The sequence below is a fragment of the Pseudomonas abietaniphila genome, assembly GCF_039697315.1.
Classification (GTDB): domain Bacteria; phylum Pseudomonadota; class Gammaproteobacteria; order Pseudomonadales; family Pseudomonadaceae; genus Aquipseudomonas; species Aquipseudomonas abietaniphila_B.
On the sequence record NZ_CP155619.1, the window covers coordinates 1,554,629 to 1,609,699 of the forward strand.

At 59.7% G+C, this 55,071-nt stretch carries 59 protein-coding genes and 2 pseudogenes (1 of these 61 running past the window's edge); 26 read left to right on the forward strand and 35 right to left on the reverse strand.

Annotated elements, in window-relative coordinates:
* Positions 1–22 precede the first annotated feature (22 nt).
* A complete protein-coding gene (locus ABDX87_RS06890) occupies positions 23–1,102 on the forward strand; it encodes a diguanylate cyclase (protein ID WP_346832200.1) in 1,080 nt (359 codons plus the stop codon).
* Positions 1,103–1,195: 93 nt separating this feature from the next.
* Here the strand turns inward: ABDX87_RS06890 and ABDX87_RS06895 are convergent, their stop codons facing one another.
* From ABDX87_RS06895 to ABDX87_RS06935, 9 genes are all read right to left on the reverse strand, one after another.
* Positions 1,196–1,915 carry a hypothetical protein gene (locus ABDX87_RS06895; RefSeq protein WP_431061240.1) on the reverse strand — a complete coding sequence of 240 codons (720 nt, stop codon included), beginning with the start codon at positions 1,913–1,915 and terminating at the stop codon, positions 1,196–1,198.
* Positions 1,916–2,260: 345 nt separating this feature from the next.
* A complete protein-coding gene (locus ABDX87_RS06900; protein WP_346832202.1) occupies positions 2,261–2,527 on the reverse strand; it encodes a LuxR C-terminal-related transcriptional regulator in 267 nt (88 codons plus the stop codon).
* 428 nt (positions 2,528–2,955) lie between these two features.
* Positions 2,956–3,426, reverse strand: coding sequence for a VOC family protein (locus ABDX87_RS06905; protein ID WP_346832203.1), 471 nt, complete (start codon positions 3,424–3,426; stop codon positions 2,956–2,958).
* Between the two features lie 37 nt (positions 3,427–3,463).
* Complete coding sequence (locus ABDX87_RS06910; protein ID WP_346832204.1) at positions 3,464–3,910, reverse strand: YybH family protein; 447 nt, start codon at positions 3,908–3,910, stop codon at positions 3,464–3,466.
* On the reverse strand, positions 3,907–4,299 hold the full coding sequence (locus ABDX87_RS06915) for a YciI family protein (protein ID WP_346832205.1): 393 nt from the start codon (positions 4,297–4,299) through the stop codon (positions 3,907–3,909). Before ABDX87_RS06915 ends, ABDX87_RS06910 begins: the two co-directional genes overlap by 4 nt.
* 158 nt (positions 4,300–4,457) lie before the next feature.
* Positions 4,458–5,735: an RNA polymerase sigma factor gene (locus ABDX87_RS06920; RefSeq protein WP_346832206.1), complete on the reverse strand. Its 1,278-nt coding sequence runs from the start codon at positions 5,733–5,735 to the stop codon at positions 4,458–4,460.
* A gap of 83 nt (positions 5,736–5,818) precedes the next feature.
* On the reverse strand, positions 5,819–7,138 hold the full coding sequence (locus ABDX87_RS06925; protein ID WP_346832207.1) for an MFS transporter: 1,320 nt from the start codon (positions 7,136–7,138) through the stop codon (positions 5,819–5,821).
* Between the two features lie 110 nt (positions 7,139–7,248).
* A complete protein-coding gene (locus ABDX87_RS06930; protein ID WP_346832208.1) occupies positions 7,249–8,034 on the reverse strand; it encodes a helix-turn-helix transcriptional regulator in 786 nt (261 codons plus the stop codon).
* Positions 8,035–8,103: 69 nt separating this feature from the next.
* Entirely contained in the window at positions 8,104–8,589 is a 486-nt protein-coding gene (locus ABDX87_RS06935; RefSeq protein WP_346832209.1) for a GNAT family N-acetyltransferase, read from the reverse strand.
* 754 nt (positions 8,590–9,343) lie between these two features.
* Here ABDX87_RS06935 and ABDX87_RS06940 point away from each other — a divergent pair.
* Together ABDX87_RS06940 and ABDX87_RS06945 are read left to right on the forward strand one after the other, a co-directional pair.
* Positions 9,344–9,652, forward strand: a complete 309-nt coding sequence (locus ABDX87_RS06940; RefSeq protein WP_004376391.1) for a transposase — start codon at positions 9,344–9,346, stop codon at positions 9,650–9,652.
* 8 nt (positions 9,653–9,660) lie between these two features.
* Positions 9,661–10,491 carry an IS3 family transposase gene (locus ABDX87_RS06945; RefSeq protein WP_346833449.1) on the forward strand — a complete coding sequence of 277 codons (831 nt, stop codon included), beginning with the start codon at positions 9,661–9,663 and terminating at the stop codon, positions 10,489–10,491.
* 277 nt (positions 10,492–10,768) lie between these two features.
* Here the strand turns inward: ABDX87_RS06945 and ABDX87_RS06950 are convergent, their stop codons facing one another.
* Positions 10,769–12,940, reverse strand: coding sequence for a TonB-dependent siderophore receptor (locus ABDX87_RS06950; protein WP_346832210.1), 2,172 nt, complete (start codon positions 12,938–12,940; stop codon positions 10,769–10,771).
* A gap of 176 nt (positions 12,941–13,116) precedes the next feature.
* On the opposite strand from ABDX87_RS06950, the gene ABDX87_RS06955 reads away from it, so the two are divergent.
* Entirely contained in the window at positions 13,117–13,755 is a 639-nt protein-coding gene (locus ABDX87_RS06955) for a LysE family translocator (RefSeq protein ID WP_346832211.1), read from the forward strand.
* Between the two features lie 177 nt (positions 13,756–13,932).
* On the opposite strand, the gene ABDX87_RS06960 is transcribed toward ABDX87_RS06955, so the two are convergent.
* Entirely contained in the window at positions 13,933–14,829 is an 897-nt protein-coding gene (locus ABDX87_RS06960; RefSeq protein ID WP_346832212.1) for a LysR substrate-binding domain-containing protein, read from the reverse strand.
* A 127-nt stretch (positions 14,830–14,956) separates the two neighbouring features.
* Here ABDX87_RS06960 and ABDX87_RS06965 point away from each other — a divergent pair, with 127 nt between their 5' ends.
* Entirely contained in the window at positions 14,957–15,388 is a 432-nt protein-coding gene (locus ABDX87_RS06965) for a PACE efflux transporter (protein WP_346832213.1), read from the forward strand.
* 127 nt (positions 15,389–15,515) lie between these two features.
* Here the strand turns inward: ABDX87_RS06965 and ABDX87_RS06970 are convergent, their stop codons facing one another.
* Both ABDX87_RS06970 and ABDX87_RS06975 read right to left on the reverse strand, forming a co-directional pair.
* Entirely contained in the window at positions 15,516–16,676 is a 1,161-nt protein-coding gene (locus ABDX87_RS06970) for a PQQ-dependent sugar dehydrogenase (RefSeq protein ID WP_346832214.1), read from the reverse strand.
* Between the two features lie 50 nt (positions 16,677–16,726).
* The gene (locus tag ABDX87_RS06975; protein WP_346833450.1) at positions 16,727–17,080 is read right to left on the reverse strand and encodes a hypothetical protein; all 354 of its coding nucleotides are present in this window, start codon (positions 17,078–17,080) and stop codon (positions 16,727–16,729) included.
* A gap of 211 nt (positions 17,081–17,291) precedes the next feature.
* Here ABDX87_RS06975 and ABDX87_RS06980 point away from each other — a divergent pair, with 211 nt between their 5' ends.
* The 6 genes and pseudogenes from ABDX87_RS06980 to ABDX87_RS29145 form a co-directional block, all read left to right on the forward strand.
* Positions 17,292–18,383, forward strand: coding sequence for a DNA alkylation repair protein (locus ABDX87_RS06980; protein ID WP_346832215.1), 1,092 nt, complete (start codon positions 17,292–17,294; stop codon positions 18,381–18,383).
* A gap of 99 nt (positions 18,384–18,482) precedes the next feature.
* Positions 18,483–19,319 (forward strand): AraC family transcriptional regulator, encoded by an 837-nt coding sequence (locus tag ABDX87_RS06985; RefSeq protein ID WP_346832216.1) that lies wholly within the window; start codon positions 18,483–18,485, stop codon positions 19,317–19,319.
* A gap of 54 nt (positions 19,320–19,373) precedes the next feature.
* Entirely contained in the window at positions 19,374–19,976 is a 603-nt protein-coding gene (locus ABDX87_RS06990; protein ID WP_346832217.1) for a LysE family translocator, read from the forward strand.
* A gap of 280 nt (positions 19,977–20,256) precedes the next feature.
* Positions 20,257–21,258: a diaminopimelate epimerase gene (locus ABDX87_RS06995; RefSeq protein WP_346832218.1), complete on the forward strand. Its 1,002-nt coding sequence runs from the start codon at positions 20,257–20,259 to the stop codon at positions 21,256–21,258.
* A gap of 580 nt (positions 21,259–21,838) precedes the next feature.
* Positions 21,839–22,465, forward strand: a pseudogene (locus ABDX87_RS29140) (PAS domain-containing protein); the annotation flags it as partial.
* 150 nt (positions 22,466–22,615) lie between these two features.
* Positions 22,616–23,053, forward strand: a pseudogene (locus tag ABDX87_RS29145) (methyl-accepting chemotaxis protein); the annotation flags it as partial.
* A 171-nt stretch (positions 23,054–23,224) separates the two neighbouring features.
* Here ABDX87_RS29145 and ABDX87_RS07005 read toward each other — a convergent pair.
* From ABDX87_RS07005 to ABDX87_RS07035, 7 genes are all read right to left on the reverse strand, one after another.
* Positions 23,225–23,662 carry a nucleoside deaminase gene (locus tag ABDX87_RS07005; RefSeq protein WP_346832220.1) on the reverse strand — a complete coding sequence of 146 codons (438 nt, stop codon included), beginning with the start codon at positions 23,660–23,662 and terminating at the stop codon, positions 23,225–23,227.
* 60 nt (positions 23,663–23,722) lie between these two features.
* On the reverse strand, positions 23,723–24,241 hold the full coding sequence (locus tag ABDX87_RS07010; protein WP_346832221.1) for a hypothetical protein: 519 nt from the start codon (positions 24,239–24,241) through the stop codon (positions 23,723–23,725).
* Positions 24,242–24,347: 106 nt separating this feature from the next.
* Positions 24,348–24,896: a GNAT family N-acetyltransferase gene (locus tag ABDX87_RS07015; RefSeq protein ID WP_346832222.1), complete on the reverse strand. Its 549-nt coding sequence runs from the start codon at positions 24,894–24,896 to the stop codon at positions 24,348–24,350.
* A gap of 943 nt (positions 24,897–25,839) precedes the next feature.
* Positions 25,840–26,853: an ABC transporter substrate-binding protein gene (locus tag ABDX87_RS07020; protein ID WP_346832223.1), complete on the reverse strand. Its 1,014-nt coding sequence runs from the start codon at positions 26,851–26,853 to the stop codon at positions 25,840–25,842.
* A gap of 60 nt (positions 26,854–26,913) precedes the next feature.
* Positions 26,914–27,423 (reverse strand): sigma-70 family RNA polymerase sigma factor, encoded by a 510-nt coding sequence (locus tag ABDX87_RS07025; RefSeq protein ID WP_346832224.1) that lies wholly within the window; start codon positions 27,421–27,423, stop codon positions 26,914–26,916.
* 98 nt (positions 27,424–27,521) lie between these two features.
* Positions 27,522–28,298: a phosphate/phosphite/phosphonate ABC transporter substrate-binding protein gene (locus tag ABDX87_RS07030; RefSeq protein WP_346832225.1), complete on the reverse strand. Its 777-nt coding sequence runs from the start codon at positions 28,296–28,298 to the stop codon at positions 27,522–27,524.
* Between the two features lie 15 nt (positions 28,299–28,313).
* Complete coding sequence (locus ABDX87_RS07035; protein WP_346832226.1) at positions 28,314–29,255, reverse strand: fatty acid desaturase; 942 nt, start codon at positions 29,253–29,255, stop codon at positions 28,314–28,316.
* 119 nt (positions 29,256–29,374) lie between these two features.
* Between ABDX87_RS07035 and ABDX87_RS07040 the strand changes: the two genes are divergently transcribed.
* The gene (locus ABDX87_RS07040) at positions 29,375–29,776 is read left to right on the forward strand and encodes a GNAT family N-acetyltransferase (RefSeq protein ID WP_346832227.1); all 402 of its coding nucleotides are present in this window, start codon (positions 29,375–29,377) and stop codon (positions 29,774–29,776) included.
* 107 nt (positions 29,777–29,883) lie between these two features.
* Positions 29,884–30,714: a class I SAM-dependent methyltransferase gene (locus ABDX87_RS07045; protein ID WP_346832228.1), complete on the forward strand. Its 831-nt coding sequence runs from the start codon at positions 29,884–29,886 to the stop codon at positions 30,712–30,714.
* Positions 30,715–30,810: 96 nt separating this feature from the next.
* Here ABDX87_RS07045 and def read toward each other — a convergent pair whose 3' ends face one another.
* From def to ABDX87_RS07060, 3 genes are all read right to left on the reverse strand, one after another.
* The gene (gene def / locus ABDX87_RS07050; RefSeq protein WP_346832229.1) at positions 30,811–31,350 is read right to left on the reverse strand and encodes a peptide deformylase; all 540 of its coding nucleotides are present in this window, start codon (positions 31,348–31,350) and stop codon (positions 30,811–30,813) included.
* Positions 31,351–31,410: 60 nt separating this feature from the next.
* Positions 31,411–32,460, reverse strand: a complete 1,050-nt coding sequence (locus tag ABDX87_RS07055; RefSeq protein WP_346832230.1) for a YihY/virulence factor BrkB family protein — start codon at positions 32,458–32,460, stop codon at positions 31,411–31,413.
* A gap of 242 nt (positions 32,461–32,702) precedes the next feature.
* Entirely contained in the window at positions 32,703–32,894 is a 192-nt protein-coding gene (locus tag ABDX87_RS07060) for a CsbD family protein (RefSeq protein ID WP_346832231.1), read from the reverse strand.
* Between the two features lie 251 nt (positions 32,895–33,145).
* On the opposite strand from ABDX87_RS07060, the gene ABDX87_RS07065 reads away from it, so the two are divergent.
* On the forward strand, positions 33,146–33,526 hold the full coding sequence (locus ABDX87_RS07065; RefSeq protein WP_074753069.1) for a hypothetical protein: 381 nt from the start codon (positions 33,146–33,148) through the stop codon (positions 33,524–33,526).
* 126 nt (positions 33,527–33,652) lie between these two features.
* Here the strand turns inward: ABDX87_RS07065 and ABDX87_RS07070 are convergent, their stop codons facing one another.
* The 3 genes from ABDX87_RS07070 to ABDX87_RS07080 form a co-directional block, all read right to left on the reverse strand.
* Positions 33,653–34,057: a DUF2177 family protein gene (locus tag ABDX87_RS07070; protein ID WP_346832232.1), complete on the reverse strand. Its 405-nt coding sequence runs from the start codon at positions 34,055–34,057 to the stop codon at positions 33,653–33,655.
* A 138-nt stretch (positions 34,058–34,195) separates the two neighbouring features.
* Positions 34,196–35,032, reverse strand: a complete 837-nt coding sequence (locus ABDX87_RS07075) for a CvfB family protein (protein ID WP_074753071.1) — start codon at positions 35,030–35,032, stop codon at positions 34,196–34,198.
* A gap of 12 nt (positions 35,033–35,044) precedes the next feature.
* Entirely contained in the window at positions 35,045–35,311 is a 267-nt protein-coding gene (locus ABDX87_RS07080) for a hypothetical protein (protein WP_346832233.1), read from the reverse strand.
* 102 nt (positions 35,312–35,413) lie between these two features.
* On the opposite strand from ABDX87_RS07080, the gene ABDX87_RS07085 reads away from it, so the two are divergent.
* The 4 genes from ABDX87_RS07085 (at position 35,414) to ABDX87_RS07100 (ending at position 38,111) form a co-directional block, all read left to right on the forward strand.
* Positions 35,414–35,593 (forward strand): hypothetical protein, encoded by a 180-nt coding sequence (locus ABDX87_RS07085; RefSeq protein ID WP_037012170.1) that lies wholly within the window; start codon positions 35,414–35,416, stop codon positions 35,591–35,593.
* Positions 35,594–35,783: 190 nt separating this feature from the next.
* Positions 35,784–36,269 (forward strand): hypothetical protein, encoded by a 486-nt coding sequence (locus ABDX87_RS07090; protein ID WP_346832234.1) that lies wholly within the window; start codon positions 35,784–35,786, stop codon positions 36,267–36,269.
* 162 nt (positions 36,270–36,431) lie between these two features.
* A complete protein-coding gene (locus ABDX87_RS07095; RefSeq protein WP_346832235.1) occupies positions 36,432–37,175 on the forward strand; it encodes a TorF family putative porin in 744 nt (247 codons plus the stop codon).
* A 63-nt stretch (positions 37,176–37,238) separates the two neighbouring features.
* Positions 37,239–38,111, forward strand: a complete 873-nt coding sequence (locus ABDX87_RS07100; protein ID WP_346832236.1) for a DUF6279 family lipoprotein — start codon at positions 37,239–37,241, stop codon at positions 38,109–38,111.
* A 226-nt stretch (positions 38,112–38,337) separates the two neighbouring features.
* Here the strand turns inward: ABDX87_RS07100 and ABDX87_RS07105 are convergent, their stop codons facing one another.
* Positions 38,338–38,748 carry a transcriptional regulator gene (locus ABDX87_RS07105; RefSeq protein WP_346832237.1) on the reverse strand — a complete coding sequence of 137 codons (411 nt, stop codon included), beginning with the start codon at positions 38,746–38,748 and terminating at the stop codon, positions 38,338–38,340.
* 182 nt (positions 38,749–38,930) lie between these two features.
* Between ABDX87_RS07105 and ABDX87_RS07110 the strand changes: the two genes are divergently transcribed.
* Positions 38,931–39,206: a hypothetical protein gene (locus tag ABDX87_RS07110; protein ID WP_346832238.1), complete on the forward strand. Its 276-nt coding sequence runs from the start codon at positions 38,931–38,933 to the stop codon at positions 39,204–39,206.
* A 186-nt stretch (positions 39,207–39,392) separates the two neighbouring features.
* Here the strand turns inward: ABDX87_RS07110 and ABDX87_RS07115 are convergent, their stop codons facing one another.
* On the reverse strand, positions 39,393–40,745 hold the full coding sequence (locus tag ABDX87_RS07115) for a DEAD/DEAH box helicase (protein ID WP_346832239.1): 1,353 nt from the start codon (positions 40,743–40,745) through the stop codon (positions 39,393–39,395).
* Positions 40,746–40,923: 178 nt separating this feature from the next.
* Between ABDX87_RS07115 and ABDX87_RS07120 the strand changes: the two genes are divergently transcribed.
* Entirely contained in the window at positions 40,924–42,195 is a 1,272-nt protein-coding gene (locus tag ABDX87_RS07120) for a mechanosensitive ion channel family protein (protein WP_346832240.1), read from the forward strand.
* A gap of 78 nt (positions 42,196–42,273) precedes the next feature.
* Here ABDX87_RS07120 and ABDX87_RS07125 read toward each other — a convergent pair whose 3' ends face one another.
* A complete protein-coding gene (locus ABDX87_RS07125) occupies positions 42,274–42,510 on the reverse strand; it encodes a hypothetical protein (protein ID WP_346832241.1) in 237 nt (78 codons plus the stop codon).
* A 77-nt stretch (positions 42,511–42,587) separates the two neighbouring features.
* Here ABDX87_RS07125 and ABDX87_RS07130 point away from each other — a divergent pair, with 77 nt between their 5' ends.
* Entirely contained in the window at positions 42,588–42,878 is a 291-nt protein-coding gene (locus tag ABDX87_RS07130; RefSeq protein ID WP_346832242.1) for a hypothetical protein, read from the forward strand.
* 33 nt (positions 42,879–42,911) lie between these two features.
* On the opposite strand, the gene ABDX87_RS07135 is transcribed toward ABDX87_RS07130, so the two are convergent.
* From ABDX87_RS07135 to ABDX87_RS07145, 3 genes are all read right to left on the reverse strand, one after another.
* Positions 42,912–43,145 (reverse strand): hypothetical protein, encoded by a 234-nt coding sequence (locus tag ABDX87_RS07135; protein WP_346832243.1) that lies wholly within the window; start codon positions 43,143–43,145, stop codon positions 42,912–42,914.
* A 538-nt stretch (positions 43,146–43,683) separates the two neighbouring features.
* Positions 43,684–44,283: an FMN-dependent NADH-azoreductase gene (locus ABDX87_RS07140; RefSeq protein WP_346832244.1), complete on the reverse strand. Its 600-nt coding sequence runs from the start codon at positions 44,281–44,283 to the stop codon at positions 43,684–43,686.
* Positions 44,284–44,442: 159 nt separating this feature from the next.
* A complete protein-coding gene (locus ABDX87_RS07145) occupies positions 44,443–44,757 on the reverse strand; it encodes a 3-phosphoglycerate kinase (protein ID WP_346832245.1) in 315 nt (104 codons plus the stop codon).
* Positions 44,758–44,807: 50 nt separating this feature from the next.
* On the opposite strand from ABDX87_RS07145, the gene ABDX87_RS07150 reads away from it, so the two are divergent.
* The 4 genes from ABDX87_RS07150 to ABDX87_RS07165 all read left to right on the forward strand — a co-directional run bounded on the left by ABDX87_RS07150 (position 44,808) and on the right by ABDX87_RS07165 (position 49,942).
* Positions 44,808–45,734 carry a LysR family transcriptional regulator gene (locus tag ABDX87_RS07150; RefSeq protein WP_346832246.1) on the forward strand — a complete coding sequence of 309 codons (927 nt, stop codon included), beginning with the start codon at positions 44,808–44,810 and terminating at the stop codon, positions 45,732–45,734.
* 168 nt (positions 45,735–45,902) lie between these two features.
* Positions 45,903–46,697: an alpha/beta fold hydrolase gene (locus ABDX87_RS07155; protein ID WP_346832247.1), complete on the forward strand. Its 795-nt coding sequence runs from the start codon at positions 45,903–45,905 to the stop codon at positions 46,695–46,697.
* A 664-nt stretch (positions 46,698–47,361) separates the two neighbouring features.
* Positions 47,362–47,919, forward strand: a complete 558-nt coding sequence (locus tag ABDX87_RS07160) for a peptidylprolyl isomerase (RefSeq protein WP_346832248.1) — start codon at positions 47,362–47,364, stop codon at positions 47,917–47,919.
* Positions 47,920–48,082: 163 nt separating this feature from the next.
* Positions 48,083–49,942, forward strand: coding sequence for an ABC transporter ATP-binding protein (locus ABDX87_RS07165; protein ID WP_346832249.1), 1,860 nt, complete (start codon positions 48,083–48,085; stop codon positions 49,940–49,942).
* A 137-nt stretch (positions 49,943–50,079) separates the two neighbouring features.
* Here ABDX87_RS07165 and ABDX87_RS07170 read toward each other — a convergent pair whose 3' ends face one another.
* Positions 50,080–51,204 (reverse strand): GNAT family N-acetyltransferase, encoded by a 1,125-nt coding sequence (locus ABDX87_RS07170; protein ID WP_346832250.1) that lies wholly within the window; start codon positions 51,202–51,204, stop codon positions 50,080–50,082.
* A 278-nt stretch (positions 51,205–51,482) separates the two neighbouring features.
* Here ABDX87_RS07170 and ABDX87_RS07175 point away from each other — a divergent pair, with 278 nt between their 5' ends.
* Complete coding sequence (locus ABDX87_RS07175; protein WP_346832251.1) at positions 51,483–52,802, forward strand: putative porin; 1,320 nt, start codon at positions 51,483–51,485, stop codon at positions 52,800–52,802.
* Positions 52,803–53,121: 319 nt separating this feature from the next.
* Here the strand turns inward: ABDX87_RS07175 and ABDX87_RS07180 are convergent, their stop codons facing one another.
* The gene (locus ABDX87_RS07180) at positions 53,122–54,243 is read right to left on the reverse strand and encodes a beta-ketoacyl-ACP synthase III (RefSeq protein ID WP_346832252.1); all 1,122 of its coding nucleotides are present in this window, start codon (positions 54,241–54,243) and stop codon (positions 53,122–53,124) included.
* A 363-nt stretch (positions 54,244–54,606) separates the two neighbouring features.
* A protein-coding gene (gene hrpA, locus ABDX87_RS07185; RefSeq protein WP_346832253.1) for an ATP-dependent RNA helicase HrpA crosses the window boundary here: on the reverse strand, positions 54,607–55,071 show its 3' portion. It continues 3,447 nt past the right edge of the window; the window shows 465 of its 3,912 coding nt (coding positions 3,448–3,912); its start codon lies off the right edge, out of view; it ends in the stop codon at positions 54,607–54,609.

Consider the following 55,071-nt stretch of genomic DNA (forward strand, 5'->3'; position numbering starts at 1 on the left):
GTCATGAACCCGGTGAAGAGCTATGAACACCTCACTTCATAAAGGTCTCTCGTTTGCTCGGCGGATGTATGTGCCGCGCACGGTCGGGCTGGGCATCGGCTTCTTCACGGTCGCCGCAGCGCTCTACCCGTCACACCCGCCTGCCTGGGTATGGGTGGCGCTGGTCCTGCACGGATACGGCTGGTCACACATGGCGTACCTGTTGGCCAAACGTTCAAAAAAGCCCTATGCGGCCGAGCGCCGCAACCTTATTTACGATTCGATGTTAGGTGGATTCTGGGCCGGGGCAATGGGCCTCAATCCCTTGCCTACGGTCACGGCACTGTCAATGATGGCGATGAATAACATTGCCGCGGGTGGCCCACGATTGTTTCTGGTCGGGGGCGCAGCGCAAATGGCCGGCGCGCTGCTGGGCTGGTTCATTTTCATGCCTGAACTGTTTCCGGCCATCACGCAGGTTCAGGTGTACGCCTGCCTGCCGATGCTGGTGATTTACCCGATGGCGATCGGCCTGGTCTGCTATCGCGTGGCGTTGCAATTGTCCAAAAGCAAGAAAGCACTGGAGAAGCTCAGCACCACTGACAGCCTGACCGGCCTCATGAACCACGGCGCCTGGAAAGACCTGCTGACCCTTGAGTTCAACAACTGCCAGACCCTGAACCGGCAGAACAGCGTGGCGCTGATCGACATCGATCATTTCAAAACCATCAACGACACGTACGGCCACATCATCGGCGACAACGTGCTCAAACAGCTGAGTGGCGTCCTCTCCGCCGGTCTGCGCGAAACCGATCTGGCGGGTCGCTACGGGGGTGATGAATTCTGCGTGATCCTGCCCGACACCACCCTGGCCCAGGCGACGGATATTCTCGAACGCTTGCGGCGCACGGTTCACGAGCACACCCACTCCGCCCTTCCCGACCTGAAGCTCAGCCTGAGTATCGGCATCGCGCCCTACGGCCCGCACCTCAGCGACGCGGGCATGTGGCTGCATGAAGCCGACATGGCGCTGTACGACGCCAAGAGCACCGGGCGAAACCGAGTCACGTCGGCCAGGCCCGGTGCGAGGGCGTGTGAGACATTGAGTCCGGAGCTCGAGTGATTTTTAGCGGCGCAGACGGGAGATGAGACGGGGTCGGTCCTGCGCAACGATGACGCCTTGCGTACCCTCCAGCCATCCTACGAGGCGTGCTGCTTACCGCAACGGGTCTTCCGGGCTTTGAATCTGCTTGAGCAGATCCAGTGGCGTGACCGTTTCAAGCAACGTCACCAGGCTGTCCTCCAGCCTCAACGGCCCATACAGCCCTTCTTCACGCTCCAGATGAGCCATCTGAACCTCCCGGTAAGCGCCGGGATAGATGCTCTTTTCGAGGGGCAGCAGCCGATCGAAATGCTCCAGCAATCCTTGAAAGACAATGCGCCGCTCCACCACACCGCGCGTGGTCGCGATCAGTTTTATAAAAAACTCTGAATCGCCCTGCCGCATGGCCTCGTAAGCCGCGTATCGCTCGACGAGCGTGTAGGCACCCGACTCATCGAAAATGACGCAGCAGAGCGCTTCGCGTTGACGTCCGTTGAACGGGTTGTGCGCTGCACCTCGACGGTGACTTTGGGCAAGCGCAAAGGCGACGGCCAACTCAGCCTCTTGCCGTCGCCGCGCGCTGCGAAGGCGAGTGAGGTCATCCAGTGAAGGCGCCTGCCGCCCTAACCGCTCGATTTCAGCGCAAAAAGCGGCAAACAATCCTTGAGGCCCGAACCACTGTCGGTGAACGGCTTGAAGCTGATCCCTGGACATTGCGCCTTGTCGGTCGAGCAATCGCTGAAAATCACTCATGACTCCCTGATCCCCCTGTTCTTGCGCAAGCCGCCGCGTGTCTGTTGCCCTTTTGCGGTGAGTTGAGCTGTATGCAGTCATTGTCTCGTTCCTTGTTGTTGTTAAATTTCTTGTCTGGGCATCACAGCACCGAGAGGTCCATCCGCTGTACCGAGGCGCGGTGGCTGGAAAAAAGCGCGTCATGATCCGCGCCGGGAAAAAAACGACGAACACATGGACACCGGGATTAGCCGTTAATAGAGTTTCGACGGATAACATTCACGCGATACTTCACCCATAGTCAGTCCCTGGCGACCGTCTTGAACATTGATATTTGATCAAATACTTTTCACACACGCACAGAGGCACTCCGGAAAAACCATTCCCGAGGCACAACCCGAATTCAACATACGATCAAAATCAGAGCACTTATTATGCGCTTATCAATCAGCGATACAATCCGTCAAATGTAGGGGGTGTGGGTGTTTTTTTCTTACGGGATGACGCGACGTGTAATGCCAAAAGTTGTGCGCGATTCTTCACCTCGTTTTTCTTCAAAAGCGCCGACACATGGTCGCGGGCCGTGTAATCGCTGATGCCCAGCTGCTGGGCGATGTCTTTGTTGGTGTAACCCAACAGCACCAGTTGCAGCACTTCGCACTCCCGTGGCGTAGTCTTGGTTAATCGTTTCCGCTTCCGCTCTTGTCCCAGCATTGCCGTGTACCAACCTCGATTAGTTACCCGCGATGGCGTTAAACAACCATCGGCTTGAAAAGATTTTTATTGAGCTTTTTTCGTGATTTTTCGACGCATTACTACTTAGCGCTCGCAACGTTAATATGCGCACCTAAAGAAGTAATTATTCCTACAGAAATGAGAGAAACTTCGCCGACTTAGTCTTACAAACATTACGATCGCGCGCACAATATTATCTGCAAACGATAAGTTCACGTGATCATGGACAGGCTACTTGTATAGACAGGGAGGACGATATACGTCGCAAATGATAATTACAATCATCTGTTACAAATGAACTGTCAGTGCTGCAGGTATCGTGGCGGACAACGACGCTGAGCGCGCCCACAGCCTGCGCGTGAAAAAGCGCAGGTCGTGGGCTCGGAAGGGAAATGCCTGACAGGATTTCAGGACGTCGGCTGACCAAACATCTTCATCGCACGCTCGCGAATCTCGTCCGGCGAGAGGTCTTCCTTGTGTGTGCCGATGAACCAGAGGTGTCCGAACGGGTCGCGTACGCTGCCACTGCGATCCCCGTAAAACATGTCCTGCACCTCGGTAACGACGCTGGCGCCCGCCGCCACTGCGCGCTTGAACTGTTCGTCGACATCGGGCACGTACAGGTGCATGGCGAACGCGGTCTTGCCACCCGGCTGAGGGCTGACGAAGCCGCCTTGATCACAGGGCTCGGACAGCATCATCCGTGAATCGCCGATTTGCAGTTCGGCGTGTCCGACGCGCCCCCCCGGTGCGTCCAGACGAAACATTTCCCGGGCACCGAACGCTTTCTTGTAAAACTCGATAGCGTCGGTCGCAGGTGAAACACCCATGTAGACGGTCAGGCTGTGCTGACCTTCAGGGATCGGTTTTACGCTCATGACTGATCTCCTCTAGCGTTTCTTATCGGGTGGGGCATCAAGGCTGCAGCTCGAAGAGCGCCTTGCTGGTCGCCATGTCAAATGGCGCGGAAAAGTGTTCGTGAACCGCCTTCCAGCCGTCGGCGGTTCTGCGATAGCCCGCCGTGGCGCGCATCCAGGACGACTTCACCTCGCCCTTCTCGTCCGTGCCGCCGCACTTGTTCAGCCAGTGCGCGAACGCGACGTCGCCGTCGGCATGAATCGTTAACTGGTGGGTTTCGAACAACATCGCGCCTTCACACATGCCCAGGCAAAACGCCCAATGCTGGCGGTAGGCATCGGCGCCCCTGAATTGCAGCTGGATGATCGCGTCGTAGGCCACGATTTCGGGCGCGTAGTAACGCATGATCGCCTCGAGGTCCTTGTCGCGGACCGCTGCGCACCAGCGCTCCAGCAGGGCCTGGATCTGTTGCTGGTCGGCACTGACAGGGGATGACGGGCTCATGACTGACCTCCTGCGGCAAAGGCCGGCGTTGGTTGTTCGTCGTGCTGTAGGTTCAATGTGCGCACCGGGCGTACTTCCACACTGCCGACCCGGGCGGCCGGAATATGCGCCGCGACCTGTAGGGCCTCATTCAGGTCGCGCGCCTCGATGAGGTAGAAACCGGCAAGCTGCTCTTTGGTTTCCGCGAATGGACCGTCGGTGATCGATACCTTGCCGTTACGCATTCTGACGGTGGTCGCGGTTTCCACCGACTCCAGCGGCTCGGCGGCCAGCATGCGGCCGGTGGCCTGTACGGACTGCGCGTACGCCAGACACTCGTCATCCCGTGGGCTGTCCGGGTGCGAATGCAGGGTGTGCTCGTTGCTGTAGATCAGACACAGGTATTTCATGATGACCTCCATCAGGCGCGCTAAGCGGCCTTCAATGAACTGCTTGCTCATGACGCTGGACTGCTCAGGGGCATTTATCTGCGCTGTCACAGATTGGTCGTTTGACGGCCAGGCAAATCGACATCCGTGAAACCGAATTTTCTGTGGCTGACCAACGGTCATCTTTGGGTCGGCAACTCGTTCAGAGAGCGCTGCAAAAACCGTCGATCAACGCCCTGTTGTGCCAGCTCGATGGCCTTGAGGTATGCGATTCGGGCTTGGTCATAACGCTCAAGCCTGCGACATAAATCAGCGCGCGCGGCCCACGCCAGGTGGTAACCCTCCAGTTCGCCACTGGCCAGCAGTTCATCCACGAGCGTCAACGCCGCTTCCGGGCCCTGCACCATGGCCAGGGCAACGGCCCGGTTGAGTTGCACCACGGCCGAATCGTTGAAGCGCAGCAACACGTCGTACAGACCGACAATTTGCGGCCAGTCGGTGTCCTCGGCCCGACGGGCTTCTGCATGCACCGCCGCAATGGCGGCCTGCACGCTATAGGCGCCGCTCCTGCCGGAACGCAGCGCCTGTCCCACCAAGGCTTCGCCCTCCTCGATCAAGGCGCGGTGCCACAAACTTCGGTCCTGTTGATCGAGCATCACCGGTTCGCCCTCGGGGGACAGCCGCGCAGGACGACGGGATTCGACCAACAGCATCAAACCGAGCAAGCCCGCGACCTCAGGTTCCGGCAGCAAATCGAGCAACAGGCGACCCAACCGGATCGCTTCAGCGGACAGATCGCTTCGGGTCAACTGCTCGCCGGACGACGCGAAATAGCCTTCGTTGAACACCAGATAAATCACCCGCAGCACGGCATCCAGCCGTTCGGGGAGCTCGCTGTGGGTGGGCACTTCATAGGGAATGTGCGCGTCGCGAATCTTGTTCTTGGCGCGCACGATGCGCTGGGCGACGGTCGATGGGGTGATGAGGAAGGCGCGGGCGATTTCTTCGGTGGTGAGGTCGCACACTTCACGCAGGGTCAGGGCGACCTGGGCGTCGGCGCTCAACGCCGGGTGACAACAGACGAAGATCAAGCGCAGTCGGTCGTCCTCCACGCTGTCGAGGTCGACGCTGTCATTGTGCAACTGGTCTTCCAGTTCGTGCGCCAGTTGGCTGAGGGAAGCATCGAAACGGGCGCGACGACGCAGGCGGTCGATGGCCTTGAAACGGCCGGCGGACACCAGCCAGGCGCGCGGGTTATCGGGCATTCCCGCGTGCGGCCATTGCTCGATGGCCGCCATGAAGGCGTCCTGTAACGCCTCTTCAGCCCGCTCAAAATTGCCCAGCAGACGAATCAGCGTGGCGAGGACACGCCGTGATTCCTGACGATAGAGGCTATCGACGTGCGCCCTGATGACTGACGTGGCGCCGAGATCGTTCTTATTAGGGTTATCGCTCATGCCCACACTCGCCGACGACTGTTCCGATAGGGGTCGGCCAAGCGTAGTAGGGGATCGGGCGTCGCTCAACGACGCCCCGACGGTCAGTGACCGCAGTGCGCCGCAGCGGTGTCGTCAACCTGCATGCCTTTGCGCATGCCGAAGAACAACGCGGTCATCAGCCCTACCGCGCCCATGATCACGCAGTAGCCCACGCACACCCACGGGCTCCATGGCATCAGTGCGATCAGCGCCAGCGGCGTGGTGCTGGCCCACAGGGCGTAACTGATGTTGTAGGTCAACGAGATGCCCGACACGCGAATCGTCGCCGGGAACAGTCCGACCATGACCGACGGCACGACGCCGACGATGCCACAGGCCAGTCCCGCGACCGCGTACGCCAGGCTGACGGGCAACCACTGAATCACCAGACTGGCGTACAACAGGCCGACGCCGACCGGCAGCAGCAGGCTATACAGAATCACGCCGCGCCAGGCACCGATGCGGTCCACCAGCATGCCCGCCAGCACACACCCGATATTGAGAAAGACGATGCCCACGCTGCTCAGCGCAAACGTGTCGCTGGCGCTCATGCCGAACCGCTGCTGCATCACTGTCGGCGTGATCACCACCAGCGTAACAACCGCCGAGGTCAGCACGCAGGTCAGCAAGGCGGCGGGCAGCAAGGACTGGCGATGCTCGCGCACGACGGCGCGCAGCGGCAGTTCGGTCATGCCTTCGCGTTGCGCGTGCAACGCCATGAACACCGGCGTTTCGCTGAGCCAGCGGCGCAACCAGACGCCGATGACGCCAAAGACCCCGCCCAGCAGGAACGGAATGCGCCAGGCGAAATCGAGGATTTCCGCATGGCTGTACACTTTGGCCAGCCAGGTCGCGGTCAAGGCGCCGATCAGGTAACCGAAGGTCAGGCCGGCTTGCAGAACACCCAGTGCGTAGCCGCGATGCCCTTTGGGCGCGTGCTCGGCGACGAACACCCAGGCGCTCGGCACTTCACCGCCCACTGCGGCGCCTTGCAGGATGCGCAACGCCAGCAGGATCAATGGCGCCCAGTAGCCGATGTCGGCGTAGGTGGGCATCACGCCAATCAGCAGACAGGGCAAGGCCATCATCAGGATGCTCAGGCTGAACACCCGTTTGCGGCCCAGTTTGTCGGCAAAGTGCGCCATCAGGATGCCGCCCAGCGGGCGCGCCAGATAGCCAGTGACGAAGATCCCGAAGCTTTGCAGCAAGCGCAGCCACTCAGGCATTTCCGGTGGGAAGAACAACTGACTGAGGGTCAGCGCAAAGAACACGAAGATGATGAAATCGTAGATTTCCAGCGCCCCGCCCAATGCCGCCAAGCCCAGGGTCTTGTAGTCGCCCCGGCTGATCGGTTGTGGACGTGGTCGAAGAATGGCTGTCATGAAAGACCCCATTTGGCAGGTGAAAACGGCAGTTAGGTGCGACAAAGGCGCGCAGGATAGCAAAGCTGGCGACATGAGGGTGGCCGGCAGACCACCGGGCTTGCGTCACATCACACGGCATACACGCCGGGCGTCATGCCGAACTGCGCGCTGAAGGCGCTGATGAACGTGCTGACGCTGTCGTAACCCAGTCGCTGGGCCACGCGATTGACGCTGTCCCCTTGTGACAGCAGTTCGAGCGCCTTCTTCATCCTCGCGACGATGCGCCACTGCATGAGCGACATGCCGGTTTCGGCCCGAAAATGGCGGGTCAGGCCGCGACGGGACATGCCCACGCGGCGCGCCCAATCGTCCAGGCTCAATTTGTTGGCGGGGTCGGCGACGATGGTCAGGGTCATGCCGACCAGGTGCGGACTGCTGGGCATGGGCAGGAATAACGGCGTTGCCGGGGAAATCTTCAGTTCATCGAACAGCACATCGAGCTGGCGATGCTGCGGCGGCGTGAGCTCGGCCGGGCTTTCATGGCCTGCGTCATTGCCCCAGACGGCGATGCGTCCGAGCAAGGCGCTGGACAGCGCCGTCATCTCGAACACCGTGGGCCTGACGGGAAACAGCGGGCATATGTCGGGGCGCAGATAGATCATCCAGCCCTTCGCGGCTTCATGCACGCGCGCGGCGTGGGCAACGCCCGGGGGAATCCAGCCGATGTGCCGTGCGGGGACCACCCAGCTGCCGGTGTCAAGCTCAGCCGTGATCACGCCCTGCTTGACCGCCCACAACTGGCCTTCGCGATACCGATGCAGCGTGTCGTCGCTGCCCGACTGCAACGGCCCGGCGTTGATCAGCAACGGGCGTCCATCCTGGATACGGCGTTGCAACGGGTACTCTGCTGGCATGGCCCGGTTTCCCTGTTGAGAGGCCAGCCGACGGTACCAAGCCAACGGGATCGCCGCAAACACGTTCGATCAGTGCACTGAGTCGGCAGGCATTGCCCGTTCCATGTACAGGCTGCGCAGGGTGATCCCGCTCGGGTGTTCGTAGGCTTCGTCGCGGACCGCCACAAACCCCATGGCCCGGTAGAAGTCAGCGGCGTTGAGCGACGAATATAAGTACAGCCGGGAGAAGTGCTCGTCGGCGGCCATGGCTTCAAGCCCTTCCATCAAACGCTTGCCGATGCCTTTGCCCGCCTGGGCGGGTTCGACGAACAGCGCGACCAACTCGCCGCTTTGCCGGTCCAGAATCCCGTAGCCGAGCCGCTGACCGTCTTCTTCCGCGACCAGCGCACAGCGGGTGGCGAACAGCCGCAGATAGGATTCAGGCGGCGGTGACTCACTCCAGATCTCGATTTGCTCGGGAGAATAGTGGCTCGCGCAGAGCTGCCGCACCGCACGCGTACGCAGCGACCACAGCAAAGGAATTTCGGGAATTTCGCCCGTTCTCAGTTCAATCATCTTGCCGCTCCCGCCCTCGAAAACGCACGGACAGCCGTGTCCGCGTACTGCCATTGGCTCAGGGCGACAGGATGCGCTTTTGAGCTCATGGGTGAAAGATGTGCGGGAGCCAACTTGTTACGGGCCGCGTTCGGAGTAATGCGGTGGGTCAGCGGCATGAATTTTGGCTGCCACCCCCTATTCGCTGCCCTCGTAACCTCGGACGTCTCCTACAGTTACTGCGTCGTTCCGGGAATATGTGGCAGAAACCGATCTTGTGGGAGCCGGCTTGCTGGCGAATGCAGTGGGTCAGCAACATCGATTTTGGCTGACACACCCTATTCGCTGCCCTCGTAACCTCGGACGTCTCCTACAGTTACTGCGTCGTTCCGGGAATCTGTGGCAGACACCGACCTTGTGGGAGCCGGCTTGCTGGCGAATGCGGCGGGTCAGCGGCATCTATGGCGACTGAACCACCGCATTCGCTGCCCTCGTAACCTCGGACGTCTCCTACAGGGACTGCGTCGTTCCGATGATTTGTGGTTGACATCTAACCTGTGGGAGCGAGCTTGCTCGCGAAGGCGGTGTATCAGGCGACATTGATGTCACTGACCCACCGCATTCGCTGCCCTCGTAACCTCGGACGTCTTTTACAGGGACAGGGTTGATGCATGAGCCTGTGTCCTACCTCAGACCTGTGGGAGCCGGCTTGAACTGGCCTAATGATCTCGGACACTTCTTAAGGGCGATATGATTCGCCTATTCAGGAGGTTCCATGCAAGAACGAAAGACCTATACCCGCGAGTTCAAGCAACGTGCTGCAAGCATGGTTCTTGACGATAACTGTTCGGTTCCCGATGTCTGCGCATCAATGGACGTCGGTCCTACGGCTCTGCGCCGCTGGGTTGATCAGGTTCGTAAAGAACGCCAAAAAGGACAGCCCGTTGCAGGCACCAAGGCGATCAGCGATGAGCAGCGAGAACTCCAGCAGTTACGCGCCAAGATCAAACGCCTTGAGACCGAGGCCGAAATCCTAAAAAAGGCTACCGCTCTCTTAATGTCGGATCCCGATCGTTTTTCCTGATCGAGGAGCTGAGAGAGTCAGGCTCGTATCCGACCTGCCAGCTTTGTGACGCGCTGGGCGTTTCTCGCAGCGCGTTCTATGACTGGCTTCATCGTCGTTCAGCGCCGGATGCCAAGCGTGACGTGCTCCGGGCAAAGGTCGTGCAATTGCATGCTGAAAGCAGAGAAAGTGCGGGGGCGAGAATGATTTCTCAGTGTTTGAAGGCCCAGCAGCTCAGGGTTGGAAGGTATCTGGCTGGAAAACTCATGGCAGAGGCAAACCTGACCAGCAGGCAGCGCCGTCGCCACCCGTATCGCTCCAGAGGGGTTGAGGCATTTGTGGCCAAGAATCTGCTTGAACGTAATTTTCAGCCAGCAGCCATCAATCAGGTCTGGTGCGGCGACGTTACCAGTCTGATGGTCGGGAAACGTTGGTACCACTTGGCCGTGGTCATCGACCTGTTCGCCCGACGAGTCGTTGGGTGGGCATTTTCTCTGATCAATGACGCCAACCTGGTCACCAAAGCGCTCAGGATGGCGGTAGAAGTACGAGGCAGGCATGCAGGTCTGATGTTTCATTCGGATCAAGGCTGCCAGTACACCAGCCAACGCTTCCAGGCTGGACTGCTTGAGCATGGCATCACCCAAAGCATGAGCCGCAGAGGCCAGTGCTGGGACAATGCGCCGACGGAGCGATTCTTTGGCACGCTCAAATCAGAATGGGTACCCGCCAAGGGCTATACAGAGATCGAAGAAGCCAGACGGGACATGACCAGCTTCTTTATGCGATACAACCGAACCAGGCTCCACAGCTACAACAACTACCTGTCGCCAATAACCATGGAGCAGCAGGCAGCTTGATTACCGTAACCGGTGTCCGGGATTACTTGACCAGAACAGCTTGCTGGCGAATGCGATGGGTCAGCGGCATCTATGGCGACTGAACCACCGCATTCGCTGCCCTCGTAACCTCGGACGTCTCCTACAGGGACTGCGTCGTTCCGATGATTTGTGGTTGACGTCTAACCTGTGGGAGCGAGCTTGCTCGCGAAGGCGGTGTATCAGGCGACATTGATGTCACTGACCCACCGCATTCGTCCGAAGTGCGGCCCACCATTCAACAATGCAGGGTTGTTGCCTAGAAACTCACCGTCGCCGACAAGCGTGCCGTGCGTGGCGCGCCGAGGAAGAGGTAGTCGTCGCCCAGGTATTCGCCGACATCGCGCCAGTAGCGTTTGTCGAACAGGTTATCGACGGTCAGGCGGAACACGGTGTCGTAGCCTTCCAGCTTCGTGCTGTACCGGCTACCCGCGTTGAACACGGTGTAGTCGTCGACCTTCACCGAGCCTTCGCGGTTGGCGTATTTGCTGGCGCTGTATTGCATGCCGCCCAACAAGGCCAGCCCCGGAATCGGCAGGCTGTAGTCGGCTGACAGGCTGCCACGGTACTTCGGCACGTTGATCGCCTGGTGGTCTTCATAGGCCGTTGTGCCGCTGTCTTCCACCCGCGCACGAATGGCGGCGACGCTGGCGGCGATTTGCAGTTGCGAGGTCAGCCAGCCGTTGGCGCTCAGCTCCAGACCGGTGTTTTTCTGCTGGCCCTGCTGGACAAAGGTCAGGCTGCCGTCGTCGTTGGGCCGAGAGTACTGATAGGCCTGACGCGTCTGGAACACCGCAGCGGTGAAGCTCATGCGGCGCCAGTCGTACTTCACGCCCGCTTCCAGTTGGCGAGAGATCGTCGGTGCCAGAATTTCGCCCACGTTGGTGTCGAACACCGACGCCGTGCCACCCAGCGACAGGCCTTTGCTGTAGCTGGTGTAGAGCGAAACGTTGTCGATCGGCTTGTAGATCAGCGCCGCCTGCGGCAGGAAGATCGAGCGTTGGGTGTGACGATTGTCGCTGCCGTCTTCGTTGTACGCTTTCTCGTCCAGACGCACCTGACGCCCGCCGATCACGGTCTGCCATTGATCGTTGAAGCGGATGCGATCGGTGGCGAACAGGCCGTACTGACGGCTGTCCAGTCGCCGTTCGGTATGACCGACAGGCAGGTCGGACGGCGCGAAGGCGTCCGGCGTCTGATGGATGTTGCCCGAACCGACGAACTCGCTGAAATACGGACGGGTGTCCACCGTGCGGCGGAACGCGCTGGTGCCGAAGGTCAGCTCGTGTTTCAGCCAGCCGGTGTCGAACAGGCCAGTCATGGACGCCTCGACTTCATCGTTGCGCCGGGTGTCGTCGGGGCTGCGGAAGTCGTAGATGTCATACCCGCCGTCGGGCGTGAAATGCCCGGTGACCGGCGTGCTCGGGCAGTCGGCCTGGTAATAGCAGCCGTAAGCGAACGAACTGTAATCGTCGATCACCACGCGGCTGCGCGAGGCGCTCAGGCTGGCTTTCCAGTCATCACTGAAGCGGTACTCATAGCGACCGTTCATGTTCAGCGAATCAATGCCCACCGGGTTCGACCCGCTCTGATAACCCAGCAATTTGCGGGGCGAAGCATCGTGCGGCAGTTGGGTACCGCCGAGCAGTTGATAGCCTGGCACCGAGCGCTGCTCTTTGGTCTGGTACTCGACGTCCAGTTGCAGGGTCGATTGCTCGTTGATGTTCCAGTCGAACGCCAGCGATGCGAAATCGCGTGTGCCATCGGCGTGTTCAACGTAGGAACGAATGTCTTCGTGGGCGACGTTGGCGCGCAGGCCGAACTGTTTTTCGCTGCCGAACCAGCCACCCACGTCGGTGGCGATGTAGCGCTCGCCGTGTTCGTTGGTCGACACCGTCACCGAGCGCACGTCTTCGGGACGCTTGGTCTTGTAGTTGACCACGCCCGACGGCTCCGAGACGCCGCTTTGCAGACCGGACAGGCCTTTGAGCAACTCGACCTGCTCCTTGTTTTCCAGCGCGACGTTCTGCTCGCCGGTGATGCTGCGGCCGTTGATGCGATAGCTGTTGGCGGCGTTGAGCGAGAACCCGCGCACCACGAAGTTTTCGTAGTAACCCACCGGCGCATAGCTGTCGCCCACCGAGGCATCGTTGCGCAACACGTCGCTGAGCAATTTGGCCTGCTGATTTTTGAGTCTTTCTTCGCTGAACACCGAGATCGAGGCAGGCGTGTCGAGCAACGGCGCTTCGTTGAATCCACCCACCGACGCGCTACTGGCCTGGTAGCTTGATGGCTGTTCGCCCGACACCCTCACTGCCTCCAGGGTCAGTGGCTCGGCTTCCTGCGCCGCCAGCCAGGGCGAGGCGAACGCAATGCTCAGCGGCAACAGGCGTCGCGTGAAGCCTGCGGCGGGTCGATGTGGGGTGGTCATCAGGGGTGAAGCTCCAGGCGGGAATTTTTGTCGGCGCCCCTTTTACGTTCTGCACCGATTTTTTACAACCTCGACACATGCCTGATAAACCCGGGAAACATCTCGCGTCTTGCCCCTCGAAAAACAGGTGGCGGCTCATCTACACTCCAGCGCTCACCCTTTCAGGAAGTCTTCCGATGACGCCCTCGCTGCTCATGGCCGTGCTCGCTTCAGGATTTATCTACGCCATTTCCCCGGGTCCCGGCGTGCTGGCGGTGTTCGGCATCGGTGCGTCGAAGGGACGCCGGGCTGGCGCCGCGTTTCTTTGTGGGCATCTGTTGGGGGATGTGATCTGGTGCAGCACGGCGCTGGCCGCGATCATTGGCGCCAGGGTGATCGGCACCACGGCGTTCGACGTGCTCGGCATCATCAGCGGGGTGTTTCTGTTCTGGCTCGGCTGGCGCGCCATTCGTGCCAAGCGCAGCAGTGAAGACGAGCCGAAAGCGCCAGGCCGTCATCCGTTCTGGCACGGGATCATGTTCGGCCTGACCAACCCGAAAGCCTACCCGGTGGCGGTCGCCACCTTTACCGCCCTGCTCTCCAGCCGCGCCGACATGCTCAACTGGTCGATGCTGCCGCTGTTGATTCTGGTCAGCACCCTGGGCGGGATCGCGGCCTACGGCATCATCATCGGCGTCGTCGGCGCTCGACACGTACGCACGGTGTATCAACGCCACGAGCTGACGATCACCCGCCTGTGTGGCGTGATGTTCATCGGCTTTGCGATCAACGCATTGATGCACGCAGTGCCGAGCCTGCTGCCGCGCAAGCCCTGATAAGCAGCCAGCAGGAGCCGATGCGCCTGAGGCTGGCGTCAACTCAAGGCGCGCTGCAGCATTCTGTGGGAGCGAATTCATTCGCGAGACGTCCGTACGGTCGACACAGCACCTTCGCCTGAACGATTTTTCGCGAATGAATTCGCTCCCACAGTGCGGCATCAACCCATCAGGCCGTCAAACCATCCGGGTGGCAGCAGCCTCTGCGGTGATCCAGGCCAGGAAGGCTTTTACCGGTTCCTGGCGCTCGCGTCCCGGCACGCAAGCGGCCACATAGCGCGGTCCTGGCAGGCTGATGTCCGGTCGACACGCCACCAGCTCTCCGCGCTTCACACTGTCTGCCACCAATACGTTGCTCGCCAGCACCAGCCCCTGCCCGGCCACCGCTGCGCTCAGTGCGTAATGCTCATCGTCGAACGCTCGCAAGCGCGCTGTTTCCAGCCAATGCTCACACCCCGCTGCGGCGCACCAGGTATTCCAACTGATCGCAAACGCACCGGGAATCTGCCATTGCAAGTCGATCAGCTCGACGTGCGCACCATCGATGGCGTCGATCCGTTCGGGCGCGGCGTACACGGCAAACCGCTCGTTCATCAGGTCTTGATGAAACAGATTCGGATCGTCGCGACTGACCGTGCGAATGGCCAGGTCGATGCTGGAATCCCTCAGCAGATCGACCAGCTCGTTACGCGTGTCGACACGGACGTTGAATTGAGGATATGCCCGATAAAAACCACCCAACCGGGGAATCAGCCAGGCGGCCGCCAAGCCCGGTGTGGTCGAGAGCGTGAGGGTGTGCGAGGCCGTGTCAGGACAGAAGCTTTCCAGGCTGCGGCGGATGTCCAGCAGCGCACGATGGGCTTGCCGATAAAGCTGTTCGCCCTCCTCCGTCAGCATCACGCCCTGACCGGATCGCTCGAACAACAGGGCGCCCAACCAGGCCTCAAGCGTCTTCACCTGATGAGAAATGGCCGCGGGGGTCACGGAGAGTTCTTCGGCGGCGGTTTTGAAACTGCCCAGCCGGGCGGCAGCCTCGAAGGTGCGCAATGCGTTGAGTGGAAGGTTGGAGAACACCAGAAGCTCCCTGCTTGAACCGACCTGCATGAATTGAATTGACGCGGGGTCAATTTATCTCATTTTTCGGGGCGGTAAGCTGCGGATAACGTGAGCGGCATTCCCGTCCAAACCCACGGAGCACGTCATGCAAGGCCCCGCACGCAAACTGGTTCAAGCCGTCCTGTACGAAGCCATCGCGATCGCGGTGCTGTCACCGGCGATCTCACTGATCTACGAGGCAGGGCTCGCGCACGCGGGCGCGCTGTCGTTGATGCTCTCGGCCAGCGCCTTGATCTGGAACATGCTCTACAACACCGCTTTCGAGTACTGGGAATCCCGACAAACGCAGCGCACGCGCACGTTCGGCCGGCGACTGCTGCATTCCTTTGGCTTCGAAGGTGGACTGGTCGTGCTGCTGGTGCCGCTCGTGGCGTGGTGGCTGGACATCTCGTGGTGGGCCGCGCTGGTCACCGACCTCGGGTTGTTTGTATTTTTCTTCTTCTACGCACTGGTGTTTCAGTGGGCGTTTGATCGGGTGTTCGATGTGCCGGTGTCGGCAAGGGCGTGCGATGCGTGATCGCCCTGCCGACCTGTAGGAGCGCGCTTGCCCGCGAAGACTTGTGTACATCCGACATCAATGTGTGAACCCTTTGGTTGTCTTCGCGGGCAAGCGCGCGCCTACACAGGCACTGCGCGCTGCGGACTTACTGCGCCAACCCGACCTTCAGCAATTTGCCATTGTCCTCGTCGGTGAGCACGTACAGGTAACCGTCGGGCCCCTGGCGTACATCGCGGATGCGCGATTTCAGTTCGCCCAACAGGCGCTCTTCATGCACCACCTTGTCGTCTTTAAGCTCCAGGCGGATCAACACCTGAGCCGACAGCGCGCCGATGAACACGCTGTGATCCCACGGCTTGAAGCGGTCAGCGCTGTAGAACGCCATGCCGCTGATGGCCGGAGATTTCTCCCAGACGTGGAAAGGATTCTTCACCCCGTCGACGATCTTGCCTTTGGATTCGGAAATCGGCTGGCCGCTGTAGTCGATGCCGAAGGTTGAGATCGGCCAGCCGTAATTCGCGCCCCGTTCGATGATGTTGATTTCGTCGCCACCCATGGGTCCGTGTTCGTTGGTCCACAGGGTCCCGGTCCACGGGTTGAGCGCCGCGCCCTGCTGGTTGCGATGGCCGTAGCTCCAGATTTCCGGGCGCACGTTTTTCTGACCGACGAAGGGGTTGTCCTTGGGCACCGTGCCGTCGGGGTACAGGCGCACGACTTTGCCTTGCAGCTTGTCCAGGTCCTGCGCGGTCGGGCGATTGTTGTTTTCACCGAGCGCAATGAACATGTAGCCATCACGATCAAAGACGATGCGCGAACCGAAGTGATTGCCCACCGACAATTTCGGCTGCTGCTGGAAGATCCGTGTAAAGCCTTCCAGTCGCGTCATGTCATCCGACAGCCGCCCACGCCCCGCAGCGGTCCCACCGGTTTTGCCGTCGCTGCCGACTTCGGCGTACGTCAGGTACACCATGCGGTCCTTGGCAAAGTCCGGCGACAACTCGACATCCAGTAAACCACCCTGCCCTTGCACCCAGACCTGAGGCACGCCAGAGATCGGTGCCGACAGCTTGCCATCAGCGGTCACGCGCCGCAGGTTGCCGGTGCGTTCGGTCACGAGCATGCCTTTGTTGTCTGGCAAGAACGCCACGGCCCAAGGGTGCTGCAGACCGCCGACCACCTCGTCCACGGTCAGCGTCCCTTCCTCACTTTGATAAGTAGCGGCGAGGGTCTGGAGCGACAGGCTGAGCAATGCCGAGGCACACAGGCTGGCGAGCAGGGTTTTGCGGATCGTCGGTTTATGCAACATAGGCGGTTCCTTTTGGCGGGAAAGTGGACTCTGGCTGTCGTGTTGCCGGTTCAGTTGCTGCGGCGTTCGGTGCCGCTTGAAGGTCGCGAAGCGGGTTGTCGTGAAGGGTAGCCGTTACCGATGCCGCCGTTTTCCAGCGTGGGCGGACGTTGCTGGGTCGGCCCAAGGTAGGGCCCGCGCATTGTGGGCGAGATGGATTCGGTGCCTTGGCGGCTGTTGGGATTGGCCCGGCGAATGGCGCCATTGTCACTGTTGTTGTTCGAGCGGTTGGGGTAGCTGGCAGAGGCCAGCAACTGAGGTGAAAGCGAGGCGGGTGAACGCGCGCTGTCATCGGCCTGCGCTGCGTTGAGACTGAGCACGCCGCAGAACGAGACAAGCGCGAAGTGTCGCAGAAAACTGTTCATCATTTACCTTCTGAAGAATGGGTAACGATTCCGGTCTTTGATGGCGATCAGGCGCGTAGGTTCGCGCTGTGACGGTGGATGAGCAACGTGTAGGACGATTCGCTTTGTAACAAGAATAGTCGAGCAGCCATCCGGTAAAGCACCTGCCCCGCGCATATCTGGCGAGCGATTGTGTACTCTGCGTGCACTCACTTTTTGTCAGAGCGCCTTCATGTCCGATTCCCCCGCCCTCAAGGAAATCTTCAACCGCGACCGCTTGCAGCACATCGCCGATGAAACGTGGGCGGTGTACCCGGCGTTTGATCGCAACGGGTTCATGGCGAGGGCGTCGCAGGGCCTGGACGGGCTGTCGGTGATGCAACGCCTGAACCGGGTCAGCCAGAGCCTGCATACAGGCTTGCCTGAGGACTACGCCGTAGCACTGGAGATTCTGTACGCACTGGCGCCGCGACTGAACAGCGCGTTCGTCAGCATGATTCTGCCGGAGTACGTTGCGCTCTACGGCCAGGACGACTTTGCGCGGTCCATGGATGCATTAAAATTCTTCACCTCGTTTGGCTCATCGGAGTTTGCCGTCCGGCATTTTCTGCGCAAGGACTTTGCGCGGGCCATCGAGGTGATGCACGGCTGGTCGCTGGACGACAATCCGCATGTTCGGCGGCTGGCCAGCGAAGGCTGTCGGCCGCGATTGCCATGGTCGTTCCGGCTGGAGAACCTGATGGTCGATCCGACGCCGGTGCTCGACATCCTCGATAACCTCAAGGCCGATGACAGCCTCTACGTGCGCAAATCGGTGGCGAACCATTTCAACGACATCACCAAGGACAATCCCGAGTGGGTGCTCGACCAACTGGAGGGCTGGTCGCTGGACAACCCCAACAGCGCATGGATTGCCCGCCATGCCTTGCGCTCGCTGATCAAGCAAGGCGATGTCCGGGCCCTGACGTTGATGGGCGCTGGCCAGAAAGCGCAGGTCACGCTGGAGCACCTCAAGGTGACGCCCGACGTCATCCGTCTGGGCGATCGGATCAACCTGTCGTTCACGCTGAAGTCGACGTCCGACAAGGCGCAACGCCTGATCGTCGATTACGCGATTCATTACGTGAAGAAATCCGGCGGCACCTCCGCGAAGGTGTTCAAACTCAAGACGTTTGAGCTCGGTGCCGGTCAGTCGGTCAACATCAGTCGAGAGCAACAGGTGCGCAACTTCACCACGCGCGTGCATTACGCCGGTCGCCATGAGGTCGATGTGTTGATCAACGGCGAATGCCTGGGACGCAGCGGGTTTGATTTGAAAGCGTGAATCGACGCTGGTCGGTTGCTGCACAAATCTTCCAGACCCGGCGTTACGCTGCACGATAACGTACGTCAGACAGACGCAGCGCTCATCGCGAGGAACCCCATGCCCGAACGCCACTGGATCGATCTCAAGCAGGACGCGACGTCCGGCATCGAGACGATGCGCGCGCATTTCGAGGGGCATGCGTACGATCCCCACTGGCATGACACTTATCTGGTGGGCATCACCGAGCAAGGCCTGCAGCAGTTCAACTGCCGTCGACAGCAACACAACAGCACGCCCGGTAAGGTGTTTCTGCTCGAACCGGGCGATATCCATGACGGCAACGCCCCGCAAGCCGGCGGCTTTACCTACCGCACGCTGTACCTGGACCCGCACTGGCTGGAACGTGAACTGCACGCTCAGTTCGAGAAAGCGCCGGACAACGCGCAACTGGGTTTCGCCGCGACCCTGGCGGATGACAGCCGACTGGCCGTTGCCACCGCTAACGCTTTCGAGGCCATGCACAACGACGAACTGCGCATCGTCCGCCAGACCGCGTTGGACAACCTGCTGTCAAACCTTACCCGCCACCTGCACTGGCGCGCCCTGATCAGCCCCGATCCGCGCTTGCCGCTGGTGGCGCAGCGCGCACGGGATTACCTGCACAGTCATCTGCATCAGGACATCGGTCTGGACGATCTGGCGGCTGTGACCGGCGTGGACCGTTTTCGCCTGAGTCGAGCGTTCAAGGCAGCGTTCGGTCTGGCCCCGCACGCCTATCTGATCCAGTTGCGCCTGGCCCGCGCCCGGCGTCTACTGGCCCGCGGCGAACTGCCCGTCACGGTCGCGGCCGCGCTGGGGTTTGCCGATCAGAGCCACCTCGGTCGCTGGTTCCAGCGCGCCTACCGCATGACCCCTGCCGACTACCGCAGACGCTGCTCAATTCTTCCAGACTGACACCCGCCCGCGCCGCGATCATCTCTGCATCTTCACTGCCTGCAGAGTCGTCCCATGCACACCTTCCTGCCGTTCCTGTTGTTCGCTTTCGTTGCTTCCATCACGCCCGGCCCGACCAACATTCTGGTGCTGACCAACAGCTCGCGGCATGGCCTGCTGCGCACCGCGCCGATTGTGTTGGGCGCCTGTGGCGGGGCGGCGTTGCTGGTGCTGATGGTGGGGACCGGGCTGGGCGATGTGCTGGCGCGTCATGTGCACATCCAGACAGTCATGTCGTGGATCGGCATCGCCTGGCTGACTTGGCTCGCGTGGCAGATCTTCACGGCGCCGGCCGAGGCAGTCGATCCTTCTCAGGCGAACAGCGGCCCACGCCTGGGCCTCTGGGGCGCGGCCAGCCTGCAACTGGTCAACCCGAAAACCTGGATGATGGCGCTGGCGGTGGTCAGCGTGTTCGCCGGCACCGACGCCGACCGACTGTTACGCGTGGCATGGTTGTCGCTGATGTTCTTCCTGGTGTCGATCCCGTGCATGAGCGCCTGGGCGTACCTGGGTGTCAGCGCCGCCAAGTTTTGCCGCTCGGCACAGAGCATGAAACGGTTCAATCAGGCCATGGCGGTGCTGTTACTGGTGTCGGCTTGGTTGACGTTGGTGGTGTGAGGACGCTGACTCCCACACGGTCCAGATTGACGCGGAGCGTCAGTGGCTGCGTTACCACGCGGAGCGTGGGAACGATCAATAACGGCTGGCTGAATATTAAACCTGTGGGAGTCAGCTTGCTGACGAAGGCGGTGTGTCATCCAACAGTGATGTACCTGACCCGGCGCTTTCGTCAGCAAGCTAACTCCCACAGGTCCGAGGCTGCCCGAAGAGATGTGTTCAACCCTGGGTGCAAAGCCTGATTTAATGCCGGTTTTCCCCTGCTGCCCCGGACCCCGCCATGGCCCCCTTCTACGATGCACGCGGCAATATCTACGCCGTCATTTCTCCTGATGCACTGCGCACATTGGGCATCGACGTCCCCGAATCCGCCGCCGACGCCGCGCTGACCCGGCAAGCATGGACCGCCAACGCCGTCGCGGTTATTTGCGACTGGCCCAAAGGCCAACGCCCTGCGGGCAGCAAAGCGCATCGCTCGGACGGCTTGCTGGTTGGGCCGTTTCAGGACGTCGCTCCATTCGACGTGCTCATCGTCAACACTGACGGCACCCTCGCCGAACGCAGCGGCAACGGCCTGACCATCTTCGCCCAGTCGCTGACCGACGCTCGCCGCCCGCTGAGTGAAGAAGGCTTCACCCTGAGGGTTCATCACGACAACGACGACTCGGCCAGCCCGGTGCCGACCCAGGTCCTCCCGGCTATGATCGACGGTGTTTCAGGGTTCTGGCTGGACATCGGCACACCGGGTTTCGGCGCGGCAGCAGTCGGCGCGAAGGGATCGGGTGTGAGCGACACCACGCTCGATCAGCGCCCGGTCAATCGGGTGGAGCGTCTCGGCCGATTGCATCCCGACTGGCAGACCAGCGTGTTTGTCCGGGTCGGTAATCCACACTGTGTGACGCTGGTCGGCAACGCGGCTTCGCTCCCGGACTTTGAACAACTGCACGAGCAGCCGCTGAACGACGCTTTGACCCGAATCGCATTTGCCGCCGGGGCCTTGGGCGAAGGCGATCCCTGCCCCGCTGGCATCAACCTGCAGTGGGCGGCGAAAGCAGCACCGAACCGCATTCTGGCCCGTGTCTTCGAACGTGGCGAAGGGCCTACGGCGTCTTCCGGCACCAGCGCCAGCGCGGTCGCCTCCGCTGCATGGCTGAGCGGGTGGGTTCAGGCAGGTCTGGTGGAAGTGGTCATGCCCGGCGGAACGGCGCCGGTACGCCTGATCGAACAGGACGGCCGATTGCAGCAGGTTCAGCTGTTTGGCACCGCACACCTTCAACACTGAAGTGCGCGAGACTGACATTTCGGGCCATAGCGCTGTCTTCGTCACAGACAGCGCGTGTCGTTTTTGGTGTTTTGCGAACACCCACGCAATTGAGTGTGAAATTGCCACTACCGAGATTGCATCTGTCCCGCCCTTGTCTATGATCTGATCATTCGCCGCCACTCAACCCTGTGAGTGCGCGCTGCGTGAGTCATCGACAACGGACGTCAGGCGCCCACTATGGATTTCCCCGCACACCTCGCAACGTTGCGACCTTCTATCGATTCGATGACCATCAGACGATCGGTGTCCTCGTTGTCGAAGCACCTTTCCCCGCTCTGCCACGCGCCTTTCAGCCTTCTGAATGCCTGCACGCCGTCAACAGATGTCATACCGCCATGACTCAAGCTTGCGCTTGAAAGGTCGATCCTCGTAACAGCCCATCAAGGAAGACGGTCACTTTGACCGCGTTTGCAATCAGTGAGGTAGGTGGCAGATGTTCAATTCACACCGCAAAGCCGTCGAAGCCGAATTACAGGTCTCAACCGCCGCCCTGTGCCAGTCGAAGGCCAAGCTCGCGGCCATCAGTCGTTCAATGGCGATGATCGAGTTCTCGCCCGACGGCATCATCCTCGATGCCAACGAAAAGTTCTGCCTCGCCATGGGCTACCAGCCCGGCGAACTGGTGGGCAAGCATCACCGGATCTTCTGTGAAAAAGCCTTCTGCGACAGCGACGCCTACGGCAAGTTGTGGCGCGACCTGGCCCGCGGGGAACCGCTGTGCGGGACATTCATGCGCCTGGATAAATCCGGTCGTGAGATCTGGCTGGAAGCGAGTTACATGCCAGTGTTCGACAACGACGGCAAAGTGCAGAGCGTGATCAAGGTCGCTGCCGACATCACCACTCGCTCGCAGAAGGATCATGAAAACAAGAGCATGATCGATGCGATCAGTCGCTCCATGGCAATGATCGAATTCAGCCCCGACGGCCGGATCGTCACGGCCAATGAGAACTTCCTGAAGACCATGCATTACTCGCTCAGCGAAGTCGTCGGTCAGCACCACAGCCTGTTCTGTACGCGGGCTGAAGTGGAATCGCCCTCCTACAAGGCCTTCTGGGCATCGCTCAACCGCGGCGAATATCACTCCCATCGCTTCGAAAGGGTCAACAAGCTGGGCGAGACGGTTTACCTCGAAGCCACCTATAACCCGTTGTTCGATGCCAAAGGCCGCTTGTACAAAGTGGTGAAGTTCGCCAGCGACATCACCGAGCAAGTCACTGTGCAGCGTTGTGCCGCGACCACCGCGCACGACACGTCAGTGCGCACCGACGCCTGCGCACAGAAGGGCTCCAGTGTGGTGCAGCAAACGGTGGAGGTGATCGAGCAGATCTCGGTCGATTTGAACGAAGCGGCCCGCAGCATCGATGCCGTGAACAAACAGTCGGAAATCATTGCGACCATTGTGCAGACCATTCGCGGGATCGCCGACCAGACCAACCTGCTGGCGCTCAACGCAGCCATCGAGGCCGCGCGTGCAGGAGAACATGGACGCGGATTCGCGGTGGTTGCCGACGAAGTGCGCGGCCTGGCAGCGCGAACCAGCAAGGCCACGGTCGAAATCGTCGATGTGGTCAGGCAGAACAATGAACTGGCGAAAAGTGCGGTGTCGAGCATGCAGTCCAGCCTGAGCCGAACCGGCACCGGGGTCGAACTGGCCAACGAAGCCGGGGAAGTGATTCTGGAGATTCAGCAAGGCTCACGGCATGTGGTAGACGCGATCAGCCAGTTCAACTCGACGTTGCGGATTGATTGAGTGGTTATTGAGCTCTGATCTGATCGTTCCCACGCTCCGCGTGGTAACGCAGCGACTGACGCTCTGCGTCTGTGTGGACGCGGAGCGTCCTGGCAGGCATTCCCACGCGGAGCGTGGGAACGATCACGCAACGGATGCAGCATGCCAAGGCAACGAAAAACGGGGATAAACCTACTCCCCGATGTCCTCATTCCACAGCTCGGGCTTGTCGGCAATGAACTGCTTCATCAGGCCGATGCAGGTCGCGTTGTGCACCACGTCCACCTGCACACCCCGTGAGCGCAAAAGTTCTTCCTCGCCCATGAACGTCTCGTTTTCGCCGACGATGATCTTGCGAATGCCGTACAGCAGGATGGCACCGCTGCACATCGCGCAGGGTGAAAGCGTGGTGTACAGCGTGGCTTCGCGGTAGAGCTTCGCAGGCTGGCGGCCCGCGTTCTCGAAGGCGTCCATTTCACCGTGCTTGATCGCACTGCCTTCCTGAACCCGACGGTTATGTCCGCGGCCGATGATCTTGCCGTCGTGCACGATCACCGAACCGATGGGAATCCCGCCCTCGGCCAATCCCTTCTGCGCCTCTTCAATGGCGGCCTGCATGAATGGGTCCATGGTCTCTCCTTCCCCGTTTGATTCACAAAATTCAGCCCCGAATCCACGGGGCATGCGGCGCTAAGGCTTGGCTTTTTTCAGCGCATTGTCCAGCGCCGTGGACACATAGACCTTGAGCAGTTCGCTGGAACGGCCCTTCATGTCCATGCCGACATCACGTTGTTTGCTGCGGAATTTGTTGGCGATGTCCTGCGGGGGATCACCGACGTTGAGCGCAGTGAGTTCTTCAGGTGTGAAAGACGCTGCATAGGCCGCCGCCAGGTTGCGGTCCCACTCTTGCTGATACTGAGGCTGCAAATACTGCAGCTCGTCCTGAACGATTTCCTGGGCCTTGGTGCGCCCGACCGCCTCGACGATGGTGGTGAACGTCACGGTGCGCGACGCGACCTGATAGCCCAGCCAGCCCAGGCTCTCGCCCAGATGCCGGTCCTGCACGAACGCCAGCGCGCTCGGTGGAACCGGCGGAACGGGAGCGGCTTCGGCGGCCAGTACAAAACCGGGCGCTTCGAGCAGCAGGCCGAACAACAGCCCCGCTGCCACATTCAACATCATCAACGCAGTCGATCTGCTATATCCCATGTCCTCTCCCCGGCGACTTTATCTGTGTGATCAACTCATTGACTGCGGGTGACGCTAGCAGTTGAGCAACGGTTTGCCACTCGGCGAGGCGCACAACCCGCGGCGCTCAACCTTGCGCGGAAGACCGCGATGACCATTGCTGCGCGTTCATGCGGTAGATCCTGACGCCCTGTCGGTGGTACTGACTGTGGATGTAACCGCTGAATCCCAGCTTCTGGATGACCTTGACCGATGCGACGTTGGCGGGCTGGACAATGGCAATCAGCGAATCGATCCCCACGGTGTCGAAACCATGGGCCAGCGCTCCCCGTGCCGCTTCGGTGCCCAGTCCCTTGCCCCAGAACCCTGACGCCAGCCGGTAGCCGATTTCGATTTCATCGGCGTCGTCCACGCGTTCTGCATTGAGACCGCAGAATCCGGCCAAGGTTGATGTCGACTTGTCCACCACGCCCCACGGCCCGAAACCGTGCTGGCGATAGGAAAGCCGACACCACTCGATGAACTCACGCGTCGCCTGTTCGGACAACACGCCGCGCACCGAGTGACGCATGACCTCCGCGTCACCCAGAATCTGCGCCAGGACCGATGTGTCATCAGGCGTAAGTTCGCGAAGGATCAGACGTTCGGTGTTAATGGAGGGGATGGGCGTGTTCATGATGGCGGGTCTCACGGTTGATCGAATGACCAGCCATGAGCATGGCGCAAGCCAAGGCGAGTCGCCAGTTTAAAGGTTCACTCTGGTCCTGCCCCCTCACACTGAACCTGTGGGAGCTGCCGGAGGTTACGACGGTGGCGAATGCGGTGGGACAGGTACATCGTCGCTGACCGACATACCTCATTCGCTGCCCTCGTAACCTCGGACGTCTCCTACACGTATGGCGTCGCACATACCCTGTGGGAGCTGCCGGAGGTTACGACGGTGGCGAATGCGGTGGGACAGGTACATCGTCGCTGGACCGACATACCTCATTCGCTGCCCTCGTAACCTCGGACGTCTCCTACACGTATGGCCTCGCACGTACCCTGTGATGGCGTCGCACATACCCTGTGGGAGCTGCCGGGGGTTACGACGGTGGCGAATGCGGTGGGACAGGTACATCGTCGCTGACCGACATACCTCATTCGCTGCCCTCGTAACCTCGGACGTCTCCTACACGTATGGCGTCGCACGTACCCTGTGATGGCGTCGCACATACCCTGTGGGAGCTGCCGGAGGTTACGACGGTGGCGAATGCGGTGGGACAGGTACATCGTCGCTGACCGACACACCTCATTCGCTGCCCTCGTAACCTCGGACGTCTCCTACACGTATGGCGTCGCACATACCCTGTGGGAGCTGCCGGAGGTTACGACAGTGGCGAATGCGGTGGGACAGGTACATCGTCGCTGGACCGACATACCTCATTCGCTGCCCTCGTAACCTCGGACGTCTCCTACACGTATGGCGTCGCACGTACCCTGTGATGGCGTCGCGCATACCCTGTGGGAGCTGCCGGAGGTTACGACGGTGGCGAGTGCTTTGTGCCTGACACAGCGCTTTCGCAAACTGCGTAACCTCCCACCGGCCTCACAAAAGCCGAGGGCGGACTGAAAACCGATTACAGCCCAGCCGTCACCTTCTTGGCCACCTCGGCCGGGACCCAAGCGGTCCAGATTTCCGGGTGATCTTTCAAGAAGCTCTTCGCCACGGCAGAGGGTTCCAGGCGCTTCTCGCTCATTTCACCCAGGGTCTTGTTCAACTGATCGATCGGCAGGTCCACTCTCTGGAAGAAGCTCACCAGATCCGGGTACTGCTTGTGAAACGGTTCCGACACACCGATCGCCAGATGCGCAGCCAGTGAGCTGGAGCCGATCGGGTTGGGGTTGCTGGCGTCAGCCAATGTTTTCCAGGCCGCTTCGTTGAACGGCGGCTCTTCCAGCTTGATCAGTTTGAAGCGACCGAGCAGCGGAGTCGGCGACCAATAGTAGAACAACACCGGCTTGCCACGGCGGATGGACGAAGCGATCTCGGCGTCCAGTGCCGCGCCCGAGCCTGTACGGAAGTTCACGTAACTGTCGTTGAGCTTGTAGGCCTTGAGTTTCTGCGTGTTGACGATTTCCGAAGTCCAGCCGCTCGGGCTGTTCAGGAAACGGCCTTTGTCCGGCGATTCAGGGTCCTTGAACACGTCCTTGTATTTGGGCAGGTCGGACACCGATTTCAGGTCCGGCGCCAACGGCTTGATGCCTTTCTCCGGGTCGCCCTTGACCACGAATTCCGGCACCCACCAACCCTCGGTCGCGCCTTTGACGATGTCCCCAAGGCCATAGACCTTGCCTTCTGCTTCGGCCTTGACCCACGCCGGGCTGCGTCCGGCCCACTCTTCACCGATGACCTGAATGTCATTCTTGGCCAGCGCGGCTTCAAGGCTCACGGTGCTGCCGGGCAGTTTGTCGGTCGGGTAACCGTAGCCCTTCTCGACGATGGTGCGCAGGATTTCGGTGATCAGGCTGCCGCTTTCCCACGTGATGTCGCCAAAGAGGATCGGCGCGGTTTTTTCCGCACTGTGGGCTGAACCGGACAGCACGGACAATGCCAGCAGCGAAGCGCCGAGCAGGTGTTTGATCGAGGTCATTGTGGTCTCTCGTGGCTCAAGAATAGAAAAGGCTCAGTTGGGTTTAGCACAGCACACGCTTCATTCCAGACAAGCGCGCAGGCAACAGGTTTCAGCTTTATCGATGTAGTCACTGACCGAGCGCGCTGAAATGCCCAGGCGCTGCGAAATCTCAGGGTAGGTCATGCCGCTGCCGCGGGAGAGCACGAAGCTCGTCTTGACCTTGGCGGGCAGGCGATTGAGTCGGCGGTCCAGACGATCAAGAAGTTGCAGCGCGGCCGTCAGGCTTTCAGGCGACGGGGCGTGATCACCTTCCTCCCGCGTCAGCGTATCGACGTAATGTCGCTCCAGATCACGCCGGCGCCAGCGTTCGTAAATCAGCCGCTTGGCGATGGTAGTGAGCAAAGCACGAGGCTGCCGAATGGGAACGACATTGGGTGAAGCCAGCAGCTGAAGGAAGGTTTCGGACGCGATGTCTTCGACGCACTCTCGCGAATCCAGGTGACGGCGCAAGCGGTCGCATAGCCAGACGTAATGAAGCTGAAAAAGCTCGCTGAGGTATTGGCGATGGGAGACGTCGGCACCGGACATGAGGGCTTCCCTTGGCGTGGATTATTGTTCTGTCCGGCAGTCCGGTGGCGCCATGCTAACAAGGGCTTTTATGCATTAATAATATTTAAAAGCGATTCCTATAGATCGAAATTGAATACATGAGCTTCGCGCTCGTACTGCAGCAGCACCTCGTAATCCGCCTCGCTTGCAGGTTTTACCTCATCAATCGCCAGTACTTGGGCAACGTCTGGCAGGTCTTTCAGGGCCTGATTCAGTGCCTGGCGGATCGCCGCGCCATCGGCCCCGATCCGCGTGATGTAAGGCAGGCACGGACCCGGTGCGGTACGGCCGATGACCTTGATACCTGCCACCTCATCGCTGGCATCGCGCGCCAGATAATCGTAGGTGACACTGTCGATCGCTGCGAGGTCGCCTCTTCCCGCCTTGATCTCGGCCAGGCTGTTGCGGTGTCCGCCGGTCAACGACACCTGGGCGAAGAACCGCCCGTCCTGTTGAAGTGGCGCCAAGGCGTGACGGAACAGGTTCATGCCGGAGTTTGAATCGCGGGAATTGAGCAGGCCGTGACTGCCGCGAAAGTCTTCAAGCTGCTGACGAGGGTCGTCGGAACGCGCCACCAGCAAGCTGCAATGGTTGCCGCCAGCGCTGTTGGGCAATCGATAGACCGGCCGACCGATCACCTGCACCTGTCCGCGCAAGGCGGTCATTAGCGGGTAACCGCACGTTTGCGTAATCAGCAATGACGGAGACAGCCACAGTTGCTTGAGGTCGAGTCCTTGCGCCTTCACACGCTCCGCCGACAGCAACGCCAGGACACGCGTCAGCCACGCCTCTTGGGCGGACTCTACCCGTGGCGGCGCGACGTACATCCGTAATTCGGCGAAACCCTGAGACATGTTCGAGCACCGGCACTAGGCATGAGGATGTTGAGGACTGTCGATCGGACAAAAGCTGTAACGCCGAAACAGTTCAGCATACCCAGGCACCAGAAAACCACCGCTGCGTGCCAGCCATTGTTCACGCCGTGCGCGATAAACGGCCGGGATGTGATACCAGGCCAATCCCGGCAGATCGTGGTGCACCAGATGCAAATTCAGATTGAGAAACAGCCAGCGCCACGGCCACGACGCCTCGTTGATCACCGTGCGTTGCTCCGGATGTGCGCTGGGGCGATGCTCGTAGTACGAACGCACCATCGAGATCGCGAGCGCAGGCACCGTAATCAGCAAGAGGTAATGCAGGCTCGACAACACGCTGCAGCGTTCGATGAAGGCAAACATCAGGATCAGGAAAAACCCGTGGGTGGACCACATCATCCAGGCCTGACGGTCGCCATTAAAAAGCCGTCGAGACTCTCCGCTGATCAGGCTGCCGAGCGCCAACGGCACGCCGAACACCAGACGCCCCGGCGGGGTCTTGTCGAGCCAGCGCAGCACGCGCATCACAGGCCCCGTCCGCTGCCATTTCAATTGGCTGAGGTAGCGGCTTTCCGGATCGAGGCCGGGCACGGTCAGGTCTTCATCCCGGTGATGTTGCATGTGCGTGTCGCGGTACAGCGTGTAGGGATACCAGACCGCGAAGGGTGCGTAGCCCAGCAGCTTGTTCAACCACAAGTGGCGAGTGGGATGCCCATGAAGCAGCTCGTGTTGCAGCGACATCCACAACACCGTCAGCGGAATCATCAACGCCGTGGTGGGCCAGACGCCGAGCCGAGGGCTCAGCAGCAACAGCGTTGGCCAGGCCATGTACACCCCGATCAGCAACGTCCACGTCGGCCATTCCGTGCGGCCGGTAAACCGTGCGCGCAGACGGACGATGTCTTCGCGCTGTGCGTCGTCGAGGTAGTGAGGCATTGCGGGTTCCTGCGTGCTGGCTGATACCCCTCTGTGCAACGACGCAGGAAAATCTTGTAGATCGATTGGTTATGACGGTAGAACGTAAGTCCGAATGCCCAGCCCGAACCCGGTCCGTCATGCAGTGTTACCCCGTCCCCGATCTTCAACGTCCGTTGGTGGACAAGTTCTACCGCGCGCACCGCTCGTCCATGCGTGGCAAGGGCGAGGCAACGCTGTGGGTCGCGAAGGACGACGAAATCGTGGGCGCGCTGAACCTGACGCCCTTGGCCGGTGGACACTGGTTGACGGGCGTGTTCGTGGCGCCGTCCCGGCGCAGAGAAGGCGTCGCCGGGCGCTTGATCGAGGCGGCACTTGGCGAGGTGGAAGGTCCGGTCTGGTTATTCTGTGACCCTGAGCTGACCGGGTTTTACCAGCGCCTCGGGTTTGTCGCCACCGAGCAACTGCCGAACGAACTGGCGGCTCGACTGACGCGCTATCGGCAGACCAAAACGTTGATCGCGTTGGTCCATCAGCGCTGATTCGGCTTAGATCCGTTTGCGCACTCGACCAAACCAAATGTGTGATCCGCGCCAGAATACCGCGTGCTAGCCTCGCCCATCACCTTTTGCCATTGAACGGGATGCACATGAAACCGACGCTTTTGGCTTGCTCGCTGGTTGCCGTGTTCGGATCGACACTGGCCGCTGCCGCCCCCCCCGCTGCCTCCTCCAATATCAGTCACGAACAGTTCGCCACGGTGCTCAAGGGTGAATGGCGCGTGCCGCAGAATGTCGCGCGCGATCAGTACCGTCATCCGGAACAGACCCTGCAATTCTTTGGCTTGCGCGACGACCAGACCGTCATCGAAATCACCCCCGGCAATGGCTGGTACAGCGAACTGCTGGCACCCTTGCTCAAGGACAACGGCCATTACGTCGCCGCGATTGTTGACCCTTCCGTCAGTGACTATGCGAAGAAATCTGCCGACAACCTCAAGCAGAAATACGCGGCCGACCCCGCTCATTACGGCAAGATCGAGGTGGTGGCGTACGCGCCCAAGGCGCCCGTGTTCGGCAAGCCGGAATCCGCAGACACTGTGCTGACCTTTCGCAACGTGCACAACTGGGTGGACGCCGGCAACGAGGCCGCGACCTTCAAGGCGTTTTATGACGTGCTGAAGCCGGGCGGCACACTGGGTGTGGTCGATCACCGGGCCAAGCCGGGCACGACCGCCAAGGACAACGAAAAGAACGGCTACCTGCCTACCGATTACGTGGTGAAACTCGCCCAGGCAGCGGGCTTCACACTGGCGGGCGAAAGCGAGGTTAACGCCAACCCCAAAGACACCAAGGATTACCCCGACGGGGTCTGGACCTTGCCGCCGGCATTGGTCAAGGGCGAGCAGGACAAGGCCAAGTACCTGGCGATCGGCGAGTCGGACCGGATGACCCTGCGGTTCATCAAGCCCGCGAAGTAGCGGCGCTGATTGGGAGCAGTGTCAGACTCAGCGCACGTGCTGAATTAGCTGCCCACCCCATCGCGAGTCACCACGCCCCAGACACAAGCGCCCTGCTCAGTCGTCGGCATTCGGGTCCATGTCGGGGAACAGCACTTCGGTGAAACCGAAGCGGCTGAAATCGGTAATGCGTGACGGGTACAGACGGCCGATCAAGTGATCGCATTCGTGTTGAACCACACGCGCATGGAAACCCCGGGCGATGCGCTGAATGGCCTTGCCGTCCGGGTCAAACCCTTCGTAGCGAATGTGCTCGTAACGCTCCACCACGCCGCGCAGGCCAGGGACCGACAGACAACCTTCCCAGCCCTCTTCGAGGGTCGGTTCAAGCGGCGTGATCAGTGGGTTAAGAAGGATCGTCTGAGGCACGGGCTCCGCCTCTGGATAACGCTCACTGCGCTCGAAACCGAAAATCACCAGTTGCAGGTCGACGCCGATCTGCGGCGCTGCCAACCCGACGCCGCCGACACTGCGCATGGTTTCGAACATGTCGTCGATCAGGGTTTTCAGCTCATCGGAGCCGAACATCGATTTCGGCACCGGCGGCGCGACGCGCAGCAGGCGCTCGTCACCCATCTTGAGAATTTCACGGATCATGGAAGGACCTTTTGAAAGGGCGGATGCGCCGGACAGACGCGCATCCTGCCACAGTATCGATCAGGTTTTGTCGGTCTTGAGTCGATGCAAATGCGGGTCGTAATCGTGGTCGTGGCTGTGATCGCCTTGATCACTGTGGTGGTCGATGTAGTCCCGGCTGTGGTCGCGCCCCAAGCCTGACACATGCTTTTTCTGACCCGCTGGCACCTCGGTGCCAGGCTCGGCGTCGACACCGCCGTCACCCGCGACTTTCTCGCCTTTGGCCTTGCCCTCTTGAGACAGGTGTTCGATCACCGCATTCATTTCCGCGCCCAACAGCAACACGGATGCGGAAATGTAGAAATACAGCAGCAGCACGATGATCGCACCAATGCTGCCGTACATCGCGTCGTAGTTGGCGAAGGTTTTGACGTACCAGGCGAATGCCAGCGACGCGATGATCCAGACCACCACGGCGAGCACCGAGCCCGGCGTGATAAAGCGGAATTCCTGTTCAACATCGGGCATGACGTAATACATCATCGCCACCGAAACCATCAGCAGCAGGATAATCACCGGCCAGCGCAGGATGGTCCACAAGGTCACGATGAAATCTTCCATGCCGATCTGCGCCGCCAGCCAGCCCATCACCTGAGGGCCCAGGACCATGAGCGCCGCCGCCGCCAGCAACATGCCAGCAAAGGCGATCGTGTACAGCACGGACAGGGGAAGACGCTTCCACACCGGACGCTCTTCAACCACGTCGTACGCGGCGTTCATCGCACTCATCATCAGGCGCACACCGGCCGACGCACTCCATAAGGCGATGACAATACCGATCGACAGCAAGCCGCCCTTGGATTGCTGCAACTGGTCAATCACCGGGTTGACCTGATCAAGCGCCTGCGGCGGCAGCACCAGCTCGGACTGCAAACGCAGCCAGCTGAAGAAGTCAGGGAGGTGAAGGAAACCGATCAGGGCGATCAGGAACAGCAAAAAAGGAAACAGCGAGAACAGCGTCTGATAAGCCAACGCCGAGGCGTACGTTGACATCTCGTCGTCGAGAAACTCTTTGACCGTTCTGACCAACACCGTTCTGAAACGTAGCTGGCGCAAATCCGGGAATATCATGGCGTCTCCTTTCGCGACGTAGACGTATCTGAAGCACATTTACCTATACGAGCGGGCAAACGCTTTGAAATTCCGTGTGCCCGCCACACCGGGCCGCTTTTTACATTGAGTTAAGCACTTTTGTCATGGCCGGCAGGTTTCTGAACACCATTGGCCGGACAGAATAACGGCCATCAATTGATGGCCGTTAGGGGTCACGCTGAGTGCGCTGGAGGCGTCTAACGCCTCAAACGCGCAGGCCATCAGGCCTTGTCGACGCCTTTTTTCACAGCATCTTTGGTCTTGCCGACTGCTTGCTGTGCTTCGCCTTTGAGCTCTTGTGCCTTGCCTTCAGCGCGCAGTTTGTCGTTGTCAGTCACTTTGCCGACACCTTGCTTGACGTTGCCCGCTGCTTCGTTGGCCATGCCTTTGATTTTATCGCCAGTGCTGCTCATAAGAATTCTCCAGGGTAATAATCGGTGTCATAACCTCGACGTAGAGATTGACTGGCGGCTGTTCACGAGAGTTTCAAATATTTTTCGAGTGGTGAGGGTGCAGGTGTAACGGCGCTTTTCATCGCACCGCAGCGTCCCACGGACAGTTTTGCCTTTATGTTTGCCCGACAACCTCGGAGAATGCGCGGCCGAGCCGGACGGTGCCTATCATGCACGCACGGGTTCTACAGATTCAGATCCACAGGAACGCTATGAAAATCGACAAGCAGCAAGCCATTGCTCGCCGTAATGAGCAACTGGGTGGCGCGGTACTGGGCACCAACAATACCCACTTCGCCGTTCTGGACCCCAAGCGCAACATCTGGTGGTTCGACCTGCCGGTGAGCCGCCTCGCGGTGGGCCAGTATGAGTGGCTGCACCTGCTGCTGCACACGCCGAGCACGGACGAATTGATTCACCTGAAGGTGACCACCAAATTCCTGCGCGAACAGAAAGACGGTGTGGTCATTCGCAACGAAGGAAAACGCAAATCGACGGTCAGCCTGGAGCTGTCGGCCGACAAGGACTCGTACCTCAAGGACATGCGGCCGAACGGCGCGAACCTGAGTTTTGCGGCGTTCGTGCAAAAATAATCACGTTTGCCAAGGCACGCCTTGATCCGGTAGGAGCGCGCTTGCCCGCGAATCGGATGGGTCTGCACCCGATTCGGCGGATGACACAACGCCATCGCGAGCAAGCTCGCTCCCACAGTGGATCTTCTAACGCGTGAGCTTGCGGGCAGCCAGATACCCCACCGCCCCCGCCACACCCGATGCAAACGTCCCCCACGCCCAGTCCACCAGCGCCAGTTGCGACGGCCAGCCCTGCAAGGTCGCCCAGTTGGTGAGGTCGTAGGTGCCGTAAGCCATCACCCCCAACAGCGCGCTGTAGCCTGCCGCATGCCGCAGGCTTGCTCGCCCGACACCCGGCAATACGCCAATCAGCACGATGCCGACGATGTAGATCAGGTAGAACAGTACCGCCGGCAAGATGACCGGTCGCGCCAGCATCAGAGGCCCGAGCCACTCGCGGTAGGTCGGCCCCATCAGGACACCCAACCAAAGACCGTCGAGCACCAGAAACGCAAGAAGCGTCGGCAGATAAGCGCTGAGAAATCGTTTCATGAAAAAAGCCCCGAAGTCCGCATGGTCGCGCACCGGAAGGCACGCTCAAGGCTGTGACCCTGCGTCATCGCCGATAGCTGCAAAAAGCATTGCACTTTTTGCTCGGCGATGACGCTGGCTCAGGTCAAATCAGGTCGGTCAGACCAACTCGATGCGGTCGGCATGAATCACGATCTGCCCCTGCTTGTACAACGCGCCGATAGCCTTTTTGAAGTTGCCCTTACTGACGCCGAACAGGTTGCTGATCACGGCCGGGTCGCTCTTGTCGCTCACCGGCAATACGCCGTTGTTCTCACGCAACTTGCCGAGGATCTTGGCGTTAAGGCTGCTGGACAGTTGTTCGCCCACCGGCTGCAGGCTCAGGCTGATGTTGCCGTCGCTGCGCACTTCCTTGATGAAGCCCTTTTCCTGTTTGCCCGAACGCAGGAACTTGAACACTTCGTTCTTGTGGATCAGGCCCCAATGCTTGTTGTTGATGATGGCCTTGAAGCCCATCGCGGTTTCTTCCGCCACCAACAAGTCCACTTCCTGACCGACCGTGTAGTTGGCCGGCACCTTGTCCAGGTAGCGGTCCAGGCGCGTGGTCGCGGTGATGCGGCGGGTGTGCTTGTCGAGATAGACATGCACCACGCAGTAGTCACCGGCCTTCAGCGGACGCTTTTCTTCGGAGTAAGGCAGCAGCAAATCCTTCGGCAAACCCCAGTCGAGGAAGATGCCGATACTGTTGACCTCAACCACTTTAAGACTGGCAAACTCACCCACCTGAACTTTCGGTTTTTCAGTGGTGGCAATTAACTTGTCGTCGCTGTCCAGATAAATAAAGACATTGAGCCAGTCTTCATCTTCGCTGGGAATATCCTTGGGAATATAACGATTGGGCAGCAATATTTCGCCGTCCTGCGCCCCGTCCAGATATAAACCGAAGTTAGTATGTTTCACCACTTGCAAACTGTTGTAACGCCCGACTAAAGCCATGTCCAGATACCCTCATTGCGTGGGCGGCATTCTACCCGAGTTTGCGGTCCGGTTGCCGCTCGCGCACATACCGTTTTCGAGCGCCGTCTGGATGCCTTGAAAATCAAGGCGTTGATGACCGCTGCCCCCTTCGGCACCGCTGCCCGAAAATCCATTCGTCAGATGATCCACGGCGTATGCAGAGATAATTTTACGCAATTCCGGTGATCGAAGGCGCAGGCGTTGGCAATTAAAACAGGCAGTTAGCCGGTATTTTCGCGAAATGATTTGCGTCTTCACGATAAATCGGTCTATGGTCCGCACCGATATTTACCAAGCAATTCTCCTCACATTCCGATAAGATGGCCGGCCGTATTAATTTTATATAGGTCAATAGCAGCCATGCGTGTAAAAGCATCCAACTCGAAAGCCAAGCCAGCTCCTGCCGTTGAGACCAGCGATTCGATCAACGCACAAATTGCTGCTTTCCTGAAATCCGGTGGCGAGATTCAACAGATCGCCAAAGGCGTCAGCGGCCAGACCTTCGGCCCGTCGAAACAGATCTCCCTCGGTAAAAAGTAAATCTTTCCCCGCCTGCGCGGTCGACATCCAGGCGCTTTGATCACAAAGCGCCAGGTCCATCGCTCCCTCGCTCCATCAAAGCTCTGCTTTACTGTCTGCTGATAGCTCACTCGTCCCAGTCTCGTGCTGGCGTGTCGACAGATCAGACAGGACGATGCCCTGATCACTGGACGTCTTTGCGGAAACCGATATGAAAAAATGGATGTTCTTCGGCGCCTTGCTTTGCCTTGGCCTGGGCGGTTGTGCAACACACGGGTGTGACACGTCGGCGCCAGGCAGCCCATGCCGGGCGGACTATCTGCTTTATCAGAACGACATGCTTCAGGCCAAGCTGCTGATCAATGAGCGGCGTGAAGAGAACTACGAGCTGGCCAGTGCCCTGCTCAAACGCGCAGCGAAGCAAGACACCACCGGAGAGGCCGAATTTTATCAGGCGGTGCTGCTGATTCGCCTGGGCGCCGATGAACATCAGGTCAACGACATGCTGAAGGAATCGGCGGATCGCAAGTACCCGCTGGCCATCGCCCTGCTTGCGGAACGCACCGCCACGCGGGATCAGGAAAAAGCGTTGGTCTACCGGTCGCAGTACGACGAACTGGACGTTGCCAAGAGCGGCTATCCCTCTTTTGCGCAGGCGCTGGTCGTGGTCAACAAGCTGGTCGCCCGCAACAAGTGATCGCAAGGTTCACATTTTCTGTGATGAATCGACCAGCGGTCGATTCATCGTCGCATTCGCCGGTATGCTTGCGAGGCTCTAGCTCGCGGTTCCTATCCGGCCCTCACGCCTGAGGATATGACACCTTCGATCCACTCCTCTGAAACTTGAAAGGAGTGAAGCATGCCTTATGCTCGCTGTTTTTCGCGTTGTACCGGCGCCGTGTTTGTCTGCGCCGTGGCGGTGTACCAGCCCGCCCATGCTCAAGTGATAGAGCGCGAACTGGGCGACTTCAGCCTCAAGCTCGGCACGACGCCCAGCCGCACGATGGCCCAAGGGCTGGTGACGCCTGGCAATGGTGACTCGGCCTTCCACGGCGGACTGGACCTGACCCACGAAAGCGGTTTCTACTTCGGCCAGTGGTCGCCCAGTGCCGGTCTTTCAGCCGACACCCCCCTTGAAGTCGATTCCTACATGGGCTTCAAAAAGCCCTTCGACAAGACATTGGGCTATGAACTCGGGGTCATTCGCTACACCTACCCCAACACCGATCAGATCGACAGCCACGAGCTGTACGCAGGCTTCCGCATCTTCGACAGCCGCATCGGCACTGCGGTGAGTACTGACGCGGGCCGCCAGGACAGCACGCTGTTTCTCGACCTGGGTGGCCTGCCGTATCTGGGCCTGGATGTACGCATGCAATACGGCAATCACCAGCTCGACTCGCCGGCAATCATTGACGGCGGTGGCGCCATCAGCGCCTACAACGATTGGTCGTTCAACATCTCGCGCCCCTGGCTCGGCATGGACATGAACCTGATGTACAGCGGCTCCAGCCTCACTGGCGCCGATTGCAGCGCCTACAGTGGACATAACAGCCAGTGCGAAAGCGCCGTAACACTCAAAGTCGTGCGCTCGTTTTTCTGATGGGCTGAACTGGCATGGCGTGACTTGCTCTATAACTGGGAGACGAACCGGCAAGGAGCTGTCATGCGCATCGTGTTAAGGACCTGCATTTCACTGTGGCTTGGATTGCTGTTGATCACCGGCTGCAGCCAGATGGGTCTCACGTACCGGCACCTGGACCTGATCATTCCGTGGTCGCTCAACGACTACCTCGACCTGGACTCCACGCAGAAGGACTGGCTCAACGAACGTCTCAAAGAGCACCTGAACTGGCACTGCAGCACGCAGATTCCCGACTACCTGACGTGGCTCGATCGTTTGCAGGGCATGGTTGAAACTGATCAGGTCAACGAGGCGCAGCTCAAAGCGCGCACGGCCGAAGCACGGCAGGCCATCGCCACCATCTCCCGGGAAATCACCCCGTCCGCCGTCGAATTGCTGCGCCAGCTGGATGACCAGCAAGTGGCCGAGATGGAAGCGGCATTCGCCAAAGACATGCGCAAACATGAATCCGATTTCGTCGATCAACCGCTGGATAAACAGGTTCGTGATCGCGCCCAACGCATGGAGAAACGCCTGAATCCGTGGATTGGCAAACTGAGTCCGACCCAGAAAGACCGGGTGATGCAATGGTCGACCTCGCTGGGCGAGCAGAATCGCTTGTGGATCGACAACCGCGCGCACTGGCAGTCGCTGCTGGTCAGCGCCGTCAAACAACGGCAGGCGCCGGACTTCGATCAGAAAATCGCCAAGCTGCTGCAGGACCGTGAGACCTTCTGGACGCCGGAGTACCGTCAGGCTTACGACCATACCGAGCAGGCGGCGATTTCACTCATTACCGATCTGGTGGCGGAGAATTCTGCGGAACAGCGTCAGAAGCTGCTGGAGAAGATTGCCGACGTTCGACAGGACTTCACGAACCTGAGCTGCCTGAAAGGGGTCAAGAAAGCGCAATAGACGCGGGAAGAGACGCACACACTCGTGAGAAACGCCTTTGCCAGCAAGCCGGCCCCTACAGGTTTTAAAGTAGCCACCATTGCGTGCGTCCACCTGATCGCTGCACAAGACGCCCGAGTTTACGAGGGCAGCGAATGCAATATCTCATTCAACATTGAACTCGCAGCCCCATCGCATTCTTCAGCAAGCCGACGCCTACAGCAAAAGGCGCAACCGCAGGCTCTAATCACGCCACTTGCGCTTTGGAGGACACCTCGTCGAACGTGGCGGGATCCAGCGCATCGGCTTGTTCATCCAGCACCTGGCGCGGGTGATCGTTGCCTGGAATGCTGCTGTCGATCATCGCCAGCAAGCTTGAGCCGCGAGGGGTCAGCACGAAGTTCTCGCCGTTGCCGCCCTCCTCTTCCGGCCTCGACTCAATGAATCCGCGCTTGAACAATAACGCTTCAAGGTCCGCAGCCTCCATTTTCAAGGTGTCCAGATTGCCCGTGCTTTCGCCCTCGGCCGCTTTCGCAGCCGCGTGTTCTTCAGCGTATTTGCGCGGAACGAAGGGTTTATCGGCGCTGTTCTGGACTTCATGCAACAGGCGCTCGATCAAGTCCCAGTCATAGCGTGTGTTGTCGGATTCAGCAGACATATTCCAACCTCCAGGAAGGATAGGGGTGACCCGTGACGTCCGGTCTTCGGGCTTCACGCTCTTGAGGTGTGACCGGGCGCAACGGCACCCGTTCAGCCCACGAGCCCAGCGGTCGTATGATGAACTTTTGCCTCCCGCGGGCTCTCCATTTCAGTAAGCCCGCAATAGACACAGAGGCAGTCATGAAAACCCTGATGAGCATCACGGCGGCAGTGGCACTGCTGGCGGCGTTACCGGTCTGGGCCTGCACGCCTGAAGAGGCGCAGGCCAAACGGGAACAGTTGGCGCAAGAGGTACAGAAACTGACCCAGCAGAACCCCACAAAGGCAAAAGAGCTGAATCAGGAGATCAAGGACATGCAACTGGAAACCGCCAGCAAGGACCTGCCGGACAAATGCCAGTTGATCGATCAGCGGTTGAAGGAGATGGATGAGGCGGCGAAAAAGGCAGAAGGATAATCGCGATGCCGGCGGTGGTCATTCACCGGGGGGCATCGCACCCGTGGGACTGAGCTTGCTCAGGAAAGCTGACGTCCAATCGCAGAAGATCGGGCGACTGGACCGACGTCTTCGTGAGCAAGCTCGCTCCCACAGAGTCCCCATGCACAGAGCAACTGTGCACGGATTGACGAATGCGGCAGACGGTTATTCCGAGACGGGCGGACGGGTGACGCGTTTCTTCAGCGGCGCCAGACCATCCTGACTGACCAACGGATCGGCCTTCGGACGGTTCACCGTCTTGCGTTTGGTCGGGCCCTTGGCGGCGGTTTTCTTCTTGTCGCCCTTCTTGTCACCTTTGGCGTCGGTCTTTTTCTTCTTCACACCCACGGCTTTGCCGGAGGCCTTGACCTTTTTAGGCCCGGTGTAAGTGCCTTTGACTTCCTTGATGGTACGGCGCTCGAACTTCTGCTTGAGGTAGCGCTCGATGCTCGACATCAGGTTCCAGTCACCGTGGGTGATCAGGGAGATCGCCAGACCTTCGCCGCCCGCACGGCCGGTCCGGCCGATGCGGTGAACGTAATCGTCGCCGGTGCGCGGCATGTCGAAGTTGATGACCATGTCCAGGCCATCAACGTCCAGACCACGGGCCGCGACATCAGTGGCCACCAGGATCTTCACGCCGCCCTGCTTCAGGCGATCGATCGCCAGCTTGCGGTCCTTCTGGTCCTTGTCGCCGTGCAGCACGAATGCCTTGTACTCCAGCGCCACCAGACGACCGTAGATGCGGTCTGCCATGGCACGGGTATTGGTGAAGATAATGGCTTTCTGGTAAGTCTCGTTGGCCAGCAGCCAGTTCAGCACCTGTTCCTTGTGAACGTTATGGTCGGCGGTGATGATCTGCTGGCGCGTGCCGGCGGCCAGTTCGCTGACGCTGTTGACCTGCAGATGCTGTGGATCTTTAAGCACCTTGGCGATCATTTCGCGCAGACCTGAGCCACCCGTAGTGGCCGAGAACAGCATGGTCTGCTGACGGTTGGCGCACTCGCCCGCCAAGCGCTCCACGTCTTCGGCGAAACCCATGTCCAGCATGCGGTCGGCTTCGTCGAGCACCAGCAGTTCGACCTGCTTGAGGTCCAGGTTGCCGGCGTTCAGTTGCTCCAGCAAACGGCCCGGGGTGCCGATCAGAATGTCCGGCACCTTGCGCAGCATGGCGGCCTGAACCTTGAAGTCTTCGCCACCGGTGATCAGACCGGCCTTGATGAAGGTGAACTGAGAAAACCGCTCGACTTCCTTGAGGGTCTGCTGTGCCAGCTCACGGGTCGGCAGCAGGATCACCGCGCGAATGTCGACGCGAACCTTGGCCGGGCCCATGAGGCGATTGAGCATCGGTAATACGAATGCGGCAGTCTTACCGCTGCCCGTTTGTGCCGTCACCCGCAGATCGCGTCCTTCCAGCGCCAGCGGAATGGCCGCTGTTTGCACAGGCGTAGGCTCGACGAAATTGAGTTCGGCCACGGCTTTGAGCAGGCGTTCGTGCAGGGCGAATTGGGAGAACACGGGTGTTACCTCGGCGGAATACAAAAAAACAGTCGCATAGGGTACCGGTTTAAGCCGTGTTCGCCGAGTCTCTTTACCTCAAAGGGCCTATTTTGTTACGCGATTTACCCCGTGCAGCTTTCTCTGGCGCAACAATGCTCTAATCGCGGCCCATTTTTCATCAGGAGATCATGCGCCCATGGACACTCACCCACTCTGGCTGCGCGCCCAAGCACTCTGGGACCTGCTCGAACACCAGCCGATGCTGCGCACGACCGTGGGTTTGCTGATCTTGCTGGTCGCCGCATTCGCCCTCGGGCGTCTGGTGCGTTTCATCGTTCTGTCCGCGATGAAGGCACTCGGTCGTCAGCCGGCGCTGTTCTGGCTCAACGACTGTTTGCACAACAAGGTGTTTCACCGTCTGGCGCAGGTCACGCCGTCGCTGGTGATCCAGTTCGGGCTGAACCTGGTGCCCGACCTGAACACGACCGCCAGCCACGTGCTGGGCAATGTCGCGCTGGCGTTCACCATCCTGTTCATGATGTTCACCGTCGGCGCACTGCTCAATGCGATGCTCGATATCTACGCCCGCACCGAGCACGCCCGAACCCGCTCGATCAAGGGTTACGTCCAGTTGGCGAAGATGATCCTGTACGTGTTCGCCGCCATCATCATCGTCGCGACCCTGATTGACCGCTCCCCGCTGTTGTTACTGTCGGGGCTGGGTGCGATGTCCGCGGTGATCCTGTTGGTGTACAAGGACACGCTGCTGTCGTTCGTCGCCAGCGTGCAGCTGACCAGCAACGACATGCTGCGGGTGGGCGACTGGATCGAGATGCCTCAGGTCGGCGCCGACGGTGATGTGGTGGACATCACCCTGCACACGGTCAAGGTGCAGAACTTCGACAAGACCATTGTTTCCATTCCGACGTGGCGCCTGATGTCCGAGTCGTTCAAAAACTGGCGTGGGATGCAGGCAGCAGGCGGACGTCGGATCAAGCGCAGCCTGTTCATCGATGCCAGTGGCGTGCGCTTCATCGCCGAGGCCGAGGAACAAAAGTTGACGCAAGTCCGGCTGCTCACCGATTACATGGGCCGCAAGAAAGCGGAGCTCAAGGCCTGGAACGAAGCGCAGGGCAATGTTGCCGAGCTCTCGGCCAACCGCCGTCGTATCACCAACATCGGGACCTTTCGCGCCTACGCGCTGGCCTATCTGAAGAGCCATCCAGACATTCACCCCGACATGACGTGCATGGTGCGTCAGATGGAGGCCACTGCGCAGGGCGTTCCGCTGGAAATCTACTGCTTCACCCGCACCACCAGTTGGGCGGACTATGAGCGGATTCAGGGAGATATCTTCGATTACTTATTGGCAGTGTTGCCGGAGTTTGGTCTAAGCCTGTATCAACAACCCAGTGGCACGGACATGCGGGCGGGGTTGGCCCGGACGTCCAAAGACAGTGTCGCCTGACCGTTATTGCAAGCAAACAGAAAGCCCGGCATCTGCCGGGCTTTTGGTGTGCATTCAGTTCAGACCGAACGTGGCACGTTATTGGTAGCGCTGATAGTTCGAACCGAACTCTTTACGGTTCTCAGCAACGATCACGGTGCTGGAAGACTTGCTGTCGAAAGGTTTAACCGCATCTTTGCTGGCGACTTTGCTGTCCAGAACAGTGGCGCTGGAAGCGTCGACGATAGCGCGCTGATAAGTTTTCTCAGGGCTGGCAAACGCCGAACCCGCAGCCAGGATGGAAAGTGCGAAACCGAAGGCGATGGACTTTTTCATGATTTAGATCTCCGCAGAACTGTTGGTAAGTTGGGTAATTCGTTTCGTTGGAGCTAAGTTAATGGTTGGCGGCGGCGATGAAAAACCACCCGTTGAAATATTCAACATCAGCGGCGCTGATATCAGGCACCCGCTGCTCTAGCTCAATGATTTCGGGACGTTCAAGCCACAGCGAGACAGATTCGGGATTGCACAATCCGGTTTGCAGAAGGCATATCGAGCAGGATTTCCCGGGTGCCGGCGTACGTCTTGGAAATACGCTGGTTGGAATACCGACACTGTCGGCAAGCGCCATCGTTATGGGTAACGGCAGTCCAGCCGTTTTTCGCCAGACAACAAAAAGCCCGGCATTGGCCGGGCTTTTTTAAGTGCGTTCAGATAAGACTGAACCTGGCACTTACTCAGTAGCGCTGATAGCTCGAACCGAACTCTTTGCGATTGTCAGCAACGATCACGGTGCTCGACGATTTGCTGTCGAAGGGTTTGACTGCATCTTTACTGGCAACTTTGCTGTCCAGAACAGTAGCGCTGGAAGCATCTACGAGCGCGCGCTGAGTTGTTTTCTCTGGACTGGCGAATGCAGAACCGGCGGCCAGGATGGACAGTGCGAAACCGAAGGCGATTGATTTTTTCATGATTAAGATCTCCGCAGAACTGTTAAGTAAGTTAGGTATTCGGTAAGTCGGTGATTCGTTTCGTTGGAGCCAATCTATTCGGTTGCCCGGCACATGAAAAACCAAGCTTGGGAATATCAAACATCACTCCCGATGATGCAGTCGCGCGGGGCGTCTAGCTCAAGGATGTCGGCGCTTTAACCCGTGTGTGGCGAGGGGTGGATGACTGATCGGGACCGAAGAAACATCATCCGCGGTTGCGGTGGGCAACCCTGCTTTGAGATTTTCTGAGTCCTCACTCCTGTAGGAGCGCGCTTGCCCGCGATTGGCCGGTGCATTCAATACATCTATGTGGCTGAAAACTTATCGCGGGCAAGCGCGCTCCTACAGACAGCGTGCGCATCAAGCAGGCAATAAAAAACCCGATGACCCGGCGCAAAGTGGCAGGTCTATCGGGCGATGCACTCAGGAGCGTTTCAAGTGCCAAGGGAGAGTCGATGAACGCGAGAATGATCACGCGCCGGGATTAACGGACGATTAAGCCCGGCGCGTCAGGCCGTCAGGCCACTTGAGCGAGCTTGGCGACCGCCTGATTCAAGCCCTTCTCGGAGAAGTCGCCGCCCATGTTCAGGCCTTCGGCATGAATGAACGTGACGTCGTGGATGCCCACAAAACCCAGCACCTGACGCAGGTACGGTTCCTGGTGATCCGACGGGCTGCCGGCATAGATGCCACCGCGTGCGGTGAGCACATAAGCGCGCTTGCCGGTCAGCAGACCTTGAGGGCCGGTGTCGCCATATTTAAAGGTCACCCCGGCACGCAGCACGTGGTCGAACCAGGATTTCAGCGTGCTGGGAATCGCGAAGTTGTACATCGGCGCAGCCAGCACCACCACATCGGCGGCGACCAACTCATCAGTCAGCTCGTTGGAGCGATCCAGTGCGGCCTGCTCGACCGGGCTGCGCTGACCTTCCGGCTTCATCCAGCCACCCAACAGATCGATGTCCAGATGCGGGACCTGCTTGACCGCCAGATCACGCACGGTGATTTCGTCGGCAGGATGCGCGGCGCGCCACTGGCTGATGAATTGCTGAGTCAGCTGACGGGATACGGAATCTTGCTGACGGGCGCTGCTTTCGATGATCAGGACGCGAGACATGGGGTGTGGCCTCCAGCGAATGGGTGTAGATGAGTTCGATGGAGTGAAGGTTAAACGTGACTATATCGATTAAAAAGCGTAAAAAACTGCTTCTAAATATCTAATAATTTGTTTCATCGACAGAAGAGCACTAGTCTCTCCTGTCACCTGATCGGCAAGTTATTGCGGTTCACAGCTGAGCTTGATCCGCAGCTTGACGATCTCGCGGCTGAATTTGACGGTGATGTTACTGCTGCTCTTCGGCGCGATCTGCACCCGACGCGTGCGCGGCGCCTCCGGGCCATTGCTGAAGACCGCCGTGCACTTGGCCGGAACGTCACCATAGTTGTTCACCGTGATGTTGCCGATGTCGTAAGCGGTGTCGTGGCTGTTGTAGTCGATCTGCACGCCGTCGATGTGTTTTTCCACATCGATCGGGTAGGCAAAGGCGCTCAGGGGCAGCATGGTCAGCAGCACACAACAGAATTTTTTCATACGGCAGTCCTCATTATTGGACTGCCAGCTTAGGACAACAGGAGCGAAAGATGAAAGCGCCCCGCGTGACCCTTGATCAATGGCGGACATTGCAGGCCGTGGTCGACCATGGCGGCTTTGCCCAGGCTGCCGAAGCCCTGCATCGCTCGCAGTCCTCGGTGAGCTACACCGTGGCCAGAATGCAGGACCAGTTGGGCGTGCCATTGCTGCGTATCGATGGTCGTAAGGCCGTGTTGACCGAGGCCGGTGAGGTGCTGCTGCGGCGCTCGCGTCAATTGGTGAAAAACGCCAGTCAACTGGAGGACCTCGCCCACCACATGGAGCAAGGCTGGGAAGCGGAGGTACGGCTGGTCGTCGATGCGGCCTATCCCAACGCTCGACTGGTCCGCGCCCTGACCGCGTTCATGCCGCAGAGCCGCGGCTGCCGGGTGCGCTTGCGTGAGGAAGTGTTGTCGGGCGTTGAAGAGGTGCTGCTAGAGGGCGTGGCCGACCTGGCGATCAGCGGATTCAATATCCCGGGCTACCTGGGCACCGAAATGAGCGCAGTGGAGTTTGTCGCCGTCGCGCATCCGGAGCACTCGCTTCATCAGATGCACCGCGAACTGACCTTCCAGGACCTGGAAAGCCAGTTACAGGTGGTGATTCGTGACTCGGGTCGCAACCAGCCAAGGGACGTCGGCTGGCTGGGTTCCGAACAGCGCTGGACAGTGGGCAGTTTGGCTACCGCAGCGACGTTCGTGAGCAGCGGTCTGGGTTTCGCCTGGCTGCCCCGGCACATGATCGAGCGCGAGATGAAAGAAGGCGTGCTGAAGATTCTGCCGCTGGACAAGGGTGGCAGTCGGCGTCCGACCTTCTACCTTTATTCCAGCAAGGACAAACCCCTGGGACCTGCCACCCAGATTCTCATCGAGTTGATCCAGACATTCGACACCGCACCGCTGGATGCCGCGTTCGCGGCGCCGCAGCAGGCGGTTTGAGGCCGCACGCCCCGATGTATACAGGATGACTGTGGGAGCGAATTCATTCGCGAATGGCCGGTACATCCGATGCACGTCTATTGTCTGTACCGACCTCTCGCGAATGAATTCGCTCCCACAGGGGACTCGTGCGTTCGGGAACCTTCAGCCAGAACAGGGATGTAAACGATGCCTTACTTCGACCACGAAGGCTGTTCACTGCATTACGAAACGTACGGCGATGGCAGCCCGGTATTGCTGGTCCATGGCCTGGGTTCGAGTGCTCAGGACTGGGAATACCAGATCCCGGCCCTTGCGGCGCACTACCAGGTGATCGCCGTCGACGTACGCGGCCACGGGCGATCGGACAAACCCCATGAGCGCTACAGCATTCCCGGCTTCAGCGCCGACATCGAAGCGCTGCTCGAACATTTGCAACTGGGCCCGGTGCATCTGGTAGGCCTTTCCATGGGCGGCATGATCGGCTTTCAACTGGCGGTCGATCAGCCGCAGTTGCTCAAGAGCCTGACCATCGTCAACAGCGCACCGCAAGTGAAGGTCAAAAGCTTCGACGACTTCCGTCAGTTCGCCAAACGCTGGTTACTGGCCCGGGTGTTCAGCATGGAAACCATCGGGAAGGGGCTGGGCAGAAACCTGTTCCCCAAACCGGAGCAGGCGGACCTGCGAAACAAGATCGCCAAGCGCTGGGCCCAGAATGACAAACGCGCGTACCTCGCCAGTTTTAGTGCGATCGTGGGTTGGGGCGTGCAGGAGAAGTTATCGCGAATCGCCTGCCCGACGTTGATTGTGACCGCCGATCACGACTACACGCCGGTGGCTCAGAAACAGGTTTACACCCGGCTGATCGCGAACGCAGAACTGATCGTCATCGAAGACTCCAGGCACGCCACACCACTGGACCAGCCAGAAGCGTTCAATCGGGTGCTGATGAGATTCCTCACGGCCCTTGAAAATCGTCAGTAAGCACCCCCACCGGTTCGTGCAACGTCACAAAACCTATAGGAGACGTCGGAGGTTACGACGGCAGCGATTGCGTCAGGTCAGGGGCCGAGAATGTTTCTGGCCTCACGCAATCACCAGCAAACCGGCGCCTGCACACTGCGGGCCTCCACCGGTCCGTGCAACGACACAAAACCTGTGGGAGACGTCGGAGGTTACGACGGCAGCGATTGCGTCAGGTCAGGTGCCGAGAATGTTGCTGGCCTCACGCAATCGCCAGCACGCCGGTGCCTGAACACTGCGGGCCTCCACCGGTCCGTGCAACGACACAAAGCCTGTAGGAGACGTCGGAGGTTACGACGGCAGCGATTGCGTCAGGTCAGGCGCCGAGAATGTTGCTGGCCTCACGCAATCACCAGCAAACCGGCGCCTGCACACTGCGGGCCTCCACCGGTCCGTGCAACGACACAAAACCTGTAGGAGACGTCGGAGGTTACGACGGCAGCGATTGCGTCAGGTCAGGCGCCGAGAATGTTTCTGGCCTCACGCAATCGCCAGCACGCCGGTGCTTGCACACTGAGCAGCGGCCGAACCGTTTGTGTGAACCGCCCCCTGTCAAAATCCCCGCAAACGTGCTTCCCTTATGGCCTGTTTTTGCAGTCGAAATCACTTTCAGGACATCTGCCTAATGCTGAAAAAAATCGCCCTCTCCGCCGCTGCCGTGCTGTTCGCCTCCAATCTGATGGCAGCCCCCGCTCCTCACGTAGTGCTGGACACCAGCCTCGGCCAGATTGAAATCGAACTGAACCAGGACAAGGCCCCCATCAGCACCAAAAACTTTCTGACCTACGCCAACGAAAACTTCTACACCAACACCATCTTCCACCGCGTGATCCCTGGCTTCATGGTTCAGGGCGGCGGGTTCACGGCGCAGATGATGCAAAAGCCGACGCACGACCCGATCAAGAACGAAGCCGACAACGGCCTTCACAACGTGCGCGGGACCATCGCCATGGCGCGTACGTCCGATGTGAACTCGGCCACCAGCCAGTTCTTCATCAACGTCAAGGACAATGACATGCTCGACCACGGCGTGCGCGACTTCGGTTACGCCGTCTTCGGCAAAGTGGTCAAGGGTATGGACGTCGTGGACACCATCGTCAACTCCCAAACGGCTAACAAAGGCGGCATGCAGAACGTGCCCGTCGACCCGATTCTGATCAAGTCGGTCAAAGTCGTGAACTAAGCTAGTCAGGTGCACGAAAGCCGGGCGCTTGCCCGGCTTTTTACTTTCCAGCAGCAAACAGCGTGAATCCCCGCGAGCAATCGCGCGTTCACGCGGTCAGATCAAGGGACATTTTTCGGTCCCGCCAAAAGGAGAGCCCGCTCAAGCGTGGGCATCATAGCCAATGCTCTATCGTCGTTTCGAAAAACTGATCGACATCTTCCGCGAGGCGCCCACTGCCGCGCCGCCGAATCAGGTGATGGCGTTCTACGTATATTACCTGCGTCAGGTCTGGCCCAGCTTCGTCGCGCTGCTCGTGGTCGGTCTGATTGGCGCGCTGATCGAGGTGTCGCTGTTCAGCTACTTGAGCCGCATCATCGACCTGGCGCAAGGCACACCGAACCCCAACTTCTTCAGTGACCATGCGCTGGAGCTGACCTGGATGGTGGTCGTAGCATTGGTCCTGCGGCCGATTTTCGTGGCCCTGCACGACCTGCTGGTGCACCAGACGATCAGCCCGGGCATGACCAGCATGATCAACTGGCAGAACCACAGTTACGTGCTCAAGCAGAGCGTCAATTTCTTCCAGAACGACTTCGCCGGGCGTATTGCCCAGCGTATCGTGCAGACCGGTAACGCCCTGCGTGACTCGGCGGTTCAGACGGTCGATGCCATGTGGCACGTGCTGATCTACTCGATCGGTGCGCTGGTGCTGTTTGCCGAGGCCGACTGGCGCCTGATGATTCCGCTGCTGAGCTGGATTCTCGGCTTCATCCTGGCGCTCTGGTATTTCGTGCCTCGGGTCAAGGCGCGCTCGGTGGTGTCCTCCGATGCCCGCTCCAAGCTGATGGGGCGCATCGTCGACGGCTACACCAATATCACCACCCTCAAGCTCTTCGCCCATACCAGCTCCGAGCAGCAGTACGCCCGCGAAGCGATCAGTGAGCAGACCGAGAAGACCCAGCTCGCCGGCCGCGTCATCACCGAGATGGACACCGTGATCACCACGCTGAACGGGATCCTGATCGTCTGGACCACCGGCCTTGCGCTGTGGCTCTGGACCCAGTCGATGATTTCGGTCGGCGCGATTGCGCTGGCGACCGGTCTGGTGATCCGCATCGTCAACATGTCCGGCTGGATCATGTGGGTGGTCAACGGCATCTTCGAAAACATCGGCATGGTGCAGGACGGCCTGCAAAGTATTTCCCAACCGGTCGGCGTGACCGATCGCGAGGCCGCGCCGAAGCTGCTGGTCAACCGTGGCGAAGTAAAATTCGAAAACCTCGAGTTCCAGTACGGCAAGGGCAAAGGCGTGATTCACGGCCTGAACCTGGACATCAAGCCGGGCGAGAAGATTGGTCTGATCGGACCTTCGGGTGCTGGTAAATCGACGTTGGTGAACCTGTTGTTGCGTCTGTACGACGTGCAAGGCGGGCGGATTCTGATCGACGATCAGGACATCGCTCACGTCGCTCAGGAAAGCCTGCGCTCACACATCGGCATGATCACCCAGGACACGTCGCTGTTGCACCGCTCGATCCGCGACAACCTGTTGTACGGCAGGCCGAACGCTACCGACGCCGAGTTGTGGGAAGCCATGCGCAAAGCCCGGGCCGATGGCTTCATTCCACAGCTGACGGACTCCGAAGGCAGAACCGGCCTGGACGCTCATGTGGGGGAACGCGGCGTGAAGCTGTCCGGCGGTCAGCGCCAGCGGATCGCGATTACCCGCGTACTGCTCAAGGACGCCCCAATCCTGATCATGGACGAAGCGACCTCGGCGCTGGATTCGGAAGTGGAAGCAGCGATTCAGGAAAGCCTGGAAACCCTGATGGAGGGCAAGACAGTGATCGCCATTGCTCACCGTCTCTCGACCATTGCGCGCATGGACCGGCTGATCGTGCTGGAAGATGGCCGTATCGCCGAGAGCGGCACCCACGCCGAATTGCTCGCTCACAAAGGGCTTTACGCGCGACTGTGGGCGCACCAGACCGGGGGGTTTGTCGGGGTGGAAGATTTCCCTGTGGCGCCCCAGTCGTTGTAACAACACCAAACTTGTGGGAGTGGGCTTGCTCACGAAAAAGGCCTTTCAAGCGCTGCTAATCCAGCGGATGTAGCGGCCTCTTCGTGAGCAAGCTCACTCCCACAATGGATCTCTGTGCAAGTGAGCGATGGTTTCGGTCAGGCTTGCCGATACGGCAACGCTGCGCGCGCTTCTTCGGCGTACGCCAGAATCCCCGCCCGCTCCTGATTCAGGAAGTCTGCCACAGCCTCGCGCAGGCCGGGATGGGCCAAGTAATGCCAGGAATGGGTGATCACCGGCTCAAACCCGCGGATCAACTTGTGCTCGCCCTGCGCGCCCGCGTCGAAGCGTTTGAAGCCGTTGGAGATGGCGTAGTCCATGCCTTGATAGAAGCAGGTCTCGAAGTGCAGTCGGTCGAATTCGGCCAGGCAGCCCCAATAGCGCCCGTAGAAACTGTCGCCACCGATCAGGCTGAAGGCCATCGCCACTGGCCGAGTGCCTTGTCTGGCGAGCACCACGCGAATCGCTTCGGGCATGCGCTCGGCAACCAGGCTGAAGAACTCCCGCGTCAGGTACGGCGCCTGCCCGCGAACCTCGTAGGTGTTGGAATAGCAGGCATAAACGAAATCCCAGTGGGCCTGACTCAGCTCATGCCCTTGCAACCATTCGAATTCAAACCCCTGCCCCGCCACCTGCTCGCGTTCCTTGCGCATCTGTTTGCGCTTACGCGAACTCAGCGCATCGAGGAAATCCTGAAAGTCCCGGTAGCCGCGATTCTGCCAGTGGTACTGACAGCCGATGCGCTGCAACCAGCCCGGTTGCTCGGCCAACAGCGTATCGGCCACGGGGTCGGTGAAGTTGACGTGGACGCTGGAAAGCGATTCAGCCTCGGCATACCCCGGCAGACACGCCAGTAACTCGCGACCGTCCTCGGGTGTCTTTGCCAGCAGTCGCGGACCACTGACGGGGCTGAACGGGACCGCGATCAACAGCTTCGGATAGTAGGCGATCCCCGCACGGCGACAGGCATCGGCCCAGCCATGATCGAACACGTACTCACCGTAGGAATGCCATTTGCGATAGGCCGGCAATGCCGCGATCAACCGGTCATTTTCGTAATGCAGCAGATGCTCGGCACGCCAGCCGGAACGGGGTCCCAAGCTGCCACTGTCTTCCAGCGCACTGAGGAAGCCATGACGCAGAAAGGGCGAGTCGCCTGGAATCAGCGCATCCCACTCTTCGGGCTTCAGGTCCGACAGTGCATCCAAACGGTGTAACGACATCGCCCCCTCCCATCCCCTCGCCAACGTTTGCGCAGTATCACCTATCGGACACGTTTGCACATGAAATTTGCGCCGACAGCGCTCTAGCCTGCGGGTTCCAGATTCTTTTCACCTGTCATCGACATGCCATCACCTAGCCATCCCCTTGTCATAAACGGCCGTGATACTGGCGCCTGTTTTTAGAGCCTCCGGTTCTAAAAACCTGACTTTTTTCCGTCCGCCTCAGGTCGGTTGTTCCTGGATGGCTTTGTCATCCCTTCTCATCTACGGAGATTGATATGCGTCTTGCTTCCACTAAAACTGCGGCAGCCCTGTGTGGCGGTCTGTTGCTGGCCATGAGCGTTCCGGCCAGCGCCGCAGTCGACGCGAAACTGCTCGACATGCTCAAGGCCAACGGCTCGATCTCGCCAGCCCAGTACGCCGAACTGCAATCGGAGCTCGCCAAGGATCAGCAGGCTCAACAACAAGCCCAGAAAGCGACAGCCGACCAGATCGCCGCCGCTACCGCCGCCAAGTCTTCCGAGCTGTCGGCGTTTGAACAGAAAGTCGCATGGGCCGCCAAGACCCAATTCAAAGGCGACGTCCGCGTGCGCCAGGAAACGGTCAAGATCGACGACCAGAACAACAGCCAGGACAAGAACCGTCAGCGTATCCGTGTTCGTCTGGGCGCGTATACCGACATCAACCCACAGGTCAGCACGGGCATCCGTATCGCGACCGGTGGCGACAACAAGGCCAACTCCACCAACGTCGACCAAAACGACTACTTCACCAAGAAAGACCTTTGGCTGGATCAGGGTTACATCGATTACCACCCGACCGCCATCCAGAACCTGCATGTCATCGGCGGCAAGATGGCCCAGCCGTGGGTCAGCGAAGGCGACGTGATCTGGGACAACGACATCAACCCGGAAGGTCTGGCCGCCACTTACAGCGTGCCGGTCACCAAAGGTTTCGAGCTGTTCGGTAGCGCCGGTACGTACACCCTCAAGGACAACATCAGCGGTGACGGTACGCAGTTCAAGAACGACCTGCGCCTGAACGCTGCCCAACTGGGTACGCGTATCGCGATCACCGACAACGTCAAGGCGACCGTCGGCGGTTCGGTGTACCAGTACCAGAACTCCAACGACTGTAACCCGGCGGCGGCAAGCACCAGCACGACGTTCTGCGGCTTGAGCATCAACGGCAACAACACCACTGACTTCCGTCTGTATGAAGGTTTCGGCCAGCTCGACCTGACCGGTATGGTCGTTCCGGTCAGTCTCTACGGTCAGTACGTGGTCAACAGCGCCACCGACAGCAACCAGGACACTGCCTGGCTGACCGGTGTGAAGACCAAGGTGTTTGGTTTCGGTCTGGACTACAACTATCGCGATACTCAGCGTAACGCAGTGGTTGGCGCTTTCACCGACTCCGACTTCGCCAACGGCACCACCGGTTCGCGCGGCCACAAGCTGAGCGTCTCGTACGATGTCGACAAGAACTTCACCCTCGGCGCTACGTACTTCCTGACCAAGGCAGACTTCGCCTTCGCCAACGCACCGCGTGACGAAGATGCGAACACCCTGCAGCTGGACGTGGTTGCGAAGTTCTAAAAGACGCAGCTGCAAGCTTCAAGCGACACGCTTCACGTTAAAGCCTCAGGCGGCCCGCTCCCGCCGCCTGAGGCCGCTCAAAACTTCAGCCCGGAGCTGGCCTGTCGGATCCCCATCATCCGTTCCGACAGGTCAGCTTCGGGCTGTTTTTATTTCCGGCCCACCCACAAAGATCATCTGCCGAACAAAAATACGGCGGGAGCGAATTCATTCGCGATTGGCCGGTACAGCCGACGCAGCTTTGCCGCCCGAACTATTTTTCGCGAATGAATTCGCTCCCACAGGTTGAGATCCTGGTCAGCTCATAAGCAGAGCCCGATCACTTCTTGCGCAGAATCACGCTGCCGATCGAATAGCCCGCCCCGAACGAACTCAACACGCCCAGCGCGCCGCTCGGCAGATCGTCCTGGTATGTGTGGAAGGCAATGACCGAACCAGCGGAGCTGGTGTTGGCGTAGCTGTCGAGAATCACCGGGGCCTCTTCGACCGAGGCGTCGCGGCCCAGCAGCTTTTTCACGATCAAGTGGTTCATGCTCAGGTTGGCCTGATGCAGCCAGAAACGCTTCACGTCGCTGACATTGAGGCTGTTCTCTTCCAGGTGCACACCCACCAGTTCCGCCACCATCGGGCAAACGTCGCGGAACACCTTGCGACCTTCCTGCACGAACAGTTTGTCGGCCTTGCCCTCGCCTTCTTCCGCCGTGCGATTGAGGAAACCGAAGTTGTTGCGGATGTTGTTCGAGAAGGTGGTCAGCAGCTTGGTGCTGACGATGTCGAACTGGTGTTCGGAAGTCGCCAGATCGGCACGTTCGACCACGACCGCGGTGGCGGCATCGCCGAAGATGAAATGACTGTCGCGGTCACGGAAATTCAGGTGCGCGGTGCAGATTTCCGGGCTGATGACCAACAGTGCCCGAGCCTGACCCAGCTTGACGCTGTTGCAAGCGGTCTGAATGCCGAAGGTGGCCGAGGAACAGGCGACGTTCATGTCGAAACCGAAGCCCTGCACGCCGAGTGCCGACTGAATCTCGATGGAAATCGCAGGGTACGCCCGTTGCAGGTTGGAACAGGCGACGATCACGCCGTCGATGTCGGCTGCGGTTTTCCCCGCGCGCTGCAAGGCTTGCTCGGCGGCCGCGACACCCATCTCGCAAAGGATCGACCACTCGTCGTTAGAGCGCTCAGGCAAACGGGGCTTCATGCGTTGCGGGTCAAGGATGCCGTCTTTGTCCATGACGAAGCGGCTTTTGATGCCACTGGCTTTCTCGATGAAGGCGGCGCTGGATTCGGTCAGTGCCTGAACCTGGCCCGCCTCGATGGCAGCGGCATTTTCGGCGTTGAATTGAGCGACGTAGGTGTTGAAAGATTCCACCAGCTCATCATTGGAAATGCTGTTGGCCGGGGTGTAGAGCCCTGTGCCACTGATCACGACGTCGTACACGGTCGTTCCTCTCTTATTGACGGCAGCAGGCAAAGGGCCTGCGTAAGCACGGTGCTGGCTGTTTTTCTGGAACGACAGTACCAATGCAACGATAAAATTTCCCGTATACGGGCGTGAACCTTGTTAGCGCTTCGAGCTTTTAAGCCGCGAAGTTTGCCATATCGGCCGGGATTTGGCGCTATCGGGCTGCTGGAATGCACACTCTCAAGCTCCACCCTCATCAACCCTGTGAGAGCGAATTCATTCGCGATTGGCCAGTACAGCCGATGCAGCTTTGCCGCCCGCACTATTTTTCGCGAATGAATCCGCTCCCACAGAGGTAAGGAGTTCCGGCCCAGACAGTCAAGCCGCAGGTGGAGGGGATCACCCCTCCACCTGACTCCATTGCTTGCTCAGGCGCTTGTCGGAAATCGGCACCTTGGTCCCCAGTTGCTGGGCGAACAGCGACACGCGGTATTCCTCCAGCCACCAGCGGTAGACCACCAGTTCGTCATCGCGCTTGCCTTCCTGCGCGTGCTTGTCGGCGCGGGTCTGGTATTGCGCCCAGAGGTTGCCCAGTTCAATGCTCCAGACCCGGTCTTTCTGCACCTGGCTGCCCAGCTTCTCAAGCCGTAGCTCGATGGCCTTCAGGTAACGCGGCAACTCCTTGAGCCACTGCGCCGGGGTTTCGCGCACGAAGCCGGGGTACACCAGCTTGCCCAACTGCCCTTTGATGTCATTCAGGGCGACGGCCTGGGCCAGATCGATCTTGCCCTTGAAGCGCTTCTGCAGACCGTGCCAGAGCTTGAGGATCTCCAGCGTCAGTTTCGCCAGACGCTCGGCGTGCTC

Excerpts from the sequence above, each read along its gene's own strand:
- ABDX87_RS06985 (WP_346832216.1), top strand. The coding sequence starts at position 18,483 with ATGCCCGAACGCCACTGGATCGATCTCAAGCAGGACGCGACGTCCGGC.
- ABDX87_RS07135 (WP_346832243.1), bottom strand. The coding sequence starts at position 43,145 with ATGAAAAAATCAATCGCCTTCGGTTTCGCACTGTCCATCCTGGCCGCC.
- ABDX87_RS07170 (WP_346832250.1), bottom strand. The coding sequence starts at position 51,204 with ATGTCGTTACACCGTTTGGATGCACTGTCGGACCTGAAGCCCGAAGAG.
- ABDX87_RS07120 (WP_346832240.1), top strand. The coding sequence starts at position 40,924 with ATGGACACTCACCCACTCTGGCTGCGCGCCCAAGCACTCTGGGACCTG.
- ABDX87_RS07130 (WP_346832242.1), top strand. The coding sequence starts at position 42,588 with ATGAAAAACCACCCGTTGAAATATTCAACATCAGCGGCGCTGATATCA.
- ABDX87_RS07110 (WP_346832238.1), top strand. The coding sequence starts at position 38,931 with ATGAAAACCCTGATGAGCATCACGGCGGCAGTGGCACTGCTGGCGGCG.
- ABDX87_RS06910 (WP_346832204.1), bottom strand. The coding sequence starts at position 3,910 with ATGAGCCCGTCATCCCCTGTCAGTGCCGACCAGCAACAGATCCAGGCC.
- ABDX87_RS06955 (WP_346832211.1), top strand. The coding sequence starts at position 13,117 with ATGACGCCCTCGCTGCTCATGGCCGTGCTCGCTTCAGGATTTATCTAC.
- ABDX87_RS06895 (WP_431061240.1), bottom strand. The coding sequence starts at position 1,915 with ATGACTGCATACAGCTCAACTCACCGCAAAAGGGCAACAGACACGCGG.
- ABDX87_RS07030 (WP_346832225.1), bottom strand. The coding sequence starts at position 28,298 with ATGTCTCAGGGTTTCGCCGAATTACGGATGTACGTCGCGCCGCCACGG.
- ABDX87_RS07005 (WP_346832220.1), bottom strand. The coding sequence starts at position 23,662 with ATGGACCCATTCATGCAGGCCGCCATTGAAGAGGCGCAGAAGGGATTG.
- ABDX87_RS07055 (WP_346832230.1), bottom strand. The coding sequence starts at position 32,460 with ATGATATTCCCGGATTTGCGCCAGCTACGTTTCAGAACGGTGTTGGTC.
- ABDX87_RS07015 (WP_346832222.1), bottom strand. The coding sequence starts at position 24,896 with ATGAACACGCCCATCCCCTCCATTAACACCGAACGTCTGATCCTTCGC.
- ABDX87_RS07075 (WP_074753071.1), bottom strand. The coding sequence starts at position 35,032 with ATGGCTTTAGTCGGGCGTTACAACAGTTTGCAAGTGGTGAAACATACT.
- ABDX87_RS06935 (WP_346832209.1), bottom strand. The coding sequence starts at position 8,589 with ATGATTGAACTGAGAACGGGCGAAATTCCCGAAATTCCTTTGCTGTGG.
- ABDX87_RS06930 (WP_346832208.1), bottom strand. The coding sequence starts at position 8,034 with ATGCCAGCAGAGTACCCGTTGCAACGCCGTATCCAGGATGGACGCCCG.
- ABDX87_RS07125 (WP_346832241.1), bottom strand. The coding sequence starts at position 42,510 with ATGAAAAAGTCCATCGCCTTCGGTTTCGCACTTTCCATCCTGGCTGCG.
- def (WP_346832229.1), bottom strand. The coding sequence starts at position 31,350 with ATGATCCGTGAAATTCTCAAGATGGGTGACGAGCGCCTGCTGCGCGTC.
- ABDX87_RS07020 (WP_346832223.1), bottom strand. The coding sequence starts at position 26,853 with ATGACCTCGATCAAACACCTGCTCGGCGCTTCGCTGCTGGCATTGTCC.
- ABDX87_RS07100 (WP_346832236.1), top strand. The coding sequence starts at position 37,239 with ATGCGCATCGTGTTAAGGACCTGCATTTCACTGTGGCTTGGATTGCTG.
- ABDX87_RS07155 (WP_346832247.1), top strand. The coding sequence starts at position 45,903 with ATGCCTTACTTCGACCACGAAGGCTGTTCACTGCATTACGAAACGTAC.
- ABDX87_RS06920 (WP_346832206.1), bottom strand. The coding sequence starts at position 5,735 with ATGAGCGATAACCCTAATAAGAACGATCTCGGCGCCACGTCAGTCATC.
- ABDX87_RS06900 (WP_346832202.1), bottom strand. The coding sequence starts at position 2,527 with ATGCTGGGACAAGAGCGGAAGCGGAAACGATTAACCAAGACTACGCCA.
- ABDX87_RS07105 (WP_346832237.1), bottom strand. The coding sequence starts at position 38,748 with ATGTCTGCTGAATCCGACAACACACGCTATGACTGGGACTTGATCGAG.
- ABDX87_RS06980 (WP_346832215.1), top strand. The coding sequence starts at position 17,292 with ATGTCCGATTCCCCCGCCCTCAAGGAAATCTTCAACCGCGACCGCTTG.
- ABDX87_RS07160 (WP_346832248.1), top strand. The coding sequence starts at position 47,362 with ATGCTGAAAAAAATCGCCCTCTCCGCCGCTGCCGTGCTGTTCGCCTCC.
- ABDX87_RS06940 (WP_004376391.1), top strand. The coding sequence starts at position 9,344 with ATGCAAGAACGAAAGACCTATACCCGCGAGTTCAAGCAACGTGCTGCA.
- ABDX87_RS07140 (WP_346832244.1), bottom strand. The coding sequence starts at position 44,283 with ATGTCTCGCGTCCTGATCATCGAAAGCAGCGCCCGTCAGCAAGATTCC.
- ABDX87_RS07010 (WP_346832221.1), bottom strand. The coding sequence starts at position 24,241 with ATGGGATATAGCAGATCGACTGCGTTGATGATGTTGAATGTGGCAGCG.
- ABDX87_RS06915 (WP_346832205.1), bottom strand. The coding sequence starts at position 4,299 with ATGAAATACCTGTGTCTGATCTACAGCAACGAGCACACCCTGCATTCG.
- ABDX87_RS07060 (WP_346832231.1), bottom strand. The coding sequence starts at position 32,894 with ATGAGCAGCACTGGCGATAAAATCAAAGGCATGGCCAACGAAGCAGCG.
- ABDX87_RS07070 (WP_346832232.1), bottom strand. The coding sequence starts at position 34,057 with ATGAAACGATTTCTCAGCGCTTATCTGCCGACGCTTCTTGCGTTTCTG.
- ABDX87_RS06890 (WP_346832200.1), top strand. The coding sequence starts at position 23 with ATGAACACCTCACTTCATAAAGGTCTCTCGTTTGCTCGGCGGATGTAT.
- ABDX87_RS06975 (WP_346833450.1), bottom strand. The coding sequence starts at position 17,080 with ATGAACAGTTTTCTGCGACACTTCGCGCTTGTCTCGTTCTGCGGCGTG.
- ABDX87_RS06950 (WP_346832210.1), bottom strand. The coding sequence starts at position 12,940 with ATGACCACCCCACATCGACCCGCCGCAGGCTTCACGCGACGCCTGTTG.
- ABDX87_RS07145 (WP_346832245.1), bottom strand. The coding sequence starts at position 44,757 with ATGAAAAAATTCTGTTGTGTGCTGCTGACCATGCTGCCCCTGAGCGCC.
- ABDX87_RS07065 (WP_074753069.1), top strand. The coding sequence starts at position 33,146 with ATGAAAATCGACAAGCAGCAAGCCATTGCTCGCCGTAATGAGCAACTG.
- ABDX87_RS07150 (WP_346832246.1), top strand. The coding sequence starts at position 44,808 with ATGAAAGCGCCCCGCGTGACCCTTGATCAATGGCGGACATTGCAGGCC.
- ABDX87_RS07165 (WP_346832249.1), top strand. The coding sequence starts at position 48,083 with ATGCTCTATCGTCGTTTCGAAAAACTGATCGACATCTTCCGCGAGGCG.
- ABDX87_RS07025 (WP_346832224.1), bottom strand. The coding sequence starts at position 27,423 with ATGTCCGGTGCCGACGTCTCCCATCGCCAATACCTCAGCGAGCTTTTT.
- ABDX87_RS06965 (WP_346832213.1), top strand. The coding sequence starts at position 14,957 with ATGCAAGGCCCCGCACGCAAACTGGTTCAAGCCGTCCTGTACGAAGCC.
- ABDX87_RS07085 (WP_037012170.1), top strand. The coding sequence starts at position 35,414 with ATGCGTGTAAAAGCATCCAACTCGAAAGCCAAGCCAGCTCCTGCCGTT.
- ABDX87_RS07095 (WP_346832235.1), top strand. The coding sequence starts at position 36,432 with ATGCCTTATGCTCGCTGTTTTTCGCGTTGTACCGGCGCCGTGTTTGTC.
- ABDX87_RS06995 (WP_346832218.1), top strand. The coding sequence starts at position 20,257 with ATGGCCCCCTTCTACGATGCACGCGGCAATATCTACGCCGTCATTTCT.
- ABDX87_RS06905 (WP_346832203.1), bottom strand. The coding sequence starts at position 3,426 with ATGAGCGTAAAACCGATCCCTGAAGGTCAGCACAGCCTGACCGTCTAC.
- ABDX87_RS07045 (WP_346832228.1), top strand. The coding sequence starts at position 29,884 with ATGAAACCGACGCTTTTGGCTTGCTCGCTGGTTGCCGTGTTCGGATCG.
- ABDX87_RS07040 (WP_346832227.1), top strand. The coding sequence starts at position 29,375 with ATGCAGTGTTACCCCGTCCCCGATCTTCAACGTCCGTTGGTGGACAAG.
- ABDX87_RS06990 (WP_346832217.1), top strand. The coding sequence starts at position 19,374 with ATGCACACCTTCCTGCCGTTCCTGTTGTTCGCTTTCGTTGCTTCCATC.
- ABDX87_RS06925 (WP_346832207.1), bottom strand. The coding sequence starts at position 7,138 with ATGACAGCCATTCTTCGACCACGTCCACAACCGATCAGCCGGGGCGAC.
- ABDX87_RS07090 (WP_346832234.1), top strand. The coding sequence starts at position 35,784 with ATGAAAAAATGGATGTTCTTCGGCGCCTTGCTTTGCCTTGGCCTGGGC.
- ABDX87_RS06970 (WP_346832214.1), bottom strand. The coding sequence starts at position 16,676 with ATGTTGCATAAACCGACGATCCGCAAAACCCTGCTCGCCAGCCTGTGT.
- ABDX87_RS07175 (WP_346832251.1), top strand. The coding sequence starts at position 51,483 with ATGCGTCTTGCTTCCACTAAAACTGCGGCAGCCCTGTGTGGCGGTCTG.
- ABDX87_RS07035 (WP_346832226.1), bottom strand. The coding sequence starts at position 29,255 with ATGCCTCACTACCTCGACGACGCACAGCGCGAAGACATCGTCCGTCTG.